Source organism: Coprococcus ammoniilyticus, from assembly GCF_025567345.1.
GTDB classification, from domain to species: domain Bacteria; phylum Bacillota; class Clostridia; order Lachnospirales; family Lachnospiraceae; genus Coprococcus; species Coprococcus ammoniilyticus.
The window spans coordinates 166,856-224,526 of sequence record NZ_JAOQJS010000001.1 but is presented as its reverse complement, the minus strand read 5'-3'; the positions used below and the strand labels follow the sequence as shown (position 1 = coordinate 224,526).

Sequence of the window (57,671 nt, the reverse complement as noted above, 5' to 3'; positions counted from 1 at the left end):
CTCACCGGGAGATCATGATGTAGAATGTGGACAGTTTGTTATCGTGGAGACTGCCCGTGGCGTTGAATTCGGCAAAGTGGTTCTGGGAAAGAGAAATATAGACGATGGCAAGATCGTATCTACTTTAAAGACCATCATAAGAGTAGCTACAGATGAAGATAAGAAGAAAAATGAAGATAACAAGGAAAAGAGCAAAAAAGCATTTGTGATCTGTAAAGAAAAGATCGCAAAGCATAAGCTTGATATGAAGCTGATCGAGGCGGAGTATACATTTGATAATAACAAGGTGCTGTTTTATTTTACAGCAGATGGAAGAATTGATTTCCGTGAGCTGGTAAAGGATCTGGCATCTGTATTCAAGACCAGGATCGAGCTCCGGCAGATCGGTGTCCGTGATGAGACCAAGATGGTCGGCGGTATCGGTATCTGCGGCAGGGAACTGTGTTGCCATAAGCATCTTTCGGAATTTGTTCCGGTATCGATCAAGATGGCAAAGGAACAGAATCTGTCTCTGAATCCGACAAAGATATCCGGTGTGTGCGGCAGACTAATGTGCTGCCTGAAGCATGAACAGGACACATATGAATATTTGAATGAAAAACTTCCAAATGTTGGCGATTTTGTCCGTACAACAGATGGAAACAAAGGTGAAGTCTTATCTGTAAGCGTTCTTCGCCAGAAGGTAAGGATTGTTGTTACGGATAAGGATGACAATAAAGAGGTTATGGAATATCCGGTCAGTGAATTAAAATTCAAGCCGAAGAAACGCAGAAGTACAGAGCGTATCAGCGACGAAGAATATAAGGCATTGGAAGCACTGGAAGATAAGGGAGGGAAATCCAAGTTTGATGATTGATCTTCTCCCTGATGAACGAATCGATGATCTGCAATGCAAGGGACATCAGATCATACAGAATCCGAATATGTTCTGCTTTGGTATGGATGCGGTGCTGCTTGCAAATTTTGTAAAGCACAGACGGGATGGCATGTACATGGATCTGGGAACAGGAACCGGTGTGATACCGATCCTGCTGGCGGCAAAAGAGCCGTCTGACGGCACCTGCCAATTTATCGGTCTGGAGATTCAGGATGCCTGTGCAGAGATGGCTGGAAGAAGTGTCCGATTAAATGATCTGGAACAGAAGGTTCGAATCGATCATGGAGATATCAGAGAGGTCTCCTGTAATTACAGGAAGGCCTTTTTTGATATCGTGACATCGAATCCTCCATATATCAGCGGAAATCATGGACTGACGAATCCGGATGAACCGAAGAATATTGCCAGACATGAAATCTGCGTGACGCTTTCGGATGTGATCGAAGCAGCAGCATATCTGCTGAAGCCGGGCGGCAGTTTCTATATGATACACAAACCATTCCGGCTGGCGGAGATCTTTGAAGGGCTGCTTGCAAATGGATTGGAACCGAAGCGGATGCAGCTCATTCATCCATATATTGATAAAGAACCGAATATGGTGATCGTAGAGGGCGTAAAGGGCGGTAATTCCAGAATCAAGATCGAGCCGCCGCTGATCGTCTATAAAGAACCGGGCGTTTACACGGAACAGCTTCTTGCCACGTATGAAGGAGAAGCAAAGAAATAAAACAGACAGAACAGGAGAATCTACATGGCGGGTATATTATATCTGGTCGCTACACCGATCGGGAATCTCGAGGATATGACATTCCGGGCGGTGCGTACACTGTCCGAGGTGGATCTGATCGCAGCAGAGGATACGAGAAACAGTATCAAGCTGTTAAACCATTTTGAGATTAAAACGCCAATGACCAGTTACCATGAATTTAATAAATATGATAAGGCGAAGGTTCTGGTGGACAAGCTTCTTGCAGGAACAAATATTGCTGTTATAACCGATGCAGGAACGCCGGGTATCTCGGATCCGGGCGAGGAGCTGGTACGGCAGGCACTTGCAGCAGGAGTAACCGTAACAGCTGTACCGGGGGCATGCGCCTGTATCACGGCGCTGATCTCATCGGGATTGCCGACCAGACGGTTTACATTTGAAGCATTTCTGCCACAGGACAAGAAAGAAAAGGCAGAGGTTCTTGCAGGATTAAAGGATGAGACCAGAACGATGGTGATCTATGAAGCACCACACCGGCTGCAGAAGACACTTGCGGAATTATTTAATACACTTGGCGACCGCAGGATCACACTTTGCCGGGAACTTACGAAGCGGCATGAAACAATCGAACAGTTTCTGTTGTCGGAAGCGATCGCCTATTATGCAGAGCATGAGCCGAGAGGTGAATATGTGATGGTGATCGAGGGCATGGATGTGGCTGCGGCAAAAGCAGAAAAGCAGCAGGAATTTCTTTCGATGACGATAGAAGAACATGTTGCCATGTATGAGAAACAGGGCATGACGAAGAAGGATGCGATCAAACAGGCGGCAGCAGACCGTGGCGTTCCAAAGCGTGAAGTATATAATGTGGTAATGCGATAGAAATAAATAGTTGTAAAGTTCATGCCGGAATGAATCATGTGAGTTAAAAATGGTGATTTGCAGGCAATTATAAACAGATGAAAGGTGAAAGGGGTATAAGCATATGACGTGGTTGGAGATATCAGGAACAGTTGGCAGGGTGGCAGCCTGCCTTGGATTTTTTATTGCAGGTATGGTGATCTTCTATCTGCTGACAAAGGTGATCTACCGGATACCGGAGAAACAGCAGTTAGAGCGGCTGCATGAACCGGGAAAGTTCAGAAATGCAGGGATCATTATATTTGGTGGTCTGGCAGCAGTTTTATTTACCGGATTTTTCGGAATGGGGTTACAGGGGATTATTTATTTCCTGTTTCTGGCGGTTCTTACGGTAGTGACCTTTATAGATATGGATACCATGGAGATCCCGTTTATACTGAATATCATTATTTTTGTGATGGGTGTGGTATCTCTGATCCTTCAGTTCGTGTCCGATGCAGCTCCGGGGTCTGAGTTCCTTGCAATGGATGGGGTTACGATCGTATCCAGACTGATTGGTATGATCTGTATCAGTCTTCCGTTATATCTGATCGTTCTTATTATTCCGGAAGGCTTTGGCGGCGGAGATATCAAGCTGATGTTTGCTGCCGGCTTCTTGCTTGGCTGGAAAGCAACAGTAGTTGGTTTCTTTATCGGACTGATCCTTGGCGGAATCTATGGCGTGATCTGTCTGGTTCGCAGAAGCCATGGCAAAAACGACCATTTTGCATTTGGCCCTTTCTTAAGCGTAGGTCTGGCTATTACATTATTCTGTGGAAATGATCTCATGAACCGGTATATTGATTTCTTGAAAGCAGCAATGAACCCGGAGATGTAAAGAGATAAATCCCGAGCTGATATTATTTATAGAAAAAACTGCTTGTGTATTCGGATGAGATTGAGTATACTAAAGGGTATGGATGTTTAACGCGTTAAAGCGTTTGAGCGAAAAAGTTGTAATATACGGAGGAATATAGGTATGCCAATTATAGATTATCTGGAAAGAAATGCCAGAGAATTTGGGGATGATGTAGCGCTGGTTGAGATTAATCCGGATGTCACAGAGACGAGAAGAGTGACATGGAGAGAATATGAGCTGATCGAGGCGAATCCAACCTGTCAGTATAGACGGGAGATCACATGGAATGTATTTAACGAGAAAGCCAATCGTTTTGCAAATCTTCTGGTTTCCAGAGGAATCCAGAAAGGAGATAAGATCGGTATCCTGATGATGAACTGTCTGGAATGGCTTCCGATCTATTTTGGAGCATTAAAGACAGGAGCTTTGGCAGTGCCGCTTAATTTCCGTTATGATGCAGAGGAGATCAAATACTGCGTAGAGCTTGCGGATGTGGATGTACTTGTATTTGGACCTGAATTTATCGGGCGAGTTGAGACAGTTGTAGATGAGATCGCAGAGAAGCGTATTCTGTTATATGCCGGTGGCAACTGCCCAACATTTGCAGAGGACTACGACAAGCTGACAGCAAACTGTTCCAGTACCTTTGAAAAGAGAGACATTAAAGACAGTGACGATGCAGCGATCTATTTCTCATCAGGAACAACAGGTTTTCCAAAGGCAATCTTACATAACCATGAGAGCTTGATGCATGCAGCTACAGTTGAGCAGAAGCACCATGGACAGACAAAGGATGATGTATTCTTATGTATTCCGCCTTTATATCATACAGGTGCAAAGATGCATTGGTTCGGAAGCCTGATCACAGGCGGAAAAGCAGTTCTGTTAAAGGGTGTTAATGCAAAGACGATTCTTCAAACTGTATCCGATGAACAGTGTACCATTGTATGGCTGTTAGTACCATGGGCACAGGATCTGCTGCTGGCATTAGAATCAGGTGAAGTAAAATTATCAGATTATAAGCTGGATCAATGGAGACTGATGCATATCGGAGCACAGCCGGTTCCACAGAGCCTGATCAAACGTTGGAAAGAATATTTTCCACATCACCAGTATGATACAAACTATGGTCTGTCAGAGTCTATCGGACCGGGTGCGGTACATCTGGGTGTAGAGAATATCGATAAAGTTGGTGCGATCGGCGTGCCGGGATATGGTTGGCAGGTGCGTATCGTAGATGAAGATGGTAAAGATGTGAAGCAGGGAGATGTTGGAGAACTGCTATTAAAGGGACCTGGCGTTATGACCTGTTATTATAAGAATCCGGAAGCAACGGCTGAGACATTAAAGGATGGATGGCTGTATACCGGAGATATGGCAGAGCAGGATGCAGATGGCTTCATCTATCTGGTTGACCGTAAGAAGGATGTTATCATCAGCGGTGGTGAGAATATTTATCCGGTACAGATCGAGAATTTCCTGAGTAAATATCCAAAGGTCAAAGACGTAGCAGTTATAGGGCTTGCAGATCCACGACTTGGTGAGATCACGGCAGCGATCATCGAGACAAAGGACGGTGTGGAATGTACCGAAGATGAGATCAATGAATTCTGCAAGGAGCTTCCAAGATACAAGAGACCAAGAAGAATTATTTTTGAGGATGTACCGAGAAATGCAACCGGTAAGATCGAGAAGCCGCTCCTTCGTAAGAAGCATAAGAGCGATAACCTTGTTGCAGCCGAGAATAATGCATAAAGAGATCACAGATCGTGGTATTATACAGATAAAGAATGCAGAATCTGATATGTATTCTTTACAAATCCAGATGTGTGTGCTTAAATATATAGTCGGAATTACAAAATACAACAGGAAGGTAAGATGATCATGAAGACACCATTTGTAACAAAAGCACAGGTTGATGAGATGATTAAGAAATACCCAACACCATTTCATCTTTATGACGAAAAAGGTATCAGAGAAAATGCAAGAAAGTTATATCAGGCATTTTCATGGAATAAGGGATTTAAGGAGTTCTTTGCGGTAAAGGCAACCCCAAATCCTACTATTCTTCGTATTTTAAAGGAAGAAGGATGCGGTACAGACTGCTCATCACTGACAGAGCTTATGATGTCAGATAAACTGGGATTTACCGGAGACGAGATCATGTTTTCATCCAATGATACGCCGGCAGAGGAATTCATCCTTGCAAAGAAGCTTGGCGCAACGATCAATCTGGATGATTTCACACATATTGACTTCCTTGAAAAGACAGCAGGAATTCCCGAGAAGATCTGCTGCAGATATAATCCGGGTGGAACATTCTCTATTTCCACAACGATCATGGACAACCCTGGAGATGCCAAGTACGGTATGACCAAGGATCAGATCATAGAAGCGTATCGTATCCTGAAGGATAAAGGAGTAAAGAGATTTGGAATGCATGCATTCCTTGCAAGTAATACTGTGACAAATGACTACTATCCGGTTCTTGCAAGAACCTTATTTGAGGTAGCAGTTGAGATTAAGGAAAAGACAGGCGTAAAGCTTGACTTCATCAATCTGTCAGGCGGCGTAGGTGTTCCGTATACACCGGATAAAGAGCCGAATGATATCCTTGCGATCGGTGAAGGTGTAAGAAAGGTATATGAGGAGATTCTGGTTCCTGCAGGAATGGGTGACGTAGCCCTCTATACAGAGCTTGGACGATTCATGCTGGCTCCATATGGTCATCTGATCACAACAGCCATCCATGAGAAACACACCCACAAGGAATATATCGGTGTTGATGCATGTGCAGTCAACCTGATGCGCCCTGCTATGTATGGTGCATATCATCATATTACAGTCCTTGGTAAGGAGAATGAACCATGCGATCACAAATACGATGTGACAGGTTCTCTGTGTGAGAATAATGATAAATTTGCCATTGACCGTATGCTTCCAAAGATTGATATGGGAGATGTTCTGGCAATTCATGATACAGGAGCACATGGCTTTGCAATGGGATATAATTATAACGGCAAGCTGAAATCCGCAGAGGTTCTTCTCTGTGAGGATGGCAGCACGAAGCTGATCCGCCGGGCAGAGACACCGGATGATTATTTTGCTACATTAGACGGTTTCTGGGATGTAGATCTGAACGAAAAATAAGAGTGCTTAAGCCTGCTGAAAGTTGCAGTGACGGTCATAGAAAAAACATAAAAAAACAGCCATTTTGGAGAAATATGTGTTTCCAAAATGGCTGTTTTAGTTTATACTGAATTTTAGTCAGGCTTTTTCAGGTTCCGGGTAATCAATACCAAATGTGTCAACAGTTACGGAAGCCATTTTCTGTTCTTTTACAGGACGATCACCGTAAGTTGTTCGGGTTGTTGCAATCTTATTTACAACATCCATTCCTTCGATTACTTTGCCAAATGCAGCGTATGCACCGTCTAAATGAGGAGCGGCCTTGTGCATGATAAAAAACTGGGAACCTGCAGAATCCGGCCGCATGGAACGAGCCATGGAGAGAACACCTTCAGTGTGCTTCAGGTCGTTCTTGAAGCCATTCTGTGAGAATTCACCTTTAATGCTATAGTTTGGTCCGCCCATTCCGGTTCCTTCCGGGCATCCGCCCTGGATCATGAAACCATTGATGATACGGTGAAAGTTCAAACCATTGTAAAAGCCTTTTTTTACGAGTGAGATAAAGTTATTAACTGTATTAGGAGCAATGTCCGGGTACAGCTCAGCCTTTATAACATCACCGTTTTCCATTGTAATTGTTACTATTGGATTTGCCAAAATAAATCGCATCCTTTCATTTATGATGAGGCTATCATATCATTACAGGCTTTACAAAGTCAATGTTGGATGCATTGTTTTGGGTTGGGGTATATTTTTTATTGGGGAATAAAAAGTTACAAACAGAAAAAGGAGAAACGCAGAGTGAAGAACGGAAAAGGTATTAAGGTAATTATTGTATTGGCCGTCGTTATTGCCCTTGTTGTGATAGGCGGATTAAAGATTAAAAATGTCTATGATGGATTTATGGATGAGTACAAGGGGACGGAGAGCGCATCGGGAACAGATGTAACGATCGAGATTCCGGAAGGAGCATCGTCAAAGAAGGTGGCAGCGATTCTACATGATGCCGGTTTGATCAAATATGAATACGCATTTGTGTTACGCGTGAAGGAATCGGAATACAGAGGTCGGATCCAGCCTGGGACATTTACTTTGAATACCGGAATGAGCACACTTGAAATGATAGAGGATCTTTGTTATGTAGAACCTGTCAAGGAAGTCGTTGATACATTGACAATACCGGAAGGTTACAGTATTGAACAGATAGCAGCAAAATGCGAGGAACATGGTATTTGCAGCGCAGATGAGTTCCTGAATGAAGTAAAGAATGGGAACCATCAGATCCCGTTCAGTACCGGAGATATGAATACAGATGGTGTGAAGTATGACCTTCAGGGATATCTGTTTCCGGCAACCTATGACATCTATGATGATACGACTGCAGCAAGTCTGATCGATACGATGCTGGAGAAGTTTCAGAGCGTTTATACTTCAGAATACAGCGCAAAGGCAGCAGAACTTGGATATACTGATTATCAGATCCTGATCATGGCATCTATCGTGGAACGGGAAGCCAAGATTGACAGTGAGAGACCGATCATTGCAGGAGTTATCTACAATCGTCTGAACATTGATATGATGCTTCAGATGTGTCCGACGGTTTTGTATCCTTTGACAGATGGAATGTATGATAAGACAGAAGTGACTTATGATGATCTGGAGATCGAATCTCCATATAATACTTATAGGAATACCGGACTTCCGGTAGGTCCGATCTGCAATCCGGGGCAGGCGTCACTAGAAGCGGTATTATACCCGGATGAGAATGATTATCTGTATTATCATACCAGTGATGCGGGAGATGGAAGCCATATTTTCTCGTCTACGTATGATGAACATATCAATACGCAGTAGTGTATTGGGCAGAATGCTGATTTCTTTTTAAAAAGACTTGCGATATATGGTGAAATTATATATAATTATAGCGTATGCATGAACAATGGGATAATTTGTTACCTTATATGCACAGCGAAACGTGTGATAGGAGGATTATTTGATGAGAAAAGTGAATTTCAAAGTAAGAAACATCGGCTCTGAGAAGTACTTGTCTTACGTTCTGGATGACGAGACAGACTTTGACGAAGAGCTGCTGGATTACCTTGATGAAAATAAAATTACAGAACTCATTGATATCATCTATGAAGAAGATGATGAGAATGACTATCTTACATACAATATAACAGACAGAACAACAGTTGGAGCACTCCTTTCAGGCACGGTACATGCAGAGATGATGCTGGGCATAATCCGGGGAGTTGCTTCTGGTATCATGAATATGCGTGATCTTGGAATCCCTGTTTCGTATGTAATTTTGAATAAGGATTTTACTTATGTGAATCCGGTGACATTTGATGTGAAGATGATCTGCGTTCCGGTTGAAACTGAAGTAACGGCAAATGCAGAGTTTAAAGCATTTGTTAAAGATCTGATCCTGAATTCTACATATGCAGATGATGAAGACTGCAACTATGTTGCAAAGCTTATCAACATGCTGAATGCGGAGAAGTTTACGATCCGTGGTTTTGTAAGTCAGATCACAGAGCTGATGGAGGCTGCCGGATTACAGGTAGAAGAAGAATTTATGGATGTTGGAGATTCCGGCGTGGAGGTTTCTCAGGGTGTGGATATTCCACAGGGTGATACCTCTCTGGATGATCTTCCGGAATTTAAGGATATATCATTTGACGATGATGACGATGATGGCCTTGAGATGTACGAGGAAGAACCGACAGAAGAGAATACGATCTTCAAAGATCTGGATTTGAATGCAGATGTTGACAGCGCACTGAATTCTGTAAATATGGATCTGTTCGATGAGAGTAATCTGGAAGAGCTTACACTGGATGAAGATGCAGAGTTAGAAGAAACGGCTCATGATGAGGCAGAACCGGAAACAGAAGAAGCAGAGGCAGAAGATATTAAGCCTGCGACAGAGATTCCGATAGAGACACCGGAGGAGACAGAAGAGTCAGAAGGTATGACAGAGATGCTGACGGGTGCTGATCTGGCGGACATCGGTGAAGAAAAGCCACATGCATTTAATATCAAGGAGATTGCACATACTGCTGAGGGTGTGACAGAGATTTCTGCTGAAAGTAAGATGGAAGAAAAACCGGTATTGATCGATACTCAGGATCTGGATAATCTGATCGAGAAACCACCGGTTATGAAGAACATAAGAATCAACCGTGCAAAGATCATTCAGAAGGCTTCTGTTGAGATGGAGGATGATGAGGTTATTGATAATCCAACGGAGCAGATTCGGGGAGCGGGTGACGTAGATGAGGCGGATGCAGTAGAGCCTGAAACTCTTACAACACCGGTTCCTGTTGAAGAAAAGGAAGAGCCTGAAACAGGAGCGACCGGAACAACGGTTGAACTTACAGGTGGCATGAGTGTTGTACAGGATCAGACACCGGAGGAAGAGAAGAAACCTGCACCGGGTGTGCCGAAGGCAATGCCATATATTATCCGTGTAAACACAAAGGAACGTGTTATGGTAAATAAGGCAGTATTTAAGCTTGGTAAGGCAAACCGTGGTGTTGATTTCACAATTGACGGAAACGGTGCGATCAGCAGAGTACATGCGATCATTTATCAGAGAGATGACGGTTGTTACCTGAAGGATAACAAAGCGACAAATGCTACACTGGTAGATGGCGTGAAGCTGGAAGAAGGTCAGGAAGTTAAGCTTAAGAATGATGCGACGATCACAATCGGCGGAGAAGATTTCATTTTCAAATTAAGCTAATATATATTATCACCCGGATCGGGTGAACACGAGCAGGTAGGAATACCTGCTTTTGGTGTATACATGGAAAATAATTATCCGGACAGTATTGGAATTTCCGGATCATGAATGGAGAGAGGGACATGAAGAAGAACAAAGTATTACTTACAAAAACGGGAGATACATATAACTGCAGATATGTGCTGGATCAGACTGATATTATTGATGAAAAGGTAGATAAGGGTGTGAGTGGAAAATTTCCACAGATCATACCGTGCAGACTGGAAAAGAAAGATAATCAGAGAGAATTTATTTATGAGATTGGCAACAAGGTACAGTTGACCGAGTTCCTCAAGAAAGAGATCAACAAGAAGCAGATGCTGACATTACTGTATAACCTTTTAAGCGGTCTGGAAGCATTTGGAATGAATATGATCTCATTAAGCTATGTTGCCAAGGATATCCAGTATGTGTTTGTTGCTCCTGAGAGCCTGAATGTTTATTTTATTGTTGCAGGTGTCGATAAGGAGATCACGGATCTGAATGAGGTTCGCAATTTTGTAAAAGATGTTATCTGTAATGCACATTATTTTGAGATGGATCGGGATAATTATGTAGCAAGACTGATCACATTTACGAATAAACTTGGAACATTCTCAGTTGGTGATATGAAAGAATTTGTCAATCAGCTTCTGATTGATATGGGAATCCACATAGAGGAAGAAAAGAAAAAAACAGAGAAAAAAGAAGAAAAAACTGCAAACGACAAGGTAAGCCGTATTGGTGTTATGCAGAATAATGCAAAGATGGTACAGCCTGGTGCTTCTGCCAGAGGATCAGTGCCACCAATGCCAAACCGTCAGGTACCACCGATGCCGAACGGACAGCCAATGCCGGGACGGCCAATGCCAATGCAGATGGGACCGGATGGCAAGCCAATGCCGGGACGGCCAATGCCAATGCAGATGGGACCGGATGGCAAGCCGATGAACGGTCGGCCAATGCCGGGACGGCCAATGCCAATGCAGATGGGACCGGATGGCAAGCCAATGAACGGTCGGCCAATGCCGGGACGGCCAATGCCAATGCAGATGGGACCGGATGGCAAGCCAATGAACGGACAGCCGATGCCGGGACGGCCAATGCCAATGCAGATGGGACCGGATGGCAAGCCAATGAACGGTCGGCCGATGCTGGGACGGCCAATGCCAATGCAGATGGGACCGGATGGCAAGCCAATGAATGGACAGCCGATGCCGGGACGGCCAATGCCAATGCAGATGGGACCGGATGGCAAGCCAATGAATGGTCGGCCGATGCCGGGACGGCCAATGCCAATGCAGATGGGACCGGATGGCAAGCCAATGAATGGACAGCCGATGCCGGGACGGCCAATGCCAATGCAGATGGGACCGGATGGCAAACCAATTGTGCCGCCAATCCCAAATCGTCCGGCATCATCAATGCCGGAAAAGAAACCGGAGGCAGCACCGGTACCACCGATGCCGGAGAAGAAACCGGAAGCAGCACCGGTACCACCGATGCCGGAGAAGAAACCGGAAGCAACACCGGTACCACCGATGCCGGAGAAGAAACCGGAAGCAGCACCGGTACCACCGATGCCGGAGAAGAAGCCGGAGGCAGCACCGGTACCGCCGGTTGAGGAGAAGAAGCCTCAGGTGCCAGTGCCGTATCTGTTAAGAATAGCAACAAATGAAAAAATATATATAAATAAACCGGAATTTTCAATCGGAAGATCTGCAACCAAAGCAGATTATACAGTAACAGACAATTCAGATGTCAGCCGGATCCACTGCATCATTGAGAGAAAAAATGGTGTCAGCTATATCAGAGATAATGCCTCCACAAATGGTACATTTGTGAATGGACAGAACATAGCTGGACAGAAAAATGTATTTTTGACAAATAATGCAAAGGTTTCTCTGGGTGATGAAGGTTTCATTTATTTTGTCAGATAAGGATATGGGGATAATAATCAGGAGAAGCGTATGAAATATAGAGCGGCATATCACACAGATGTGGGTATAAAAAAGAAAAATAATCAGGACTCTCTTGCGATCAAGATTGCAGAGACTCCGAATGGACAGGCAGCCTTTGCGATTATCTGTGATGGCATGGGCGGACTGGCAAAAGGAGAGCTTGCAAGCAAAGAGGTCATAAATGCATATTGTGACTGGTTTGAACATGATTTTGTAAAACTGGTCAGAACAGGAACATTTAATACAGCGATCTTGAAGGAGCAGTGGGATCGCATAGCTGTAACAGAGAATGAAAAGCTGAAAGCATATGGTGACAGCCGGGGAATTATGATCGGAACCACGTTGTCAGCCATTCTTATGTATGAGGACAGATATTATATTATACATGTGGGTGACAGCCGGGTATATGAGTTGACAGATAAAATGGAGCAGCTTACACAGGATCAGACATTGGTTGCAAGGGAGATCGCAGCAGGAAGACTGACCCCGGAGCAGGCAGAAACAGATAGCAGACGAAGCATACTGTTACAGTGTGTAGGCGCATCACCGGTAGTGGAACCTGATTTCATCAGAGGTTATATTACACAAAATGCATCGTATTTGTTATGTTCAGATGGATTCAGACATAAGATAAGCGAAGATGAGATTATGGCGAAACTCAGTCCGCTGGCAGCACCAGATGAAGATAAGATGAAAGAGGGCTGTATTTTTTTAACAGATCTTGTAAAGTACAGGAAGGAAACAGACAATATAACAGTATTGCTGGTCAAGGCTGAGTAGTGGGGAGATAAGATGACAGAATTAGGAACAGTATTAGATGGAAAATATGAAATACTGAAAAAAGTTGGTCAGGGTGGAATGTCAATTGTTTATCTGGCGATGGATAACCGTCTGAATAAACAGTGGGCTGTAAAAGAGATAAAGAATGATGGTTCCAAGAGTGTAGAAACACTTTTAAAAGGCTTGGAGCGCGAAGCAAATATCCTGAAAAATGTGGATCATCCGGTATTGCCTCGAATCGTTGATATCATAAATGAGAATGGAACGATTTATGTAATCATGGATTTCGTAGAAGGTAAGCCGTTAAATGAAGTTTTGAAGGCAGAGGGTGCACAGAAGCAGTCCGATGTAATTGAGTGGGGTCGTGCGCTTGCCAGTGCACTTGATTATCTGCACTCCATGAATCCACCGATCATATACAGAGATATGAAACCATCCAATGTTATGTTAAAGCCGGATGGTTCAGTAAAGCTGATCGATTTTGGAACAGCAAAAGAGTACATAATTGAAAATAACGCAGATACTACAGCACTGGGTACCAGAGGATATGCAGCACCGGAGCAGTTCGGTGATGCGCAGGGACGTGGTATCTATAATACTGATGCCAGAACGGATATTTATAATCTGGGTGCGACGCTGTATCATCTGGTAACCGGAAAGAATCCATGTGAGCCACCATATGAGATTAAACCGATCCGTCAGTGGAATCCAATGCTTTCATCTGGTCTGGAGCAGATCATTATCAAGTGCTGCCAGTCAAATCCAAATGACAGATATCAGTCCTGTTCAGAACTTCTGTATGCGTTGGATCATTACAATGAGTTGGACAATGAGTACAGAGCAAAGGCAAAGAAAAAGCTGGTCACATTTGGCGTGATGGCAGGATTATCCCTTCTGTCTGTTGGCTGTGCCATTTTTGGCGGGGTAAAGAAGAATGAGATCAAGGAGAAGAACTACAGCAACAAGATACTGGAGGCAGAAGATGCGCTGCAGGATAATGATATAAATGGAGCAATCAAGATCTATAAAGAAGCAATTGCTCTGGATGAATCATCCTCAGATGCCTATCTGGGACTTCTTGATACGTATGCATATTATTATGATATGGATCAGAACACTGACACTGTGTCCGAGAACGTGGACAGTGGAGCAAAATTAGGTGTACGTTACGTCACCAAGTATATTGACAAGGTAAATGCAGATGTTGTCTATGAGGTTGCGATCATTTATTACAACGAAATCCAGGATTACAAAGCCGCAATGCAGTATTTTAATCAGGTAAATGATTCGGCAAACTTCCCGGATGAGACAGCACAGGCTGCATACTATTCGGCAATTTGCGAGAATAAGATCAAGAAGAATTCCAATTTTGCAAACAGTAAAGAGAATCTGGTTAATTTTGAAACTTATAACAGTGAGGAACTGGAAGATACAAATCCAAGCAAATATGTAAATTATCTGAATATCGCTTCTATCTATGTTGATAATCTGGGAAGTGATACGGCAGATATGCCGCAGAGAACGATTGCATTGCTGACGGAGGCAAACGAAAAGCTGGATGAAAACAGTACAGCACTTTCCAATGCACTTCCGGAGGATCGTAATGTAAAATATTACACGGCACAGTATGCGAGAATCCTGTATTCCGTATATTCCTATCAGGCAAAGAATACGAATGTAGATGCAGAGAAGGAAACCTATTATCTGAGTGCAATCGACTCACTTAACCGTTATCTGGCAAGTATCGATATCACGGATCCAAATCTTCCGGATACAACAAAGAAATCATATGTAAAATATATGAAGGAAGAAGCGGAAACTTACATAGCGCTTGAAAAGATCAGCGACAATAAGGATTATTATGATCAGGCTGAAAAGGTATACAGTTCCGCAGAGAGCAGTATGGGAACGGTTGATAATGCAGCCGATATTTATGTCAGTCATCTGACATATCTGTATGACCGGTATTCCGGAGAATACGGATCCAATCCGAAACGCTGGAAGCAGGATGGCATCCAGAAGATCAAAGCGGTATACGATGTGGGCAGTAAGATCAATATTCTTGCCTCCCGTGGTAATAATGAATGGAACTCGTTGATCGTAAACTCTGCAATTTCTGATATTATAAATGGAAATACTGCAGTGACAGGGAGTGAGGAGTGATAACAATGAATGAAACGATATGTAATGTAATGTTATTCGGCGGTATAGCTCTTGCAGTTGTCTTTGCAGTGATAGCAGTTATATTATTTGTAAAACTGGATATCCCGAAGGTGATCGGAGATCTTTCCGGAAGCACAGCCAGAAAACAGATCAAAGAGATCCGCGAAAAGGGTTATGAAAGCTTACAGGGAAGCGGTGCTTCCAAAAAAGATGCGATCAAATCAAAGGGCAGTACCAGTAAGATCGAGGTGCGTGATATCAAGGGCAAGTCAGCATCCGAAGAAGTTTCCAGGAAAGGAAATGAGAGATATAAGAAGGCTGTGGATGAGTTGAATAAGAGCAGAAGCCATCATCATACCAGACCGGAAGAAGCAGATTCTGAGAAAGCAACCGATATCCTGAGACCGGAAGAGGATTACGAAAAAGAAACCGACATCCTGAGGCCGGAAGAGGATTACGAAAAAGAAACCGACATCCTGAGACCGGAAGAGGATTATGAGAAAGAAACTGATGTCCTGAGATCAGAGGAGGATTATGAAAAAGAGACCGATGTTCTTCGGGCGGATGATGAATATGAGCGTGAGACTGATATTCTGACATCAGAGGACGAAGCAGATGCGGCAACGGATGTCTTAAGTACAGACAGTGATGCAACAGACGTATTAAGTACCGATGATGATGCAACAGATGTTCTCACTATGGATACAGAAGCTTCTGACAGTAGTGAGACCGATATACAGGGTGAAGAAGCTGAGAAATTCCCACTGTTAGTTGATGTTGTTGTAGTTCATACGGATGAATCGATATAGAAGGGAGTGACCAAAATGAAGAAAAACAAATATTTACATCGTTTTGTGGCTTTGGTCATGACGGCGGTTATGCTGTTATCACTGGTGGTAATTGATAACAGAATCGGAATGAAAGCAGAAGATGAATATACAAAAGAAGTGATCAATCTTGAAACGTATATTCCCCAAAAAGTTACATATAAGAAAAATAAAGATGGAAGCGTAAAGACAGGCAGTGTAGAAGAGGTTGAGATTTCTGTTCCGGAAGAGACTGCTGTCACATTTAAGGGTGACTACCTGATGCAGGAACTGGATGCATCTGATAAGAAGCAGATTATAGCAACATCCTGTGATGCATCTGATAAGAAGACCACAAAGCAGGCTTCGGAGATCGAGGAGATCCGGATCACAGATTCAGAGGATGAATATCAGTATGCAGTCTATAAAGCAGCAGATGAGAAGGATACCTATGAATTTGCGGGGATAATACGTGTATATGGAGAAAATGCTGAAAATGGGGATAATCTATCTGTTGCTGGACCAACTATGCATATTTCAGCAGAGGCGGGAAATAAAAGCATTCCACAGATAAATGATAAAAATGGAGATAGTTTTTATTATGCTGAAAAAGGGGATGTTGTGTCTGTAAAGGGGTATGTGTCAGATGGAACGGAACAGGTTGACGGATATATAAAACAGACACCGGAAGATCCGGCGGATATTGTTAAACTTACATATACATTAAATGGTGGAAATGAGAAAGAAATACCAATCGGTAAAGATGGTGGAGCCTTTGATGTAAAGGTTCCGGAATCCGGATCATATGTATTTACAGCATATAGCAGGGAAGGAAAAAAGGTATTTATTCCGGTGACGATCCGGTATACTTCAGATATCCGGATTCAGGATGTAACGGTAGATGAAGATTCTGAATTAAAGATTACGGAAGGGATACTTGGTGAGTTCCTGAATAAAAAGGGTGATGGTATTCGTGTAACGGTATCGGCGCTTGAGGATATAGGCGACAGTAATTTTGCAGATCTGGATCTGGAATATTGTTTTGTGAATGGAACGACCATGAATAACTGGCAGTCGGTATGTATGAATAAAGATGAAGATACCGGTATCTGCAGTAAAACGGTATTGATTCCGAAATCGTCTGTAGCAGGTGCGGATTATAAAGTAATCTTCAGAGTCACAGATCATATATATGAATCTATCGGTACTTACAAATTTGATGAAAATGGATCATTTGTATATATCGATGAAAAAGCACCAGAAATTACAAAGGGCTCTTTCCGTGGCATAAAGGGAAACGATAGTGCAACGATTTCGATCCAGAATTATACATATGATGCAGATACATGGTTCAGTGGTGCAGAACTGACAGGAGTAGCGGCAGTTGAGGATTATGCACCGATCGATACGGCAAGGATCAGCCTTGATGGTAGGATCCTTGAAACCATAACAGGTATATCAGCAGATGCAAATCAGTATTCTTATACATATGATAATATTCCGATTTCCGCTCTGGTAGATAAATCAGGAAAACATACAGTCTTATATGAGGCAGTAAACCGTCTTGGTCAGACCGGTACCAAAGAGATCACATTTAATCTGGATACAAAAGCTCCACAGGCGCTTATCCTGAGTCAGGCAAATGGTGGTGTATCACTGCAGGATCAGGCAGAATATACTGTAACAGCCAAGACAGGAGAGACTTTGATATTCCGGATTTCTGATGCTGACAGTCAGATCGATACGGCTAAAACAAAGGTCTATGTAAATGGTGAGGAAGTTACATTGACCGGAGATGAACTGTCACTGCCGGATGTTGGTGTGTATAAAGTAACACTTGACGCATATGACTGTGCCGGAAATACAACAAAGAAAACGGTAACCGTTTATGTGAATAAAGAAACATTACAGGATTCTTTGACAGTTTCCTCCGAGGGGAAAACAATAGATGCAAAGGATCAGGCACTGGTATATGCCGGACATAATGGAAGTGCAACAACGGTTACATATAAAGTAACAGGTCTGGATCTGGATGCCGATGATATTGTAAAGACGGTAACAAGAAAGGCTCCGGATTCCGCAGCGTCTGCTGCCGGTATTGAAGTAGCACCGTCCAGAACAGATATATCAGCAAATGGAAATCTGAAAACCGTTACACTGACCTATGATCTGACGACAGAGGGTGTGTATGCATTCCACTTTACATCAAAGCATCATTATGTGGCTGCGAATGAAGATGCAAACACAACGGATGCATCCATTCAGGTGTTATATGACAAGACAGCTCCATCAATAGCAGCAATGGAATTTGCCGGAGCAAAGGCATCAGCAGATGGTATTTATTATTTCAGTAAAGATCCTTCCATTCATATAACGGCTGAGGATGCGTTTTCACTGGGTGATTACAAGGTCACAGATCAGGTGGGAAATACCATTCTTACAGGAAATATAGCTGCGAATGGGGATAAAACATTTGATAAAACACTTGTATTAACAAATGGAATTGAAGAGAATAAGATTTATACGATCATATTCTATATCAGTGATAAATCAGGAAATATTGCAACAAAATCCAATGAAAATGGGGTTGCATACCGGTTTGCGGTTGATACTGAAAAGCCAGCGGTTGATATTGCAGATAAAGAATCCACAAACAGTCTGAAGCTTACGCAGTACTGGAATGGTTCAGATGTAACAGTAAAGGCGTCTGCATCTGATAATTTTCTGATCAGCAGGATTACTGCATCAGCAACCTGTGACGGCAAGGCTGTTGCAGATCAGGAGCAGAAGATGAATCTGGAGACCGAAGCAATCGGTCAGACCATGAATGCATCCTTTATTTACAAAAAAGCCGGTGTATATGAAGTTACAGTAACAGCATATGATGAGGTTGGCAACACAAAGACTGCAAAGTGTACCTTTGTTATCGACAATGAACTGGCAGATATCAGCTTCTCCGGTATTCCGGTAAGTGGTGTTTATAAAAATGATGGTACACAGACGATCACAGTTAAGGCAGCAGATGATTATGGCATTGCAGCTTCCGATGTGGTTGTGAAGGTAGTGTATGAAACTTACGACTATGATGCAACGACAGGTACCGGAGTAAAGGGTGAAGAGATCATCACAGCAAAGAACAGCTCGGATCAGACAGTTACAGCTACGATCAAAAACTGTAAGGTTATTGATGGAAAGCCAATGAAATATTACATTGCGGTAAGTGCAACTGACAGATCCGGCAACAGCTCAGAAAAGAGAAGCAAGACCTTCTATTATGATCCATATAAACCGGAAGTAACGGTAGAACCGGCAATCGCAGGTACCGGAACAAAGTATTATAATGACAAGGTCAGATTTAATATTACAGTGGCAGAGCAGTTTGAACTTGGCGCAAATGTATATGTGTTAAATACAGACGACTATAAGAACTGTAAATCAGAAGCCGATTATGCTGCAAAAGCATATAAGGCATTTTCTTATAAAGATGTAAAGCAGAAAACATTTGGTTTCACTGTATCAAAGGCTGATCGGTATAAATGGATGGTTGTAGCAGTAGATGCATCCGGAAATGCAGCAACAGTATCCGATATCCGGTTCACGATCGATACAGAGAAGCCTCTGGTCGAGATTGAAGGTGTTCCGGATGACAAGAAGTCAACCGGTACAACGATCCGTGTCGTGATCACAGATAATGAGAGACTGGATCCGGAAAGCTTTAAAGTCGTTGAGTGTTATAAATATTTTGATGGTACAGAATACATTGAGAAGGAACTCAAGATCAAGCAGGTAGGTGCAAAGGAATTAGAGGCATCTGCATACTGCGGACAGAAGAGCGGCAAGGCATGTTCTTATGTATTTAAGGTAACCGGTAAAGACAGAGCCGGCAATGATGTGGAATATGAAATCAATGATTCCAGATTCAAGGTCGATTCCACACTTCCGGATATCGTGCTGGATCGCTATCCGGATTCTGAGAATGATGGTTACTACAACAAGAATGTAAGCTTCAAGTTCACAGTAACAGAGCAGTTTCCATTAAAAACGAAGATCACAGTAAGTGATAAGAACAAGGACGTGAATGGAGACGAAGATGAGACATACATTCTGAATGAGACAACCGGAACTTACACAGTAAAGAGAAAAACACCTGGTGTATATAACCTGACGATCAAGGCAGTGGATGCATTTGGAAATGTAAACTATGTAAGAGATATTAAGTTTGTGATCGATAAGGAAAGCCCGGTAGCGACAATTGAAGGTGTACCGGAGAATGGTCTGACACAGGGTACAAATGTGAAGATCACAGTTACAGATAATCAGAAGCTGCTGTTGAAGGATTTCCAGATCACAGAGTATTACAAATGCTTTGATGAAAGCAAATATACACAGAAGAAGCTGGCGATCAAGAAGGTGGATGGCAAGACACTGGAGGCTTCTGCATATTGCGGTCAGAAGAAGGGAAAAGCCTGCTCCTATTACTTCAAGGTAACAGGAACGGATAAGGCAGGCAATAAGGTTTCATACGACGTAGCAGGTTCCCGCTTCAAGGTAGATGCAACAAAGCCGAAGGTAACGATCACACCACGGCTGGAGCAGACAAATGACGGTTATTACAATAAAGATATCGCATTTGACATAGCAGTAGAAGAACAGTTTGCCGAAACACACAAGATCGTGGTTTCCGATAAGAATAAAGATACAAATGGTGATGCAGATGACACTTTCACAATGAAGGGAACGAGCGGAACCTATACAGTGAAACGGAATGCACAGGGAATTTATAATTTGAAGGTTACAGTTACGGATGCATTTGGAAATGTAACAGAGGATGAGGCTGCATTTGTAATTGATAAGACAAAGCCTACGATCGGAATTGCAACTGTGAATAAGCTGAATAATGGAAATGTAGCACTTAATGTGAACCTTGCAGATAATTATAAAGGAAAGTCCTATACCGTACATGTAAAACGGAAGGATGCTTCCGGTGCAGTTGCATATGATGGAGATTACAGAACGGTAGAATGGAATAACACTTCCGTAAATCCGGAGATTGTATTCTCAGATGAGGGTGATTATGAGATCACTGTTTCTGCGGATGATAAGGCTGGTAATGAACAGATTGCAGAAAATGTATCCTTCCGGATTGATAAAACAGCACCTGTATTATCGATAACAGGTGTTGCAGATTCACAGAATACATCCTGTACGGCGACATTGACAGTAAATGAAGCATTTGCATTCTCTTATGATGGAGAAGCAATGAACAGTGCTGACATTACGGCAACGATCACCAAAAAGACGGATGGAACAGGAGCATCAACAGTTGCAACCTTAAATACCGGTAATTTTTCATCCGGTAATCCGCATACTGCGACCTATACCTTTGATGAAGATGGTGAATATACAATCACTTTTAATGCAAAGGACATGACAGGTAATGTTGCAACGGCTGTTACTAAGACATTCAAGGTAGATAAGACAGCACCAGAGCTTAAGGTATCAGCAGTGAACAGCAAGAACAGTGTCGTAAATGAGTATGAGACAGTTGGTGGAAGCTCTGTAAACAACACAGATTATGTAGATATGAACATAGAAGTAACAGAGTCCTTCTTTGCTTCGAATAAGGTAAATATATCTGTACAGAAGGATGGCGAGGACGTATCTTCCTCTTACTTTACAAACTTTGGCAGTAATGCGGCAGTCAGCCGTGGAAGCCAGAGATTTGATGAGGATGGTGTATATACCATTGCAGTTACAGCAGAAGATGCACTTGGAAACAAGGCAGATGATTACAACATGGTATTTACGGTAGATAATACACCGCCAACAATTGACAAGACTGCAAAGATGGCTGAATTTACTGAGAGAAGATCAGAAGATGGAGAACTTCTTCTGAACAGTCAGGATTTTGCGGATATCAAGGAAAAGGGATATGATGCACTCTGGTCAGTTAATGATACTTCTGTATTTAAGGCAAGTGTAAAGCTGGATGGTATTGATTTTGTAGATTTCTCAGATCTGACAGATGGATATCATACAATGACGATTTCCGTTACCGATGAGGTTGGTCATGTGACAACTGAAACATTTGACTTTACCTATGATGGAACAGCACCTCGTATCATTATCACAGGCGTTGATGATAAGAGTGTTGTAAGAAATCCGTTTACCATGAAGATCGGCCTGGAAGATGCAGATGATATGCTGACAGAGATCGTGATTAACGGAGATACTATTGATCCGGCACTGTATGAGGATACGAATTCGTATGAGTTCCAGGTTGAGAACTACGGTAATTATGAGGTTCGGGTATCTGCAAGAGATACAGCGGGAAATGTTACATCGACCTATGACAGTGCAACAGATGAGGTATTCTCCTTCCAGTTAAAGGAAAAGACATCGCCGATCCTGATTGTTATCATTATTCTTGCAATTCTTGCAGTTGTGGCAGTGATCCTTCTTCTGATCATGAAAAAAAGAAGAAACAGCCACAGCAGTAAATAAAACATGACTATAGAAAGAAAGGGACCACGCCCGAACAGGCGTGGTCTTTCAATGAGGTGACATAAATGGCATTAAGAGCGGTAGCATTTGATATGGATGGAGTCCTCATCGATTCCGAGAAGGTATACAGAATGTGCTGGTTGAAGAATGGATTATCCATCGGTATCCCGGAGAATGAGATGTCGAAGATCTGTGACCGGATGGCAGGTGGAACCAAGAAGACAAATGCACATGTGATGAAAGAAAAGATGGGTGAAGATTTTGACTATCTTGCATTCAGACAACGCACAGTGGATATGGTCGAAGCATATCTGAATGAGCATGGCGTTGAATTAAAACATGGCGTGATCGAGACACTAAAGACATTAAAGGCAAGAGGGATCAAGATGGCGGTTGCAACCTCGACGGATCGGGAACGGGCAGAGGATAAACTGGTTCGAAGCGGACTGCTTCCGTATTTTGATGATGTGATCTGTGGGGATGAGATCGAGCGAGGAAAACCATACCCGGACATCTATCTGAAAGCCTGTGAGAAGCTTGGTACGAAGCCGGAGGAGACAGTTGGAGTAGAGGATTCCATTAATGGTGTGACAGCCTCCCACGATGCAGGGCTGTATACCCTTATGGTGATCGATCTGATCCAACCGGATGAAGAAACGAAGAAGAAAGCAGACCGTATCAGCAACGATATATTTGAGCTGACGGAATTATTTGAAGACTGATGAAGCAGTTTGACTTCGAAAATGACATCTGAAAATGATTGATATAGCAGAATAGAGAATGATCTCTGGAATGAAAGAAAACCTTCCGGCATATAGTAGTGTCAGGAGGTTTTTCTATGATTACAGGACAGAAAATTTTCAGCCTTTTAAAGGCACTTGCGGTATCTTACATAATAACGGCAATCCTGCTGCTTATAACGGCATTCCTCATGTACAAGCTGGGACTGGGTGATACGGTGATTCATCTGAGTATTATCATCATTCATGGCATCTCTGTATTCCTTGGTGGTTTTCTTACCGGCAAGATGGTAAAGGAGCAAAAATATATTTGGGGATTAATGCTTGGAGTGTGTTATGTTTTGGTGATCGGTATTGTAGCTTTCATTATGAATGGTACGATCCATATCTCTGCCGGAGGGACATTGACGAATGTGATCCTGTGTCTGGCGGCCGGAATGCTTGGCGGGATGCTAGGTTAGAGACAAGTTTTTCGTAAAAATACTTTGACTTTAAAGCATGTTGTGTTATAATTTCGCTATATGACATAAAAAGGAGAAGTGTACCTATGAAGAGAATAAAGACACTCACAAACAGAACAATGAAGAACACAATGGTTAAGGGCGGATGCGGCGAATGCCAGACATCATGTCAGTCAGCTTGTAAGACATCATGCACAGTCGGAAATCAGAGCTGTGAGAATGCTGAGAACAAGTAAGAGATCATTGTAGACAGACAACCACAAAGGGGACCGTCAAACAAATGGCAGTCCTCTTTCGTTGCGTGTCAGAAAAATTAATTCACAAGATGGGAGAATTTGTATGGTACATCAGTACAAAAGTAATGGATATAATATCGTACTCGATGTATGTAGTGGGTCTGTTCACGTAGTGGATGACCTTGTGTATGATATTATTGCAAATTACGAAAATCATACAAAAGAACAGGTAATGGAATTACTGCCATCCTATGATAAGGATGAAGTATCGGAAGCCTATGACGAGGTAACCGGCCTGGTAGAAGACGGAACACTATTTACAGAAGACATATTCAAAGATTATATCATTGATTTTAAAAAGAGAAAAACAGTGGTAAAGGCTCTGTGTATTAATATTGCACATGACTGTAATCTTGCATGCAGATATTGTTTTGCAGGAGAAGGTGAGTACAAGGGTGACAGAGGTCTGATGCCACTTGACATAGCAAAGAAATCTCTGGATTTCCTCGTTGCCAATTCCGGTAACCGTGTAAATCTTGAGGTCGATTTCTTCGGCGGTGAGCCACTTATGAACTGGGATGTCGTAAAAGAGACCGTTCGATATGGAAGAAGCCTGGAGGAGAAGCATAATAAGAAATTCCGTTTCACACTGACAACAAACGGTGTGTTGTTAAATGATGAGGTAATGGAATTTGCCAATAAAGAGATGGCAAATGTCGTATTATCCATCGACGGAAGAAAAGAGATTCATGATTACATGCGTCCGACCAGAAATGGAAAGGGAAGCTATGATCTGTTACTTCCAAAGTTCCAGGAATTTGCAAAGAAGCGTGCCGGAAAGAGTTATTATGTAAGAGGCACTTATACGCATAACAATCTGGATTTTTCAAAGGATGTATTACACATGGCAGATCTTGGATTTGACCAGATCTCCATTGAGCCGGTTGTATCTCTGCCGGACGAGCCTTATGCGATAAAGGAAGAGGATATCCCATATCTGTTAGATCAGTATGATATCCTTGCAAAAGAGATGATCAAAAGACATAAAGAAGGAAGGGGATTCAATTTCTTCCACTTTATGATAGATTTGACAGGGGGACCATGCGTGGCCAAACGTCTGTCGGGGTGTGGTTCAGGTACAGAATATCTGTCAGTTACACCATGGGGCGACCTTTATCCGTGCCATCAGTTTGTCGGTGAGGATGGGTTCTGCATTGGAAATGTAAATGAAGGTATTACGAAGCCGGAACTTGTTGATGAGTTTAAGCTCTGCAATGTCTATGCAAAGGACAAGTGTAAGGACTGTTTTGCAAGATTCTATTGTAGCGGTGGCTGTGCGGCGAACTCATATAAATTCCATGGGAATATATTAGATGCGTATGATATCGGATGTGAACTTCAGAAAAAGCGTATCGAATGTGCGATCATGATCAAAGCCGCATTAGCAGATGAAGAAGAAAATCAATAAGGAGGACAAAGGTAAACAAGATGAAGAAAGCAAGAAAAAAAGCCATATGGGTATTGATCCTGTTCCTGCTTGTGCTTGCGGGTTCCATCTACGTTGCATTGTTTGGTGTAGGCGACAGAGGAAAAGCAAAGTATATCAGCCTTGGACTTGATCTGAAGGGTGGCTTAAGTGTAACCTATGAGATTCAGGATGAGGATTACAGTGATGCAGATGTTCAGGATACGATCTATAAGCTGCAGAAACGTATTGATTCCCATACAACAGAGCATAACGTATATTCAGAGGGAAATGGTAAGATCACTGCCGAGATTCCGGGTGTAACAGATGCAGATGCAATTCTGGAAGACCTGAGTATCGAAGGTAAGTTAGAGTTCTTAGATCCTGAGAATTATGAATTATGGTCACAGGGCAAGGATTATACTCCCGCTCTTACCGGTGATGATATTAAGGGTGCAGATGCCAAGATCGATTCTACAGAGAGCGGTGATGACAATGTAGTACAGTTGTCATTCACAACAGCAGGTGCTCAGAAGTTTGCAGATGTAACAACAGCAAATGTAGGAAAGATCGTTTATATCGTATATGATGGTGAAGTTGTAAGTGCGCCAACTGTACAGCAGGCAATTACAGACGGAAATGCTGTTATCAACAGCATTTCAACATATGAAGAGGCAGACAGCCTTGCTACTACGATCCGTATCGGTGCATTGCCACTGACACTGAAGCAGGTACGTTCTAATATCGTCGGAGCAACTCTTGGTTCAGAAGCAGTATCAACAACGATCAAAGCAGGTATCATTGGTATTATCTGTATCTTCATTATCATGATCTGCGTATTCAGAATTCCGGGTCTGATCGCATCATTATCATTGACACTTTATACATTTATGATCTTACTTGTTATGAACCTGTTCAATGTTACATTGACACTTCCGGGTCTTGCAGGTATCATCCTTTCTGTAGGTATGGCGGTCGATGCGAACGTCGTTATCTTTACACGTATTAAAGAAGAACTGGCAACAGGTGCTTCTGTTAAGCAGTCTGTAAAAGCCGGATTCCATAATGCGTTATCAGCGATCATCGATGGTAATGTGACAACCCTGATCGCAGCACTTGTGCTTGGTATTTTCGGAACCGGTACAATCAAGGGATTTGCGATCACGCTGGCAATCGGTATCGTATTATCCGTATTCACAGCACTTGTTGTTTCACAGCTTGTGTTAAATGCACTTGTTACACTTGGTGTAAACGATGTGAAGTTCTTTGGCAAGGCAAAAGAGCCAGGCAAGGTCAACTTCGTAAAGGGTGGTAAATATTGTATTATCGCTTCTGTTCTTGTCATCGTGATCGGCTTCTGTTTTATGCCGATCTTTGCAAAGACAAAGGGAAGTGCATTGAATTTAAGTATTGATTTTGCAGGTGGTACATCAATCACAGCAGAATTTGACAAAGCATATTCATTATCTGAGGCAGAGAAGGACATTGTTCCTGTTATCGCTGAGGCAGCAGGCATCAGTGAAGCAGATATCTCTGTTCAGACTGTTTCCGGTACAAATGAGATCGTATTCAAGACCACAGAGCTTACGACTCAGGGTGATGATTCTCAGTTGACAAAGGTAACAGCTGCACTCAGCGAGAAGCTCGGTGCGACAGTAACAAATTCCGATAATATCAGTGGTTCAGCCAGCAGCGACATGACAAGGGATGCATTCCTTTCTGTAGCACTTGCAGCCGTTCTGATGCTGATCTACATTGTAATCCGTTTCAAGGATGTGAAGTTTGGTGTGAGTGCGGTATTAGCCCTCTGCCACGATGTAGCTATGGTATTTGTTCTGTATATCTTGCTTCGGTTATCCGTTGGTAATACCTGTATCGCATGTATGCTGACAATCTTCGGTTACTCGATCAATGCGACGATCATCGTATTCGATCGTATCCGTGAGAATATCGCAAATGCAGGAACAAAGAAAGATTACAAGCAGATCGTTAATTTAAGTATTAACCAGACGATCACCAGAAATATTTATACATCCTTAACAACATTTGTTACGATCTTCGTATTATATGTAATGGGTGTAGCAGCGATCAAAGAGTTCGCATTTACACTGATGGCCGGTGTCGTAATCGGTGCTTATTCTTCTATCTGTGTAACAGGCCCATTGTGGTACTACTTCAAGACCGGATTTGGTAAGAAGAAGGATGCTGCAAATGGTAAGAACAACAAGAAAGCAGTAGAGAAGAAGAAAACAGCAAAGGCGCAGTAATTATCTGTCGTCGATCGAATGAAAAACAGACAAGTATGTAGAATTTACATATTTGTCTGTTTTTTTCGTTGTGTTATAGGAAAATTTACATCGTGTATTATAAAACTTAATCTGCAATGATGATGTAATGACAATGTATTGACAGATGATAAAAGCTGTGATATGTTGAAACAAAGGAGGTGTATGATATGAACACAAATTTAAATGTTGCAATGGCACCAAAGGATTCGACCTTTCAGGTGAGAATGAATTCTGAGATAAAGAGAGCCGTTGAAGATATTTATGCAAAAACAGGTATGACACTGACAGATGCTTTTAATACATTTATTCAACAGTCCTTGAATGTCGAGGGTTTGCCATTTATCGTGACTACGAACAGTAAGGAAGCACTAAAAGAACAGGCCTTGGCTATGGTAATGCTTGATTTGAAACGTGCAGAAGCTCGTGCGGATGCGGAAGGCTGGATTGATGCAGATGATCTTGAGAAAGAATTGGGGGTGCGTGATTGAAAAAAATAAAATATACGCCGGACGCAGCAGACAAGCTGAGAGAATTAAAAAAGGCTATTACACAAAGTTATGGGGCGGACAAAGCAATAGAAATAGTTAAGAAAATAACAGATGCTATAAGGGATCTTGGCACGAATGAAAAAAAGGGACCGGCAGTTTCACAGATGTTTGGTGTAGATACAGATTATCGGTTTCTTTTTATTTCTCATAATTATGTATTTTATCGTATAGAGGATGAATGTATTCGTATAGTTAATCTTTATCATGAAAGAGAAGATTTTATGTGGAAATTGTTTGGGATTGAGACTGTGCAGCAGGAAACATTAGATTACTGGAATGAGTAAAATATTGAAAAGGTTTGGTGAGAACAATGAAACGATTTGAAGCGGTTATATTTGATATGGATGGGGTTATATTCGACTCGGAGCTGCTGGTTATAAAGTGCTGGCAGGTCGTTGCAGATAAATATGGGATCAAGAACATAGAAGATACCTGTCACAAATGTCTGGGACTGAATAAGGATGCGACAAAAGAACTGATGCTTGGGGTGTATGGAGCAGATTTTCCTTATGATGAGTATAAGGCGGAGATGTCGGCACTGTTCCATGAACAGGCGGCGGGAGGAAAGCTTCCGATGAAGCCGGGAGTTACCGGTCTGTTGCAGACATTAAAGAAGAATGGAAGAAAGGTTGCGCTGGCATCGTCTACCAGAAAGGCAGTTGTCGAACAGGAGCTTCGGGATGCAGGTATCCTTCCGTATTTCGATCGGGTAATCTGCGGGGATATGGTAAAACGGAGTAAACCGGAACCGGATATCTATCTGGAAGCATGCAGACAGATCCATGTGATGCCGGAGCAGGCATACGCCATAGAGGATTCTTATAATGGTATCCGTTCTGCACATGCAGCGGGACTGCATCCGATCATGGTGCCGGATCTTGCACCGGTCACGGGAGAAATGCAGGAGCTGTCGGATGTCATTCTGGATTCCCTGACGGAGGCAGAGAAGTATCTGTTTTTATAAGCGGATAAAAGTTATAAATGGCCATTCAGAAATCCATTTCCAGATGGCTTTTTTGTTGATATATATCGCAATATGTATTATTATGGAGCAAATATGATATTTGGCAAAGCATTCTAAAGGGTGTGACGCAAAGCTATAGGGCCTGTAAAATGGCAGCCAGTTGCATTTTTGTTACATTGCTAGAGGTAGTAGCAATGTTTTTTACTTTATAGGAAAGTTCATCTTATAAAGTAAAAATGCTCCGTTCGAAGCAAAAGAATCCACACTCTGTGTTTGGAATACTTTGCACAGTAAGCAAACAAGAGGAGAATTTTATAATGGGGAGAAAAGATCGAATCAGATTAAATTCAAAAGGTTTTTCATTGGTTGAGTTGATAATTGTTATAGCGATTATGGCTGTTTTGGCAGGAACGATCGCACCGGCTTTGATCAAGTATCTTGAGAAAAGCAGAAAAACAACAGATATGTCAAACGCAACTGAGATCGAAAAAATTCTAGTACGTTGCTTCGTCGAAGGCTATATTGATATTCCAGAGGCAAAAAGAACAGTTGGATATGGTGCATGGGTTATGTTGTGTAACAAGGATAAAAAGAATGCACCGACACCATATCATAATAGAAATTTTTCCGGTGTGTGGTGTGGAGCGGATGCTGGTGTTATTGTTGGAGATGTTGAATCACAGGGCGACTGGAATTATTGTACAGAGCTTGCGGATCTTCTGAATGAAGAAGGTATAAATATTAATTCTGCAAGATCTTACAGTCGCGGCGGTGATGATGGCTGGGATTGGATCATTATTCAGGTCTGTTATAATTCAGAAGGCTGACTCTGTTCCAGAGTATATTCCGGATTTAAAAATCAGGATGGCAGTATTAATAAAACATCAGATACAAATATAGAAAAAGAACTTGGCAGAGGATGGGTTCCGCTTACTTAACAGGCTGCCCGGAATTAAATCTTACAATCGGGAATGAAGTTTTACATTTTCCAAAAAAGACATATAAAAACACTTGACCTTAAGTTCACTTTAAGTTGTAGAATAAGTCTATCATAAAGTTTAATAAGGAGGTTTTTATATGTATACAAATACTTTGACATTGGCAAATGGTGTAGAAATCCCACAGTTAGGTCTTGGAACCTGGTTAGTAGATGATGGAGATGTGGCAGACGCAGTTAAGGCGGCTGTGAAGCTTGGTTATCGTCATATTGATACAGCACAGGCATATGGCAACGAACGTGGCGTAGGGGAAGGAATCAGAACCTGCGGTATCCAGCGTGATAAGCTGTTTGTTGTCTCAAAGGTTGCTGCTGAACATAAGACCTATGAAGAAGCAAAAAAGGGAATCGACGAAACCTTATCCAAGATGGGACTGGACTATTTGGATATGATGATCATTCACAGCCCACAGCCATGGGTAGATGTAAATCAGTCAGAAGATCGTTATGTAGAGGGTAATCGTGCTGCATGGCGCGCTCTCGAAGAAGCATACAAGGCTGGAAAGCTGCGTGTGATAGGTGTGTCGAATTTCCAGATCGAAGATCTGAAAAGTCTGATGGAGGTCTGTGAGATTAAGCCTATGGTCAACCAGATCCTGCTTCATATCAGCAATACACCACTGGAACTGGTAGAATACTGCCAGAAGAATGGAATTGCGGTTGAGGCATATTCACCGATCGGTCATGGTGAGATCCTTCATGAACCGGAGATCGAAGCTATGGCTGTAAAATACAATGTATCTGTTCCACAGCTCTGTATCCGTTATACCTTACAGCTTGGAACGATCTCATTACCAAAGACAGCAAATCCTGCACATATGGAGAGCAATGCACAGGTTGATTTTGAGATCGGCGCAGAAGATATGGAACTTCTGAAGCATTTCAAGCATATCGAAAGCTATGGTAAGAGCGGTGGTTTCCCGGTATACGGAGATAAGCTGTAATTCCATGTTAGGGAAAATACACTTCCCTGAGGGGAGTTGTCTGATACTGTAAGTTCAGCGCTATGAAGATCTGCTATGCTTTTTGCGATACTGAGACCCAGACCAAAGTGTGTTTTGTGATTGTTGCGCTTTGAATAGAAGGTTTCAAATATGTGCGGTTTATCTTCATCGCTTATGCCCGGACCCGTATCTGTCACGGTATAGCACAGTCGTTTATTCTGCGTGGATACAGACAGGGAGACATGACCGTTTGTTGTGCAGGATATCGCATTATCAACCAGAATGGAGATGCATTGAAGTATTCTGTCCTTATCCATACAGTAAAGAGGAAGCGGATCATCCGGCAGAGAAACAATAAGGTCGAGATTCTTCTGAATCGCGACAGGCTCGAAACGATCATAACATTCAATAATAATATCTTCCGGCTGGGTATCTTTAAAGTTTTCCCGGCCGGATTTTTTTATGTCTGCAAATGTGAGAAGATTATTTATCATATCTGTTATCCGGTTACATTCTCTGTCTGCCGTGGATAAATAGTCTTTGTCAGCCGGACTTAGATGATTGCCGGAGAGTCCGTTGAGACAGGATTTTATAATGGCAAGGGGAGTTTTTAATTCATGCGAAGCCACAGCAATAAAAAGATCCTGTTTCTGATAGGCTTCATTTACCGGTATAAGAATCTTCTTCATGAAAAAATATGACACGATAGACAACAGGATAATTGCGATCACCGTTACGATCAAAAACAGAATACTCATCTTTATTTTGTATGCAGAGATGAGAGCATTGTTGTATACCGTATGTATGGTATAGTAGGTGCCCCCTATATTTATAATGCTGTAGCTGTTCCAGTAATCCGTATGGTCATATCGGACAGTATAAAATCGGCGGTGGCTGTCTCCTTTGTTTATGGTACTGTAATAGTCATCCCAATATTCAGACTGCATATAAGGCGATGCGGACTGAAGGATGGCTTTACTTTCTTTGAAAGCCTCTGTCGATAAGACCTTTTTATCATTTCGCAGTATATCGATATTAAGGTTTTTGGTGTTGTATTCATTAAGAATGTTCATATCGATTATATTTGTCTGGTTCAGATAGGAATATAACAGATTTGTATCTTGAGAGTAGGAAGCATATGTGCTGTTTGAATATTCCTGTACGACAGCATAAAACAGCAATATGGACATGGTTGCGAGGATCATAGTTATGACAGAGGATAAAAATACAGTGAGTTTTTTCCTGAGCTGTTCTATCATTTTGGTGATTCCTCCTTTTCATATACAAGGGTATAACCGCTTCCGTATACTCCCTTTATCGTAATTCGGCTGTGAACCGTTTTCAGTCTGTTTCTCAGAAAATAAACATAATTCAGGATATTTCCATTTCCAACATTGGAATTAAGCCCCCATATAGCTTCGATAATCTCGTCATGGCTGACAAGTTTACCGGCTGATCTGAGCAGCAGCTCAAATAGCTGGGATTCCCGATTTGTGAGCTGGACAGACCGACCGTCACATTGGATCGTGCGGCTGTCTATGAGATAATTGATATCACCATAAGAATAGTCAAATGAATGGATCTGGTGGGATCTGCGGTAAAGAGCATTTATTCGTGCCAGTAATTCATCAAATTCAAATGGCTTAACGATATAGTCGTCAGCACCCAGTGAAAAAGCTGCTGTTTTGTTTTCAAGTGTGCCGAGGGCGGTAAGCATTATGATGGGAATTGAGATTTTGTCAAAATATAGTTGGTTTAAAATTTCAAGACCTGACTTATCAGGCAGCATCCAGTCAAGCACAATTATATCGATATCAACACCTGAATATATCAGTTCGGTGCATTGTTTTCCGGTTGTACACAGGTATACGGTGATACCATGTGCTTCCATTTGTCTTTTTAGTACTTTTCCCAGATCTGTATCATCTTCTACGAGCAGCAGTTTCATGTAAATCTCCATTTCCCTATTACGGTATAAAATATCATTAATACAATAGTATAGTAATTCATTTTCCAGATGTTTAAAAGTAATATATGTAATTTAGATGTTTTTTAGACAATCGTGCATATCGGTGGTGTTACAATCGATATATCGAAAGTGAAAATGATTGTAAAAGTATTTGTAATAAGGGAGGTAGACATGAAACATATCGGGTTTTATCTAATAATGCTTATTGGCATGATGTTATGCTGGGGTTGTGGGGACCATAAGATAACAGAATCTACAGAGACAGAGGCGGGTTTGTCGGAATACCGGATGGCACAGCTTGATATGGCACAGATCTGTGGATTTGGTAAGGTTCAAGATGAATATGTATGCATCGGAGAAGCTGAAAATGGGGGCTATATCAGGCTGACAGGAGAAAAGCCGGATGGAGATTTCCGGCAGGAAGAACTTAAGCTTGATTCTGTTATGGACGAAACGGATATGATCACGGCAGCAGATATGGATGAAGCCGGGAGCCTGTATTTGGCAGTCAGCAAGATGGATGATAAAAGAGATATAACGGGCAGAATCGTGAAGGTGATGCCTGATGATACAGTTCAGATACTGGCAGATCATATAGAAGAAAATGTAAAAAATATCAGACTGACGGCTGATGGATATATCATTGGTTGCGCGGATGGGGTGATACAATGCTTTTCCATGGAAGGGCAGAAGAAATACGAAATAGAAAATTCTGACTATACGGATATCTGTGTAGCTGGTGATAAACTGGTTGTTCTCACAGCACGGGATATAGAGACCTATGATATATCGGATGGTCATATGCTGGAAACGATTACGTCTTTTGATGATACCTTGACGGAAGGACTTGAAGATGCAGCTTCGGAGAAAGGAAAAGATGCACTTAGCTGCAGTAATATCATGAAGTATGATGAAAAGTCTGATCAGATATACATTATGCTTGGAACGGGTTTATTTGCATATAAGCTCTCTGACAAGCTGGGGACAAGGCTTACGACATTTAAAAGTGCTGATATAAGATATGACTTTGTTGTGGAGGATTCGGATACATTTGTAGCTGTCACTGGTGATAAGAGTGGAAATAAGAGGATCGTTGTATATTCATTATCCGATGCATATGCAGCTTATAACAGTACAAAAGAAGCTTCAGACAGCAGAACCGTTACCGTATATTCTCTTTATTACACAGAGAGTTACGAAAATCTGATCACGTGGTATGAAAGTGATCATTCGGATATCACGGTGCAGTACATATGGGGCGTGGATGACCAGAATGGAATATCAGAAAAGGATGCCATAAGTTCTTTAAATACACAGCTTCTTGCAGGAGAAGGGCCTGACGTCATTATCATGGATGGCTTGAATGTAAAAAGCTATGAGAATACAGGGGTGCTTATGGATCTGTCGCAGGTCCTTGATGATATACAGAAGGAGAACCCATCCTGCCTTAAGAATGTACTTTATACATATAAGAATAAGGATGGTTCAGTATATGCTATACCCGCCATGGAGACATTTACAGCAGTTATCGGGCCGGAGGCTGAGATAAGGAATGTGACCGATGTTCAATCCATTGTGGCTTATATAAACAGTCAGGACAAACCAGCCGATGGGAATGATCTGTCATTTTACTATTTGGAGTCTTATTTTGATACCCTGTATCCTGTATATGCATCGGAGATCGTTGATATGGAGGGGCATTATGACAGAGAAATACTAAAGAAATTTCTGGAGGATCTCAGACTTTTATACGACTTAGAGATGGCGAGAACGACGCAGGATCAGATCAATGACTGGACTGCAAGGTTCGGAGCTTATGAGGAAAATATAAAAGACAATTATTCAGGATATATGAGCCCGTTATTTAACCGGGAATGGTCTGGCAGGAAGCTGGCATTTGTGGATATGAAGACGATGAGCGAGGCATGGTTGTTTTACAGCATAAAGGAAGATTCCATGGTTGGAATGGAGGATAACACGGCAAACCGTGATTATGACTATGAACCGTGGGGTACGGATGAGGGAATGATATATGTGCCAAATACAATCCTTGCGGTCAATAGCAAAAAGGAGAACAGGGATAGTGCGGTTGAGTTCGTAAAAGCGTTATTCAGCGCAGAGGTACAGAAAAAGTATTATGGAACAGAATGTGGAAATCCGGTAAATATGGATGGCGTGCGGGCATGGAATGAGGATGCTCTCAGTATGGGAACGCCGGGAGGTGCTGTTGAAGTCGGCGGGAATAATTATCTGAACTGGACATATTGGCGGACGGACGAGTATCTGGAAGATTATATAGATAAGTTGAGCAGACTCTGTGTGCCTTCAAATCCGGATGTAAGAATTCGCAGCATGATAAGGGAAAATGCGGCTGATTATCTGGAAGGAAATGCGAGCCTTGAGGATACCTTGAATATAATTGATAAATTGTTAAATGTATATCTGAAAGAATAGAAATGGATGGTCAGGGAGGCGTTTTATAATCATGAAGATAGATAGAAAAGGAATGAATGGAACGTCTGAATTTATCATACCGGGATTTGTGGGTATTATGATCTTCGTGATCATACCGCTTGTGGATGTATTTATATCATCGTTTCAGAAATCAGGAACGGGAAGCTTTGCCGGTCTGCAAAATTATGCTCTGGTTATGGAGAATGATGCATTCCGGCTGGCGGCAGGCAACTCTATACGTTTTGAACTTGTGAGTGTACCTTGGCTGATCGTTATCTCGCTGGTAGTGGCTATAGAGGTTCATGGAATGAAAAGTAATATTATAAAATTTGCATTTCTTATCCCGATGGCAATTCCGTCAAATTCCCTCACTGTAGTATGGCGTATATTATTTGATGATCAGGGCGTGGTGAATAATATGATCATAAGGTGGGGACTTGGCGAACCGGTAAGCTTCTTATCCGGCAGGGCAGTTTTCTGGCTGTTTGTATGCACATTTATATTTAAAAATATTGGATATAACATGTTGATCTGGCTGTCGGGTTTGTCTGTAATTCCGGTGGAAATATATGACGCGGCAAAAGTTGATGGAGCTGGCAGATTTACACAGATCTGGAAGATTACGCTTCCAAATATCAAGAGACCGTTTTTTATCGTGGCTATGCTGTCGGTTGTAAATTCGCTGAAGATCTTCCGTGAACAGTATCTTATGGCAGGGGGATATCCGGATATGACGATATATCAGATTCAGCATATCTTTAATAACTGGTTTGAGAAGCTGGAGATCAGTAAGCTGACAGCAGGCGCGGTTCTGACGGCGCTGGTGTTCTTTGGCGTGATCCTGATCATAAGGTGTGTGTGTCTTACAGACTGGTATGGTATGAGGTTAAAAATCCGCAGAAGATTCTTATTAAGAAGACCAAAGCAACAAGAAAGAGGGGAAGGGTGCAGATGAGATGGGTTTCAAAGGGTGTGCATTTGCTGATAAAGTTTTTGGTGCTCACAGGTGCGGTATTGTCTGTTCTGCCTTTGGTATTTCTGATCAGTGGCGCATTTATGGGAGAATCGGAGCTTGGACAGATCGCATCTCCTGTTATAAGCGGGGGGTCCGGTTATGCTTCCTGGCATTTCATTCCGTTATATCCGACATTTAAGAATATAATCGAGCTGTTGTTTGATACGCCGGAATACTATGTGCTTTTCTGGAATTCTGTGAAGATCGTGGGCGTTATACTTATCGGACAGCTTGTGTTTGCTGTTCCTGCGGCATGGGGACTTGCCAGAAGCCGGAACAGACTGTCGAAGATTATATTTGGCTTATATATGTTCTGCATGATCCTGCCATTTCAGGTGACGATGTTATCCCAGTATCTGGTGTTGAACAGGATGAATATGATAAATACACATTGGGCGGTCATCCTGCCATTTGTTTTCTCTTCATTTCCTATATTTATTATGTACAGTGCATTTGAACAGATTCCTGATTCGGTGGTAGAGGCTGCTAGACTGGATGGAGCGGGTGGCTTTAAGATTTTTATCTATATGGCGGTTCCGATAGCAAAACGAGGGATTCTTGCAGCGGTGATACTGGGATTTCTTGAGTACTGGAATATCGTGGAGCAGCCGGTGGTATTTTTAAAGGACAAATCATTACTGCCACTGTCGGTATATCTGCCGGATGTGACTGAGGGATGCGCAGGAAAAACATTTGCATTTGCCCTGTTCAGCTGTATTCCTTCTCTGATCATATTTTATATTGGAAAGGATATTCTGGCAGAGGGCATATCCATAGGATCTGCGGATGGCTGATCGCAGGGTAATTTACAGGGAGAAAATGATATGAAACGGAAAAAAGGATTTAAGATCGTAAGAATTATAATAATATTTCTGGTAATCGTTATTGCCGGAACTGTTATGTCAAGATTTGCAAGCAACACCTTGACGCCCAAGGTAGAAATTATGTATGCATCATCCGGCAGTATATCAAGGGATGTCGTACAGGATGTGATGATCGAGAGCGACAGCAGGACACCTGTATACAGTTATCCTGATCTTCTGGTTCAGGCAATATATGTGCATACGGGAAGTTATGTAAAGAAAGGTGACAAGCTTATGAAGATCAAGGCAGAGGAGCTTTCATCCACATATCTGACGAAAAAGCTTGAGCGAAAGAATCTGAAAGAACAATATGTGTATGCATGGGGAGATGAGAGGGCGTTAGTGGAAGCAAATATTGCGGATGTGGACAGACAGCTGAATTATCTGGAAAAGCTGACCGCAAATGAGGGTGTCATATATTCCGAGGTGGAGGGACTTGTGTCAGAGATCCGGGTGGATGTAGGAAGCAGAACCACAGAGGAGGCAGCATTTGTGGTTATGGAGAGCTCGGATGAATATACAGTACGAATCCCGGTGACGAGCGAGCAGAAGAGTTATATAGAAAAGGGAGATAAAGTTATTCTTCATATAAATGATACCAGTGTGAATACGGAGGTAACGGCAGTATACAGTGATGCCACTAATGAGCAGGGGCATATCGTGGAGACGGTTATATCCGGTGAACTGGTAAATGTAGGTGACAGTGTTCTGGCAGATATCTCCCATCAGTCTGAGAAATATGATTTTGTCGTTCCTGTGTCTGCGATATATGCAGATGTTGTAGGTTCGTATGTGCTTGTAGAAAGATCGAAGGATACGATTCTTGGAACAGAGCTTGTGGCTGCAAAAGTATATGTGACAGTAGGAGATACAAATAATTATGAAGTGGGAATTAAGAAAAGTTCCCTGACAGGCGACGACAGGATCATAGCCAGTTCGGACAAGAAGATCGAAGCAGGAGATACGGTTCGGGAGAAGTAGAGGGGTTGACGATGAAACGATTTGTGATTGGTATACTGGGAGCTGCTTTATTATCAGGTATGGCGGTGTGGAATATCATACATGCGGAATATATCAGCGAAACTTATGATAATGACAGAAATTATGCATATCTTACGACAGGACAGGTTACATATAACAAAATGAAAAATGAAGACTATATAAAAGGCACATATCTTATCGACAGGGATGTGTCTGTAACAGGTAATGGCGTATATAAGCAGATCATGACAGATATAGTAACTGTAGATTTTGATGTGGAGGATATGCTCGGTATAAGTGGAATACTGGCAGAAAATGATATGGGTGGATGTATTATAAGCAGCGGGCTGGCATATCATATGTTCGGAAGTATTTATGCTACAGGGTTTACTGTGACAGTCCAAGGTGTTGATCATGTTGTGCGGTCAGTAACGGATTCAGAGGATAACTTTATACTGATACAGGCGGAACAGGAACGTGGAGAAGACTGGGAGCTTGTTGAGCATAGAGAAATAAGTGGTTTGGTGATCGATATATCGGAGGAGAACTACAGAGGGGAGTATGCCGCGGAGGTCGGTGAACACCATGGCTATAGTTCGGACTGTTATTATGTAACGGACTACCTGAATATTTTACCGAATATAAATCTGCCTGCAAAGTGGTCAGACTTTGATTTCTGGGCGGAGGCGTCCAGTGAATGGAAGCAGATGTCGGAGAGAAGATTATATGCTGATAAGGACGTGCTTGAAATATTTTATTACAGGCAGAGACAGCAGTTGAACCTGTACAGATGGCGTAGTTTTATATTCGGTATTTTATTAGCAGGCTGGTGTGTGATGATGCGATCATTCATTACCAGCCCCTCTTTTCCGGTATTGAGAGGGAGAGAAGCCTTTCTGTTTCCGGAACAACCGGCTGAAATATAACTGGTCATCATATCCTACGATCCCGGCTATTTCATTTATGGAATAGTTCGTCTGTTCTAAGAGAAGCTGGGCGTTGTTGATCCGGCGGGACACGATGAACTGCATTGGGGTCATGCCTGTGTATTTCTTGAAATTCCGTATGAACCAGCTTACGCTCATTCCCCTTGATTCAGCATATTGTTCTATGCTGATGTCTTTATTATAGTTTTCATTAAAGTAGGAAACTGCATAGTCCATTTCACGATCCAGATATTCATTTTTCAGGATATGTTCGCGTGACAGCTCCCGTTTGAATACGATTAAAAGGCGGGTCAGCAGTAAAGCCAGCATTTCTTCATAATCATCCTGACAACGCTGCAGTTCCAGGATGATCTGTTTAAATATATGTTCATATTCCAGAGAAGACCCAACAGGAAATACTCTCCGGTTATCTTTAAATCCATATTTCCTCAGAAGATTCTTCACATCGGAGCCGGTGAAATGAATCCAGTAAACCTCCGTTTTATCTGCACCGTAATATTCATATTTCTGTAGTTCCTTCGGGCGGTAGAGTACCATATTGCCGGCAGGAACGATCGTCTCATTCTCAGCCTTATCAAAATGAAAATGTCCAAGTCCGGATGCGATATAGATGATCTGGTAGTCCTGTCTGCCCTTAGGACGATAGGTAGGCATCTTCGGGTCGCCACTTAAGCGGTATGTTCCGCAGCTTCCGACAATAAGCGGTCTGCGCTTGTCCTTGAAATCAAGATAGGAATGATTCAGGTATCCGGTATTTATATACATGATGAAGTTCTCCTTTATTTGTAGGATTGTAATATAAAATGATTTATTGATATTGTATCATTTTGTCCATATTCTGTCCATTCCGGTTCATAGACAGAAATGCTGTTAAAATGTATGATAAATACAGACAAAACGAAATAACAAGATAATATTGCAGATAATATCAGAGACATAAGAACAGTCGAAAACAAAAAAGTACATATAAGGGAGGATAACTTATGATAGTGCCACGTTACTATGAGAATTTGAACGTATTACATGAAAATACACAGCCTGCAAGGGCATATTATGTACCTGCTTCCCGCAGGATGGATAATCTGGTCGAGCACCGGGAACAATCAGACCGGTTACAGTTATTAAATGGAAAATGGAAATTCCAATATTTTAAAAGTATCTATGATGTGAAGGATGCTTTTTATGGAGTGGGATATGACACCGGAGCATTTGACGAGATCGAGGTTCCGGGCGTATGGCAGATGGCAGGATATGATACACACCAGTATACAAATATCCGCTATCCATTTCCATTTGACCCACCATATGTTCCGCAGGATATACCGTGTGGAGCTTATGTGCATACATTTGCATATTCAAAGGATGTGGATGCGGCAAAGGCATTTCTGAATTTTGAAGGGGTGGATAGCTGCTTCTATGTGTGGGTAAATGGGGAATATGTCGGATACAGTCAGGTATCCCATATGACCAGTGAGTTTGATGTGACAGACCTTTTAAAAGAGGGTGAAAATACGATCGCTGTCCTTGTCATGAAATGGTGTGATGGTTCTTATCTGGAGGATCAGGATAAATTCCGGATGAGTGGAATTTTCCGTGATGTCTATATTCTGAAAAGACCGGAGCACGCCATTCGCGACTACCGCATCACGACCTCTGTCTTAAAGGAAAAGGCTGAGGTGAAGATAGATCTGAGCTTTTATCAGGAGACGACGGTTAAGGTTACGATCGAAGACAGGAATGGTGTGGTTGTGGCGGAAGGACAGGCAGAGCATGACGGAGCTTTCACATTTGAGATTATACAGCCGACACTTTGGAACACCGAGAATCCATATCTGTATACACTCATTTTGCAGAGTGAAAATGAGACGATCGTTGATCATATCGCTGTCAGAACGATAGAGATAAAGGATAAAGTTATTTACTTCAATGGACAGAAGATCAAATTCCGTGGAGTCAACCGGCACGATTCTGATCCGGTAACCGGCTTTACAGTGGATGTGGAGAAGATAAAAAAGGATCTTACCCTTATGAAACAGCACAACTTCAATGCGATCCGTTCCAGTCATTATCCAAATGCACCATATTTTTATCAGATGTGTGACAAATATGGCTTCATGGTATGCGACGAGGCGGATATAGAAGCGCATGGTCCATATATGTTATATCGCAAAGAGGATACTGACTACAACCGGTTCAAAAAGTGGAATGAGAAGATTGCAGACAATCCGGAATGGGAGGCGGCTATTCTTGACCGGGTGAAGCGGATGGTAGAGCGAGATAAGAACCGTTTCTGTATCGTGATGTGGTCGATGGGAAATGAAAGTGCATATGGCTGCAATTTTGAAAAGGCACTTGCATGGACGAAGCAGTATGATCCATCCCGTATTACCCAGTACGAGAGTGCAAGATACAGAAACTATGATATGACCTATAATTATGAGAATCTGGATTTGTACAGCCGCATGTATCCGGCACTTTCCGAGATTGAGGAATATCTGGAAAAGGACGGAAGCAAACCATTTCTGCTGGTTGAATACTGTCACAGTATGGGAAATGGCCCTGGAGATTTCGAAGATTATTTCCAGGTGATCCACAGGGATGACCGCATGTGTGGCGGATTTGTATGGGAGTGGTGCGATCATGCGGTTGCGCATGATCAAGCGGAAAACGGAAAGACGAAGTATTACTATGGCGGAGATCATGGAGAAGCAATACATGATGGTAATTTCTGTATGGATGGACTTGTGTATCCGGACAGAACTCCACATACCGGATTACTCGAATACAAAAATGTCTACCGCCCGGTAAGAGTTCAGTCATTTGATCAGGAGAGCGGAACGCTTACCCTCCACAACTATATGGATTTTGATGATATTCAGGATTTCGTGGATATCTGTTATGAGGTAACTCAGGATGGTTTAAGTGTTCAGAAGGGCAAGGTAGCGGGTGCTTCGGCTGCTCCGCACAGTGATTGCACCGTGGAGCTTGATATCGATGTTCCTGCGGCAGGCAGAGTATATCTGAAGCTTTCTTATCAGTTAAAGAAAGAGCTTCCGTTAGTTCCTGCGGGTCATGTATTGGGCTTTGATGAACTTCTGCTTGAGAATAAAGATGGAAGAAATCAGACAGCTGCCAAGTGGACGGCTTCGGACGTGGCAGTATCCGATATCAGGGTAGAGGAAGACGATGCATGGATCGTGTTAAATGGTGATGGATTCACATATCGGCTGGATAAGCGTACCGGCTTGTTTAACGGACTTCAGTATGCAGGAAGGGAATATCTGAATCATCCGATGGAGCTTAATATCTGGCGTGCGCCTACAGATAACGATATGTATATCCGGGCAGAATGGGAGAAGGCTCATTATGATGAGGCATACACAAGAGCATATAGTGAACAGATCCTTCAGAACAAATTCGGAGTAATGATCATGTGCCATGCAGGTGTGGTAGCTCCAACCGTTCAAAAGCTGATCGATGTAGAGATCATGTGGAAAATAGATGGCGCAGGCAGAATTACTGCGGGCATAACAGCAGTAAAAGATGAAGAACTCCCGGATCTTCCAAGATTTGGTATAAGAATGTTTCTGGATAAGAAGCTTTCTGAGGCTGCCTATTATGGCATGGGACCACAGGAAAGCTACCGCGACAAGCACAGGGCTGCCAGCCACGGTTTGTTCAGAAGTTCTGTGCAGGAGCTTCATGAGGATTACATCATGCCGCAGGAGAACGGAAGCCACTATGACTGTGATTATGTGGAATTATCAAATCTGCGATATGGAATCGCTGTTGCTGCAGAACATACATTTTCATTTAATGCCTCCAATTATACTCAGGAAATGCTTACACAGGCAAAACACAATTATGAGCTTACGGAAGCCGACAGTACGGTGCTCTGTATTGATCATGCACAGAACGGAATCGGCTCGAACAGCTGTGGCCCGGTTGTCTTGGATGAATACAGGTTCCGTGAAAAAGAGTTCCGGTTTGATTTCACACTGGTACCGTTTGTGAGGGGTTGATTAGGAGGAGATACGGATGGAAGAGAAGAAATATTTAAAATGGTATAATAAAGTAGGTTATGGTTCTGGTGATATCGCGGGAAATGTAGTATATGCGTTTCTGACATCATTTGTCATGGTGTATCTGACGGATACGGTTGGACTTGCTTCAGGTATTGTCGGCACGCTGATCGCGGTATCCAAATTATTTGATGGATTTACGGATATATTTTTCGGATCCCTGATCGATAAGACTCACAGTAGACTGGGAAAGGCAAGACCGTGGATGATCTATGGATATATTGGCTGTGCGATCACGCTGGTTGCATGTTTTGCAGTTCCTGCCGGTATGGGTAAGTTTGCACAGTATACATGGTTTTTTATTGCATACACATTGTTAAATGGTGTATTTTATACGGCAAATAATATTGCATATTCAGCGCTTACCTCACTGATCACAAAGAACAGCAAAGAACGGGTTCAGATGGGTTCTTATCGGTTTATATTTGCATTTTCAACCAGCCTTTTGATCCAGACGATCACGGTCGGATTTGTAGACTGGTGTGGTGGAGATGCAGCAGCATGGAGACTGGTAGCGATTATCTATGCGATCGTTGGTCTTGTGGTAAACACGATCTCCGGTCTGTCTGTGAAGGAGCTTCCGGAGGAAGAATTAAACGATGGAGAGCCAAAGAAAACCGAGGAGAAGTATGGTCTGATTCAGGCATTTAAGCTCCTTGTTAAGAACAAATATTATATTATGATCTGTGGAACTTACATCCTGCAGCAGCTTTACAGTGCCATGATAGGTGCGGGTCTATTTTATATGACATGGGTTCTTAAGAACAAGAATCTGTTCGGGCAGTTTGCCTGGGCGGTAAATATTCCGCTTATTATAGCGCTGATATTTACACCAACGCTGGTTGGCAAATGGAAGGGTATGTATAAGCTGAACCTTAGAGGATATATCATAGCAGTTATTGGAAGAGCTTTGGTTGTTGTTGCAGGCTATATCGGAAGCATCCCGCTTATGATGGCATTTACAGCTCTTGCAGCGTTAGGCCAGGGACCTTGGCAGGGAGATATGAATGCGGTTATTGCTTCATGTTCCGAATATACCTACTTGACACAGGGAAAGCGGGTTGACGGAACTATGTACTCCTGTACTTCGCTTGGTGTAAAGATTGGAGGAGGAATCGGAACGGCGGTTGTCGGCTGGCTCCTTGAACTGTCCGGTTATAAAGGAACGATGGCAGTTCAGCCACAGTCGGCTCTTGATATGATGCAGTTCATGTATTTGTGGCTGCCGTTGATATTTGATATACTAATCCTGCTTATACTTTCCAGAATGAATGTGGAAGCGGCAAATGAAAAGCTTAAGGCAGAGCGGGGAATGTGTGCAGGAGAATAATCTACAAGACTTCACAGATTTTTCACAAAAATTATTAGCACTCTCTATTGACGAGTGCTAATACAAGTGGTATAACATAATCAGAACGAAGGAGAGGACATCAGATAGAGACTGATGGAGGTTCCGGAGTTCCGGAAAAATAACAATTACGTGTTCTGACAATGGTCAGCACACAAAAGAATAAAATGTATGTATTTGAATGGAGGAATGACTTATGTTGATGCCTAGTATTTTTGGAGAAAATTTATTTGATGATTTATTTGATGATTTTGCACGTCCTTATAAAGTGACAACAGGTTATACACAGCCTGCTAATATTATGAAGACAGATGTAAAAGAGACCGAAGGTTCATTTGAACTGGATATTGATATGCCCGGTTACAAGAAAGAAGATGTAAAGGCAGAGTTGAAGGATGGTTACCTGACCATCACAGGTACAACGAAGAAAGAAACAGGCGATCAGGACAAGAAAGGCAAATATGTCCGCCGTGAAAGATATTGTGGTTCTTGCAGCCGTAGCTTCTATGTTGGTAAGGCAGTTGAAAAGGAAGACATCAAGGCAAAATTTGAAGATGGCGTTTTAAAGATCAGCGTACCAAAGAAAGAAGAGAAGCCAAAGGTTGAGGAAAGCAAATATATCTCAATTGAAGGATAATTCTTTCACTTCCTGTATGAAAATTATTAAAGTAAATCATTTTGTCTCCTTCTGATAGAAATGTCAGATATGAATAATCATAAATGGGGCTGTTGCTTTACGAAGAATCATTCGTAGGGCAGCAGCCCTTTTTTTCGTGGCAGTGTATCCGCTTGATTTTGAGGAATATATGTAGGCAAATGGAATACTGCAGTCAACATTTGATTATTTAAAAGAATGTTATGATAATGCTTCAAGGGTTTCGGATACGGTTCATGAAACATTAAGCAAGCTCTTTTATAGTTATCTTGTAGTGGGTGGCATGCCTGAAAATGTGTTTGCTCAAAACCTTCGTGCCGGTGGCTTATAAAATGGAAGGCTCACAAGGAAATTGCTGGAATTAATAATGTATGCTATAATGAGTGCAACTAAAAAATACAAAGGGGAAAACCTATGCCAATAAGAATAATGGGAACCGGAAGCTTTTTACCGGAAAAAAATGTGTCGAATACAGACCTTGAGAAATATGTAGATACTTCGGACGAGTGGATCTCCAGCCGAACCGGAATTAAGAATAGAAGAATCGCAGTACATGAAACGACTGCAGGAATGGCAGCAGAGGCTGCAAAGAAAGCCTTGGAGATGGCAGGAAAAGAAGCAATTGATGTAGAACTGATCGTGCTTGCAACAGTAACACCGGATTATTATACACCGAGTGCCGCATGCCAGGTTCAGGCGGAACTTGGTGCAGACAATGCCATTGCATTTGATGTAAATGCTGCATGTTCAGGATTTGTATTTGCACTCAATGTGGCAAAAATGTACATCGAGACAGGCTTTGTTAAGAATGCACTGGTAATTGGTGCGGAGACATTATCCAAGATCCTCGACTGGAACGATCGTGGAACCTGCGTGTTGTTTGGAGATGGAGCAGGTGCAGCGTATCTGGAAGAATCCGACAAGGGAATTATCAGTGTAGTACAGGGATCGATCGGTAAGAAGGGAATGGTTTTGAATTGCGAGAGCAGACGTACTCACAATATATTTACGGAAGATGGGATCGAACATGATTATCTGCATATGGATGGACAGGAAGTATACAAATTCGCAGTCAGACAGTGCCCGAAGTGCCTGCTCGAAGCACTGGAAAAGGCAGATATGACAGCCGATGATATTGATTATTTCGTTCTTCATCAGGCAAATGTCCGTATCATCGAATCAGTAGCAAAGCGGTTAAAAGCGCCGGTCGAGAAGTTCCCGATGACACTTGGATATACCGGAAATATGAGTGCTGCCAGTGTACCTGTCATGCTTGACAGTCTGGTGCGTGATGGCGGCTTAAAACGTGGTGACAAGGTTGCAATGTCAGCATTTGGTGCTGGCTTAACCTATGGCGCGATCGTACTTGAGTGGTAGAAAATGTCTAAACGACGGTCACCTGTGCGATACCAGATTCGACCTTGTGCCAAGGCTCCCTGCGGTTCCTATAAACTGCATATACCCGATTCGCAAATATTCCTGTGCGAACTCGCCTGATGGCTCAAACATGCACCCACATTTGCTGGTATATGCAATTCATAACGGAATCCTTGCTGATGTCTTGAGACAAGGCTGTAGCTGTAATTGTTTTATCGCTCATTAATAGGAACGTACTCTTTGATCTCTGCAATGCTGGTGTAGGCAGGACGGATGATCTTGTAGGAATTTACAAGCTCTTCCATACGGTGTGCGCTCCAGCCGACTACTCGTGCAATTGCAAATAACGGGGTAAACATCTCAGCAGGAATCTTTAACATTTTGTAGAGAAGTCCGCTGTAATAGTCAATATTGATACAAACACCTTTGTAAATCTTACGTTCTTCGGCAATGATCTTAGGTGCAATGCGCTCGATCATCTCATAAAGGGCATATTCTTCGTCCATACCCTTTTCGGCTGCCAGAAGCTTTACATATTTTTTGAATTCCAGAGCACGGGGATCGGATATAGAATAGAATGGATGTCCCATACCATATACGATACCGGTCTTGTCATATGCTTCCCGGTTGACAATCTTACGGATATACTCGCCAACTTCTTCCTCATCTGTTATATCGGATACATTGTCACGGATATTTTTCATCATACCCATAACCTGATAATCACCGCCACCGTTTAAAGGTCCCTTTAAGGAACAGAGGGCAGCAGCCATTGTTGCATATGTATCGGAACCGGAAGAGGTTACAACACGCGTTGTAAAGGTTGAGTTGCTTCCGCCACCGTGTTCCATATGAAGTACCAGTGCCAGATCCAGTACACGGGCTTCCAGACGGGTGTATTTCCGATTGGAACGTAGGGTACTTAATATATTTTCGGCAAATGACAATTCAGGAAGCGGCTTATGGATATAACAACTCTTGCCAAGCTCGTAATGGCGGTATCCCTGATAGGAATAAACAGCCAGACGAGGGAACATACTGATCAACTGGATACACTGCTGTAATACATTTTCCAGAGAGTTGTCACCCATCTTTTTATCGTATGAACCAAGAGCCAGTGTACTCTTTGTCATATTTGCAATAATATCGGCAGTCGGACTCTTCATGATCACATCCTGAATGAAATGATGCGGCAGATCATAACTGATATTTAAAACCTGCTTGAAGTTCTGAAGCTCCTTTTCATCCGGCAAAACACCGAATAACAGGAGATATGTACATTCCTCAAAACCAAAACGATTATCCAGGAAAAATCCTTTGATCAGATCGTGGATTTCGTAGCCACGATAGTAGAGCTCTCCGGCACATGGAATACGGTTGCCGTTTTCATCTGTTGTAAATGATTTACTGAGAGAGACATTCGTGATTCCGGCATTGATACCGATACCATTTAAATCACGGAGACTACGTTTTACACCATATTTTTCATATAAGGCATCATCAATGCTGTTGTTTTTGATACACATATCCAGATGGCTCTTTGTGAAAGGGCCGATATTATTAATTGACATTTCAATTTCCTCCTGTGAATAGGATAATACTAAAGGTCATTATCGCATTTTTTTATAGAGAATGCAATGAAATAATTGTAGCAAGGCAGCACATGCTTTGGTATAATTAGTATGGTTACAAAAAAGGAGAGTGTATAAAACGGAGGATATACATGAGAAAAGGGAGATTGGCGGTTGTTACAGTCTTTGGAAGCCTTGCAGTCGGGCTTGCTGCCTGTACGGTATTGTCAGGCAGAGTTTATAATAGCGTGTTGTACGATATTGTTCCATGGCTTGTTACGGGGATGGTCTGTGTAATACCGACGGTATTGTGCGGAAAACTGGAAACACCAAGACTTAGCAAATGCAGAAACGGCTGTATGCAGCTATTTGTATTCTGTGTATCCACAGTGCTTACAATTATATATACCGTTTTATGTATGGCAAAAGTTCTTCCGGCTGAATATATACCGACAAATGGGAAAATGTGGGTATTTCATATATTGACAGCGATTCTTGTGGAAGCAGTTGTGTTCTGGAATGGAATGATCCGGATATATCTGACGTCAGAACAGCTTGGTATCAAATGGAGAGGGATCGGAGCTGTATGTGGCATGATACCGGTTGTAAATCTGGTCGTACTTGGGAAGATACTTCGCTTGACGATAGGAGAGGTTTCATTTGAAAATGATAAGGTTCGATTGAATCGGGAACGGAATAAAGAGCAGATCTGCAAAACAAAATACCCGATTCTGCTGGTGCATGGTATCTTCTTCCGGGATTTCAAATTGTTAAATTACTGGGGAAGAATTCCAAAGGAACTGGAGACAAATGGTGCAGTTCTTTTTTATGGCAATCACCAGTCGGCAGCATCGGTTCCGGCATGTGCGCAGGAGCTGGATGCAAGAATCCGGGAGATCGTAGCTGAAACGGGCTGTGAAAAAGTAAATGTGATCGCACATTCAAAAGGTGGTCTGGATATGCGCTATGCCTTATCAGAACTTGGTACAGATCGGTATGTTGCATCACTAACAACGATAAATACACCGCACCGGGGATGTGAATTTGCAGATTATCTGTTAAATATTGTTCCGGAAAAAGAGCAGCAGAGCGTGGCAAAAGCGTATAATGCAGTATTTAAAAAATTGGGCGATGATTCGCCGGATTTTCTGTTGGGAGTAAAAGATCTGACAGCTTCGGCATGTAAAGTCCTAAATGATAAATTACATGATGCACAGGGCGTGTTATATCAGAGCGTTGGTTCGAGGCAGAATGTGGCAGGAAATGGCAGATTTCCGCTGAATTATACATATCGATTGGTAAAATATTTTGATGGAGCAAATGATGGACTGGTAGGCGAAAAATCATTCCCATGGGGAGCAGATTTCAAATACCTGACAGTGGAGGGGAAGCGCGGAATCTCGCATGGAGATGTGATCGATTTAAACCGGGAAAATATTCCGGGATTTGATGTCCGGGAATTTTATGTGAAGCTGGTTCATGATTTAAAAACAAAGGGATATTGATATATAAAAGAAAAGGAGCAGGTAATAAAATGGGTGAGGAAAATAAAAATGTAAAAAAGCCCGCAGTATCAAATGCAGTAGTGAAGAAAAAAACGGCGGGAACCGGAACAAAAAGCACTGGGAGCACACGTCCGGGTAACGGAACAAAGAGTGCCGGCGGTACACATACAAATAAAACGGGCAGCGGAGCAAAAAATAGCGCAGCCGGAAGCAATGGAGGCAGCGCAAAAAACAGCAGTGTACGTTCAAACAATGCATCAGGAAGAAAGACACAGCCACAAAAAAGAAGACGCAGAAGAATAACAGCAAATCAGTTTACATTGCTGCTTGCAGTTGTTGTAGGCATTATTCTGCTTTTTATGGTAAATGGCATTATGCGTGGCCGCTATCTCAAGGTAAAGCAGATTTCAAGCGAATATGTATTGGGTTCGAAATTTGATATCACGGCATATGTAGAGCCGGTGAACAGTAAGGCGGTTGTTACCTGCGATACAGCGGATTTTGCACCGGAGAAGATTGGTTCCTATAAAGTGAGCTATATAGTAAAATGCGGAAAGCTGAAAAAGAAGAAAAAACTTACGCTTGAAGTAGTTGACAGAGATTTCCCGGAAATTATCGGACCGGATAATCTGGGCGTTTTCGTAAATGAGCAGGTCAATCTGCTGGATTACTATTCAGTAGAGGATTCACAGCCGGATCTGACCAATGAACTTACGATCAACCGTCAGATCGATACAACAAAGACCGGAGATCTGGACTGTACACTTCGTGTTACAGACTGGAGCAATAATTCATCATCAAAGGATATTACAGTTACCGTATACGGCTTTGAAGGGGATATGAAGAATTCGGCGCTGGCAATCCGTGCATATAACCGGGATAAGGGATATGCGGTATCGGATAATGGAGTATATGTATACTATCCGGATAAAGATAAGAAAACAGCAAATGTATTGATCAATAACAGTATACTATATGAAGTTTCTGATGATTGCAGCAGTAAGGAAATGGATGAAAATGATGAACTGGTTCAGACGATCATAAACGAAGGAACCTGGATATCCATTGATAATCTGGGTGATTTTAATTATTTAAAATAAACACTTTCGGGTGTAGCTTGCTGGCTGATATCAGATCAGAAATTGGGAGGATGTCATTATGGATAATACGGAAATTTTCCTTGATAAATACAAGGAGCTGGAAAATGCAGCGATCAATGAATTCAAACTTCCGCCGGATGGTTCGGCGGTTGCCAAGCTGGAAAAACGGAGTGAATTCAAGGATATCCGGTTTGAACTGAATTATTGCAGAGAAGTGAGAAATCTGCTGCAGCATAATCAACGGCTGGATGAGGAATTTGCTGTACAGCCGGGCAAGAAGATGATCGAGCTTCTGGAAATGGTGCTGGATCGTATTAAGAATCCGGTGCGGTGTATGGATATTGCAGTACCCTTTAATAATCTGGTATGGCGTTCGCTGGATGATCCGGTTATGCCGGTTATCCGGATCATGAATGACAGAAATATTTCTCATGTGCCAATCCTGAAAGATAAAAGGGTAGTGGGAGATTTCAGTGACAACTGTATTTTTCCGTATTTATTGGGAGACACAAATTGTCATATTGATGAGAAAACCCGGTTTCGGGATCTTCAGGAATATATTGAGCTGGAGAAACATCCGTCTGAACGTTTCCGCTTTGTTGCATATGATGAAAAAGTTATGAATGTTAAGAAATACTATGAAGAAAGCAGAAGAGATCATGAAAGGATTGGCCTGATCTTTTTAACAGAGACAGGACACCCGGATGAACGCCTGTTGGGAATTCTGACCTCCTGGTTGATCATAGGAAATTAATAAGTAAAAAAGTGGAACTGTACCTTTGTTATCATAGGTATAGTTCCACTTTTTTATTATGACAGTGGTGGACGACGAAGTTCCTCATCCAGTTCGGAATGATCGATCGTTACGGTCTTTGTATTCTTAATCTTTTCGACACGTCTTGCTTTCCGTCTTTTGTGAATCCGTTTAACCAAAGTGACGATCAGGATTATGATAACACCAAGGCTGATCAGGACAACGGACACACCGTATTTATCCAGTATTTTATCGAAAAAATTGTAATTGTCTTCCTGCCAGATGTTTTCAGCTTCCAGTGTAGACTGGATGCTGTCGATACTGTGAGCCGTACCGGTACAGGTTGGAATACCAGGCAGCCAGTCAGATGCAGGATTCAGATCGGATGCTTCATCACTGGTAATGTTAAAATAATCATAGATCAGAACATTTTTGCCGGAGGTTGTTTCCGGATGATCATACGCAAGATCTACAATATACCAGCCATCATCCAGATAAACCATATTCCATGCATGTGAATTATAGGTAGAATCATCGTTTTCTTTGGTATTTCCTTCTACATAGATACATTTTACACCGATGGCATCCATAACTGCCTTGAATGCTTTGGCATATCCAAATGAAGTTGCTGTCTTATGCTTTGCGTTGAAAATACCATCTACTGTATAGGACCAGCTTAATCCGGAATGTGAGTTTTCATTGCTGACCTGGAAGTAAGTATCTTCAATGATCGCATTATGGATCAGATATTCCTTCTGGTAATCAGGAAGATCTTTTTCCAGATTGCCAGCAAGATTTGATACGGAGATATCAATGTTATTCTTAATGACCTGTCTGGAACTTCCATTTGCATAATCATTATAACAGACAATCTCGACATTATAGCATACAGCACCGCCATCTAAAGACTTGGTACTGTAATTAAAGGAAGGAGACATCCAGAAGTATGTAGGATTATCTGCCAGAAAGGCATTGATAACTGCCTGCATACCTGTCGGACCGATAACTTCCCATGTTTTGCTTGTAACATTGATCGAAAATGCTTTATAGTAGCTGTTTTCGGTATTCGCATTTTCGTATTCCGCATTCTGGTTTGAATTGTGAAATGCATCTGCTGCTTCTTTTAACTGGTTATAAGCATCCCGGTAAGCATCGTTATCGAAATTGTTATAATAGTATAAAGAAGTATCGATGGTAGCTGCGGCAGACTTTTTATCTTTTGCATCTTTGTCTGCGGTATCCTCTGCGGCGAGGACTGTCATACTTGAAAAAGTAAAAATAGCAGCTATTATAAATAATAGTAGTTTTTTTCTCATAATTACGCACCCCGGTTTCTTTTCTGTATCAGAAAAGTTATAAATTATACTTTTTTATAATACCACAATATGGAAAGTATTGCCAGTCAAAAACTCTTTTCTGTAGTCATGAACAATATATTATGGGATAGGACTTGCAAATTGGAAATAATATGTGTAATATTTACTGAAAACAGGCAATTAATTTGCAAAAATGACAAGAAGGAGGTTGCTTATGGGAGCAGCGAGTTGTGATTTGTGTGCACACTATGTGTATGATGAAGAAGATGATTTTTCGGAATGCATGGTGAATATGGATGAAGATGATTATGCCAGATTTATAACGAGCTCATATGAAAGCTGTCCATATTTTCAGTTAGATGATGAGTATAAAGTAGTGAGGAAACAGATGTAAGCCTGTCTCCTCATTTTCTTATTTATTATACTATACTTATTTTTTAAAGGATTCCAGAAGATCTGTAAGGTAAACATACCGTTCCATCAGATGTTCCAGCTTCAGTTCGGCATTTTCCTTTTCTGCCATCAGATGATTCAGCTTTGTAAAATCTGTTGTGGAAGCTGCGATTTCCCTGTCCAGTCCATCAATGGTTTCTTCACAGGCAGCAATGTCGTCTTCAATGGTATCGTATTCACGCTGTTCATTAAAAGTAAATTTGTTTTTTGCACGTTTCGGTGCGGTGTCCTTTTCTGCTGCTCCTGATTTTGAAGAATCTGCTGCAGGTTTTCCCTTGGAAGCCGGAGCAGGCTTTACAGAACCGGAACCGGACTTTACAGAATTTGCAAATGTTCCATATTCCAGATAATAGTCGGTATAGCTTCCTTCAAACTGCCTGATCTGTCCATAGCCGTCATAGACAAACAGCCGTTTTACAACACGGTCAAGGAAATACCGGTCGTGGGAAACTACGATCAGGATGCCCTGAAAGGTATCCAGATAATCTTCCAGAATACAGAGTGTTGATATATCCAGATCATTGGTTGGTTCATCCAGGATCAGGACATTCGGCGAGCCGGCAAGGATCTTAAGCAGATACAGGCGGCGCTTTTCCCCGCCGGACAGCTTGCCGATCCGTTGGTGCTGCAGGGTGGAATCAAACAGAAATTCCTCACAAAGGGTGGATGCAGACATATATCCATCGACGGTCCGGATATATTCTGCGGTTTCCTTCACATAGTCCAGTACGATCTTGTTATCGTCTAGCATTTCATTTTCCTGTGAGAAATATCCTATATTTACGGTTTCACCGATCTCTATGATACCGGAGTCGGGTTTCAGATTGCCGATGATCAGCTTCATAAGGGTTGATTTACCACAGCCATTTGGTCCGGTAATACCGATTCTGTCATTACGCAGAAAATTATAAGAGAAATTCTCGATGAGTGGGTGGGTAAGTCCTGGAAAGCTTTTTGAAATATTATGAAGCTCTATCGTTTTATTTCCAAGTCTGCTGGCAATTGAGCTGAGATTTACTGTCTTATCAGCTTCAATCATTTCTTCGGCTGCAAGGGCTTCATAGCGCTTGATATGAGCCTTTTGTTTGGTGCTTCTTGCGCGTGCACCACGGCGGATCCATGCAATCTCTTTCCGGAGAATATTCTGGTTCTTGCGTTCGGTGGCAAGCGCAATATTTTCACGTTCGGCTTTCAGCATGAGATAGCCTTCATAATTGGCATTATAGCTGTAGATGTATCCTTTGTCGATCTCAACGATCCGGTTTGTTACACGATCGAGAAAATAACGGTCATGTGTGACCATGACCAGTGCACCCCTGTAGTTGTTCAGATAGTCCTCTAGATATTCGGTCATATCATTATCCAGATGGTTAGTTGGTTCATCAAGAACCAGAATATCACAGCTTGAAAGAAGGGCAGCGGCAAGGGCTACCTTTTTCTTCTGACCGCCGGACAGACTGGAAACCGAGATGCTGGTATCAGTGAATCCAAGCTTATCCAGAAGTGCCCGTGCATCTCCTTCAATGCTCCACTTATTTTCTTCTGTGCTGTTTGCCGTGATAACATGTTCGTAGATTGTTTCATCATCATGGAAAGTCGGACTCTGTGGAAGATAATTGACAACAACATTATTGCCTTTTACGATCAATCCGGCATCGCAGGTATCGATACCGGCAATCATTTTTAACAAGGAGGATTTTCCCGTACCATTTATACCAATCACACCAATCTTATCACCGGTGTTGACAGAAAAATCGGCTCCCTTAAAGAGAACCTTGTCTGTATAGGCTTTATGAATATTTTTCATTGTTAATAAGTTCATTTGTGTTCCTCAAATCATTATTCAAATTTACTTATCCATTTTATGATGGTTTTCCAGCTACGTCAATAACCCTTTTCCTTACAATGAAAAAAGGATACCCGGTAATCATGACCGGATATCCTTTTTTACGACTGCTCTTATAGCTTCTGTTTGTCGTATATTTCTTTTATTAAATGTAAGTTGCCTTATGCGACTGCTGGTTCAGCAATGAAAGGCTTCAGTGTTGACATGTATGAATCGGAAATACCATCATAGAATTTTACGGTTAATTCATCTCTCAGATCGAGACTGATAACACCAAGAATAGATTTTGCATCTACCATATAGTTTTTGTTTGTAGCTGATATATCGACATCACCATGATATCCTCTCATTACATCTACAAACTGCTTTACTTCATCAACGCTGCTTAATTTTACTTTAATGTCAGTTGATTTAGCCATAAAACTCGCCTCCTTGATTTGTTGAACAATTTATAATCCTTTTTTTTGCTAAAGTCAAATTATGAAAGTGTGAACAAAAAGCAAAATTATTACCAATTTATAAAATTTTTTAAAGCGAATAGAAATTTTATCCTAAAGAAATTCAAAAATCGGCATTTTTAAGTTAAGGATATTCATTTATATGTAGTAAAACTGTAATGGTGTTACAAATTGCTATGAAAAATTTGTACAAAATAGGAGAAATTGGTGATTTTGGTGTATATTTTCGGTATAATACAGGTAAATAGCAGTTGATATGTATCTGCTTTTGTACAAATAGTTGTAAAAAAAGAGGGATTGACCGGAACAAAAGCAGACAGAAACGGAGGTGGCAGTATGATCTATCAGGAAGAATCAGGACGGGAATATCACATAAAGACAGGGAAGAACGAAATCGGAAAATATGTAATCCTGCCGGGGGATCCGAAGCGGTCAGCGAAGATCGCAGCTTATCTGGATGATGCAAAGCTGGTTGCGGACAACCGGGAATTCGTGACATATACCGGATATCTGGAGGGCGAGAAGGTCAGTGTAACATCGACCGGTATCGGCGGACCATCAGCAGCGATTGCATTGGAGGAACTGGTGCATTGTGGCGCAGATACATTTATAAGGGTTGGAACCTGTGGCGCGATGCAGTTAGATATCATGGGAGGGGATATCGTGGTGGCAACCGGTGCTGTCCGGATGGAGGGTACATCAAAGGAATATGCTCCGATTGAATATCCGGCGGTTGCAAGCTATCCGGTTATTCAGGCACTGACAAAAGCCTGTGAGACGACGGGAGTTCGATACCATACCGGAATTGTTCAGAGCAAGGATTCCTTCTATGGACAGCATGAGCCGGGAACCAAGCCGGTGTCCTATGAACTGGAAGCCAAATGGGAGGCATGGAAGCGGATGGGCTGTCTGGCATCCGAGATGGAGTCAGCGGCGTTATTTATCGTAGGTGCTTATCTGGGTGTGAAGGTCGGAGCCTGTTATCTGGTGGTTGGAAATCAGGAGCGGAAGGCAGCAGGGCTTGAAAATCCACTGGCATACGATACGGACATGGCAGTAAAGACCGCAGTTGAGGCAGCCCGGCAGATGATTCTGGATGCAAGGAAAGAATAAAAGCTATTAATATAGTAAGAAGTTATTGAAAAAAAGTGTTAAAACATATACAATGTTAATAACAGTATTTGGTAAATATTAACAAAAAGAACCTGGTGATATAATATGTCGGGTTCTAAAATATCAGATAGGAGGTCAGTAATGGACAGAAAGGATTTGGAAGCAAAGGTTTTACAGGCTGTAGCTTGTGTTATGCCGGAGATCGACATCAGCAAGCTTGACATGACAGCCGAGTTGACAAAAGAATATGGGGTTAATTCTGTATCAATTATTCAGTTGATCGTAGAGCTTGAAAATGATTTCAATATTGAATTTCAGGATTCAGAACTTGCATTGGGCTTGTATTATGATATGAATGATGTGGTTGCCGCTGTTGCAGCCAAGTTGAACTAGAGAAGATAAGGGAGGTATAATCATGAGCAATAAAAAGATATTGCCAGTCAGCTACCCGATGATTACATCATGGCAGTGGCATGCAACATTATTCTCAATTCTGGGGGATGACGAAAAGGCTAAGAACTGGATCTTCAGCAATTACATCCAGCTTAGATGTTATAATATTGAGGAGATTTTCACAGGAGATGAGATGCTTCTGGCAGATATGATGCCGGGAAGCAGTTCTTTGAAGGAGTGTCCATATCTTCTGTTCTCACTGATGACAAAAGAGCAGGTAGAGAGCTACTGTGGAGATATCATTAACTTCATTATTAAAACGATCGACCTGAACGGATATGTCTATGGTGTATTTGACGAGGCAAAGATCC

Annotated in this window: 47 protein-coding genes and 1 riboswitch (2 of these 48 running past the window's edge); of the genes, 39 read left to right on the top strand and 8 right to left on the bottom strand. The window is 42.1% G+C overall.

Translation table 11 applies throughout. The features are described 5' to 3' along the window. From OCV60_RS00930 to OCV60_RS00905, 6 genes are all read left to right on the top strand, one after another. Positions 1-856, top strand: partial view of a PSP1 domain-containing protein gene (locus OCV60_RS00930; protein WP_021944363.1) — the 3' portion only. It extends 53 nt beyond the left edge of the window; the window shows 856 of its 909 coding nt (coding positions 54-909); the start codon falls outside the window, past its left edge; the stop codon is at positions 854-856. Then, on the top strand, positions 846-1,604 hold the full coding sequence (locus tag OCV60_RS00925) for a tRNA1(Val) (adenine(37)-N6)-methyltransferase (protein ID WP_117784632.1): 759 nt from the start codon (positions 846-848) through the stop codon (positions 1,602-1,604). The genes OCV60_RS00930 and OCV60_RS00925 overlap by 11 nt, the downstream gene beginning before the upstream one ends. A gap of 24 nt (positions 1,605-1,628) precedes the next feature. Then, positions 1,629-2,468, top strand: coding sequence for a 16S rRNA (cytidine(1402)-2'-O)-methyltransferase (gene rsmI / locus OCV60_RS00920; protein ID WP_117784633.1), 840 nt, complete (start codon positions 1,629-1,631; stop codon positions 2,466-2,468). A gap of 103 nt (positions 2,469-2,571) precedes the next feature. Continuing rightward, the gene (locus tag OCV60_RS00915; RefSeq protein ID WP_117784634.1) at positions 2,572-3,324 is read left to right on the top strand and encodes a prepilin peptidase; all 753 of its coding nucleotides are present in this window, start codon (positions 2,572-2,574) and stop codon (positions 3,322-3,324) included. A 141-nt stretch (positions 3,325-3,465) separates the two neighbouring features. Continuing rightward, positions 3,466-5,100 (top strand): class I adenylate-forming enzyme family protein, encoded by a 1,635-nt coding sequence (locus tag OCV60_RS00910; RefSeq protein ID WP_117784635.1) that lies wholly within the window; start codon positions 3,466-3,468, stop codon positions 5,098-5,100. A gap of 126 nt (positions 5,101-5,226) precedes the next feature. Further along, entirely contained in the window at positions 5,227-6,495 is a 1,269-nt protein-coding gene (locus OCV60_RS00905) for a diaminopimelate decarboxylase (protein ID WP_262529214.1), read from the top strand. 117 nt (positions 6,496-6,612) lie between these two features. Here OCV60_RS00905 and OCV60_RS00900 read toward each other — a convergent pair whose 3' ends face one another. After that, entirely contained in the window at positions 6,613-7,131 is a 519-nt protein-coding gene (locus OCV60_RS00900; RefSeq protein WP_021944557.1) for a peptidylprolyl isomerase, read from the bottom strand. Positions 7,132-7,275: 144 nt separating this feature from the next. Here OCV60_RS00900 and mltG point away from each other — a divergent pair, with 144 nt between their 5' ends. From mltG to OCV60_RS00815, 17 genes are all read left to right on the top strand, one after another. After that, positions 7,276-8,328 carry an endolytic transglycosylase MltG gene (gene mltG, locus OCV60_RS00895; RefSeq protein ID WP_021944558.1) on the top strand — a complete coding sequence of 351 codons (1,053 nt, stop codon included), beginning with the start codon at positions 7,276-7,278 and terminating at the stop codon, positions 8,326-8,328. A 142-nt stretch (positions 8,329-8,470) separates the two neighbouring features. After that, positions 8,471-10,225 carry an FHA domain-containing protein gene (locus tag OCV60_RS00890; protein WP_262529047.1) on the top strand — a complete coding sequence of 585 codons (1,755 nt, stop codon included), beginning with the start codon at positions 8,471-8,473 and terminating at the stop codon, positions 10,223-10,225. Between the two features lie 122 nt (positions 10,226-10,347). Then, a complete protein-coding gene (locus OCV60_RS00885) occupies positions 10,348-12,183 on the top strand; it encodes an FHA domain-containing protein (protein WP_262529046.1) in 1,836 nt (611 codons plus the stop codon). A 30-nt stretch (positions 12,184-12,213) separates the two neighbouring features. Continuing rightward, a complete protein-coding gene (locus OCV60_RS00880; protein WP_262529044.1) occupies positions 12,214-12,984 on the top strand; it encodes a PP2C family protein-serine/threonine phosphatase in 771 nt (256 codons plus the stop codon). Positions 12,985-12,996: 12 nt separating this feature from the next. Next, positions 12,997-15,147, top strand: coding sequence for a protein kinase domain-containing protein (locus OCV60_RS00875; protein WP_262529042.1), 2,151 nt, complete (start codon positions 12,997-12,999; stop codon positions 15,145-15,147). 5 nt (positions 15,148-15,152) lie between these two features. Continuing rightward, positions 15,153-15,956, top strand: a complete 804-nt coding sequence (locus OCV60_RS00870) for a hypothetical protein (protein WP_117784639.1) — start codon at positions 15,153-15,155, stop codon at positions 15,954-15,956. A 15-nt stretch (positions 15,957-15,971) separates the two neighbouring features. Further along, positions 15,972-22,457: an Ig-like domain-containing protein gene (locus tag OCV60_RS00865; RefSeq protein WP_262529041.1), complete on the top strand. Its 6,486-nt coding sequence runs from the start codon at positions 15,972-15,974 to the stop codon at positions 22,455-22,457. A gap of 65 nt (positions 22,458-22,522) precedes the next feature. After that, positions 22,523-23,179 (top strand): HAD family hydrolase, encoded by a 657-nt coding sequence (locus OCV60_RS00860; RefSeq protein ID WP_021944565.1) that lies wholly within the window; start codon positions 22,523-22,525, stop codon positions 23,177-23,179. A 116-nt stretch (positions 23,180-23,295) separates the two neighbouring features. Next, positions 23,296-23,658, top strand: a complete 363-nt coding sequence (locus tag OCV60_RS00855) for a TIGR04086 family membrane protein (protein ID WP_021944566.1) — start codon at positions 23,296-23,298, stop codon at positions 23,656-23,658. Between the two features lie 86 nt (positions 23,659-23,744). Continuing rightward, positions 23,745-23,894, top strand: coding sequence for a six-cysteine ranthipeptide SCIFF (gene scfA / locus OCV60_RS00850; protein ID WP_008401634.1), 150 nt, complete (start codon positions 23,745-23,747; stop codon positions 23,892-23,894). 103 nt (positions 23,895-23,997) lie between these two features. After that, a complete protein-coding gene (scfB, locus tag OCV60_RS00845) occupies positions 23,998-25,362 on the top strand; it encodes a thioether cross-link-forming SCIFF peptide maturase (RefSeq protein ID WP_008401633.1) in 1,365 nt (454 codons plus the stop codon). Positions 25,363-25,382: 20 nt separating this feature from the next. Continuing rightward, on the top strand, positions 25,383-27,626 hold the full coding sequence (locus OCV60_RS00840) for a protein translocase subunit SecDF (RefSeq protein WP_021944567.1): 2,244 nt from the start codon (positions 25,383-25,385) through the stop codon (positions 27,624-27,626). 188 nt (positions 27,627-27,814) lie between these two features. Next, positions 27,815-28,135: a type II toxin-antitoxin system RelB/DinJ family antitoxin gene (locus tag OCV60_RS00835; protein WP_008401631.1), complete on the top strand. Its 321-nt coding sequence runs from the start codon at positions 27,815-27,817 to the stop codon at positions 28,133-28,135. Then, complete coding sequence (locus OCV60_RS00830; RefSeq protein WP_021944568.1) at positions 28,132-28,479, top strand: type II toxin-antitoxin system RelE/ParE family toxin; 348 nt, start codon at positions 28,132-28,134, stop codon at positions 28,477-28,479. The genes OCV60_RS00835 and OCV60_RS00830 overlap by 4 nt, the downstream gene beginning before the upstream one ends. 26 nt (positions 28,480-28,505) lie before the next feature. Beyond that, on the top strand, positions 28,506-29,159 hold the full coding sequence (locus OCV60_RS00825) for an HAD family hydrolase (protein ID WP_173789232.1): 654 nt from the start codon (positions 28,506-28,508) through the stop codon (positions 29,157-29,159). A 92-nt stretch (positions 29,160-29,251) separates the two neighbouring features. Beyond that, a riboswitch (cyclic di-GMP riboswitch) is annotated at positions 29,252-29,327 on the top strand. 149 nt (positions 29,328-29,476) lie between these two features. Continuing rightward, positions 29,477-29,986, top strand: a complete 510-nt coding sequence (locus OCV60_RS00820; protein WP_173789233.1) for a type II secretion system protein — start codon at positions 29,477-29,479, stop codon at positions 29,984-29,986. Between the two features lie 250 nt (positions 29,987-30,236). Continuing rightward, a complete protein-coding gene (locus OCV60_RS00815; protein WP_021944570.1) occupies positions 30,237-31,100 on the top strand; it encodes an aldo/keto reductase in 864 nt (287 codons plus the stop codon). On the opposite strand, the gene OCV60_RS00810 is transcribed toward OCV60_RS00815, so the two are convergent. Both OCV60_RS00810 and OCV60_RS00805 read right to left on the bottom strand, forming a co-directional pair. Next, the gene (locus OCV60_RS00810; protein ID WP_021944571.1) at positions 31,055-32,359 is read right to left on the bottom strand and encodes a sensor histidine kinase; all 1,305 of its coding nucleotides are present in this window, start codon (positions 32,357-32,359) and stop codon (positions 31,055-31,057) included. The genes OCV60_RS00815 and OCV60_RS00810 overlap by 46 nt on opposite strands. Further along, on the bottom strand, positions 32,356-33,048 hold the full coding sequence (locus OCV60_RS00805; protein ID WP_021944572.1) for a response regulator transcription factor: 693 nt from the start codon (positions 33,046-33,048) through the stop codon (positions 32,356-32,358). Before OCV60_RS00805 ends, OCV60_RS00810 begins: the two co-directional genes overlap by 4 nt. Before the next feature lie 192 nt (positions 33,049-33,240). Between OCV60_RS00805 and OCV60_RS00800 the strand changes: the two genes are divergently transcribed. The 5 genes from OCV60_RS00800 to OCV60_RS00780 are packed head-to-tail and all read left to right on the top strand — an operon-like array spanning position 33,241 to position 39,308. Further along, positions 33,241-35,523, top strand: a complete 2,283-nt coding sequence (locus OCV60_RS00800; RefSeq protein WP_262529035.1) for an ABC transporter substrate-binding protein — start codon at positions 33,241-33,243, stop codon at positions 35,521-35,523. 31 nt (positions 35,524-35,554) lie between these two features. Beyond that, positions 35,555-36,478, top strand: coding sequence for a carbohydrate ABC transporter permease (locus tag OCV60_RS00795; protein WP_021944574.1), 924 nt, complete (start codon positions 35,555-35,557; stop codon positions 36,476-36,478). Beyond that, entirely contained in the window at positions 36,475-37,332 is an 858-nt protein-coding gene (locus OCV60_RS00790) for a carbohydrate ABC transporter permease (RefSeq protein WP_173789234.1), read from the top strand. Before OCV60_RS00795 ends, OCV60_RS00790 begins: the two co-directional genes overlap by 4 nt. A 30-nt stretch (positions 37,333-37,362) precedes the next feature. After that, positions 37,363-38,382 (top strand): efflux RND transporter periplasmic adaptor subunit, encoded by a 1,020-nt coding sequence (locus OCV60_RS00785; RefSeq protein ID WP_173789235.1) that lies wholly within the window; start codon positions 37,363-37,365, stop codon positions 38,380-38,382. An 11-nt stretch (positions 38,383-38,393) separates the two neighbouring features. Further along, entirely contained in the window at positions 38,394-39,308 is a 915-nt protein-coding gene (locus OCV60_RS00780) for a hypothetical protein (protein WP_021944576.1), read from the top strand. Here OCV60_RS00780 and OCV60_RS00775 read toward each other — a convergent pair. Beyond that, positions 39,228-40,094 (bottom strand): AraC family transcriptional regulator, encoded by an 867-nt coding sequence (locus OCV60_RS00775; protein ID WP_021944577.1) that lies wholly within the window; start codon positions 40,092-40,094, stop codon positions 39,228-39,230. The genes OCV60_RS00780 and OCV60_RS00775 overlap by 81 nt on opposite strands. A 218-nt stretch (positions 40,095-40,312) precedes the next feature. Between OCV60_RS00775 and OCV60_RS00770 the strand changes: the two genes are divergently transcribed. The 4 genes from OCV60_RS00770 to OCV60_RS00755 all read left to right on the top strand — a co-directional run bounded on the left by OCV60_RS00770 (position 40,313) and on the right by OCV60_RS00755 (position 46,791). Continuing rightward, the gene (locus OCV60_RS00770; RefSeq protein WP_262529033.1) at positions 40,313-43,351 is read left to right on the top strand and encodes a glycoside hydrolase family 2 TIM barrel-domain containing protein; all 3,039 of its coding nucleotides are present in this window, start codon (positions 40,313-40,315) and stop codon (positions 43,349-43,351) included. Between the two features lie 16 nt (positions 43,352-43,367). Then, positions 43,368-44,741 (top strand): MFS transporter, encoded by a 1,374-nt coding sequence (locus OCV60_RS00765; RefSeq protein ID WP_262529032.1) that lies wholly within the window; start codon positions 43,368-43,370, stop codon positions 44,739-44,741. A 214-nt stretch (positions 44,742-44,955) separates the two neighbouring features. Continuing rightward, positions 44,956-45,396 carry an Hsp20/alpha crystallin family protein gene (locus OCV60_RS00760; RefSeq protein ID WP_008401623.1) on the top strand — a complete coding sequence of 147 codons (441 nt, stop codon included), beginning with the start codon at positions 44,956-44,958 and terminating at the stop codon, positions 45,394-45,396. Positions 45,397-45,828: 432 nt separating this feature from the next. After that, positions 45,829-46,791: a beta-ketoacyl-ACP synthase III gene (locus OCV60_RS00755; protein WP_021944467.1), complete on the top strand. Its 963-nt coding sequence runs from the start codon at positions 45,829-45,831 to the stop codon at positions 46,789-46,791. 212 nt (positions 46,792-47,003) lie between these two features. Here OCV60_RS00755 and OCV60_RS00750 read toward each other — a convergent pair whose 3' ends face one another. Continuing rightward, the gene (locus tag OCV60_RS00750) at positions 47,004-48,362 is read right to left on the bottom strand and encodes a citrate synthase (protein ID WP_118482805.1); all 1,359 of its coding nucleotides are present in this window, start codon (positions 48,360-48,362) and stop codon (positions 47,004-47,006) included. Positions 48,363-48,514: 152 nt separating this feature from the next. Between OCV60_RS00750 and OCV60_RS00745 the strand changes: the two genes are divergently transcribed. The 3 genes from OCV60_RS00745 to OCV60_RS00735 are packed head-to-tail and all read left to right on the top strand — an operon-like array spanning position 48,515 to position 51,721. Further along, positions 48,515-49,867 carry an esterase/lipase family protein gene (locus OCV60_RS00745; protein WP_118615208.1) on the top strand — a complete coding sequence of 451 codons (1,353 nt, stop codon included), beginning with the start codon at positions 48,515-48,517 and terminating at the stop codon, positions 49,865-49,867. A gap of 29 nt (positions 49,868-49,896) precedes the next feature. After that, entirely contained in the window at positions 49,897-50,967 is a 1,071-nt protein-coding gene (locus tag OCV60_RS00740; RefSeq protein ID WP_262529027.1) for a DUF5011 domain-containing protein, read from the top strand. Between the two features lie 58 nt (positions 50,968-51,025). Then, positions 51,026-51,721, top strand: a complete 696-nt coding sequence (locus OCV60_RS00735; protein ID WP_021944463.1) for a CBS domain-containing protein — start codon at positions 51,026-51,028, stop codon at positions 51,719-51,721. A 56-nt stretch (positions 51,722-51,777) separates the two neighbouring features. Here OCV60_RS00735 and OCV60_RS00730 read toward each other — a convergent pair whose 3' ends face one another. After that, entirely contained in the window at positions 51,778-53,037 is a 1,260-nt protein-coding gene (locus OCV60_RS00730; RefSeq protein ID WP_262529024.1) for a transglutaminase domain-containing protein, read from the bottom strand. A gap of 214 nt (positions 53,038-53,251) precedes the next feature. Here OCV60_RS00730 and OCV60_RS00725 point away from each other — a divergent pair, with 214 nt between their 5' ends. Continuing rightward, the gene (locus tag OCV60_RS00725) at positions 53,252-53,431 is read left to right on the top strand and encodes a DUF6472 family protein (RefSeq protein WP_021944461.1); all 180 of its coding nucleotides are present in this window, start codon (positions 53,252-53,254) and stop codon (positions 53,429-53,431) included. Positions 53,432-53,467: 36 nt separating this feature from the next. On the opposite strand, the gene OCV60_RS00720 is transcribed toward OCV60_RS00725, so the two are convergent. Next, the gene (locus OCV60_RS00720) at positions 53,468-55,312 is read right to left on the bottom strand and encodes an ABC-F family ATP-binding cassette domain-containing protein (RefSeq protein ID WP_262529022.1); all 1,845 of its coding nucleotides are present in this window, start codon (positions 55,310-55,312) and stop codon (positions 53,468-53,470) included. A 185-nt stretch (positions 55,313-55,497) separates the two neighbouring features. Continuing rightward, positions 55,498-55,755 carry an HPr family phosphocarrier protein gene (locus OCV60_RS00715; RefSeq protein WP_008400539.1) on the bottom strand — a complete coding sequence of 86 codons (258 nt, stop codon included), beginning with the start codon at positions 55,753-55,755 and terminating at the stop codon, positions 55,498-55,500. A 375-nt stretch (positions 55,756-56,130) separates the two neighbouring features. On the opposite strand from OCV60_RS00715, the gene udp reads away from it, so the two are divergent. From udp to OCV60_RS00700, 3 genes are all read left to right on the top strand, one after another. After that, positions 56,131-56,907: a uridine phosphorylase gene (gene udp / locus OCV60_RS00710; RefSeq protein ID WP_117784744.1), complete on the top strand. Its 777-nt coding sequence runs from the start codon at positions 56,131-56,133 to the stop codon at positions 56,905-56,907. A gap of 141 nt (positions 56,908-57,048) precedes the next feature. Beyond that, positions 57,049-57,300 (top strand): acyl carrier protein, encoded by a 252-nt coding sequence (locus OCV60_RS00705; protein ID WP_008400537.1) that lies wholly within the window; start codon positions 57,049-57,051, stop codon positions 57,298-57,300. A 22-nt stretch (positions 57,301-57,322) separates the two neighbouring features. Next, a protein-coding gene (locus OCV60_RS00700) for a hypothetical protein (protein ID WP_117784647.1) crosses the window boundary here: on the top strand, positions 57,323-57,671 show its beginning. 698 nt of this gene lie beyond the right edge of the window; 349 of the gene's 1,047 nt are visible here — the first part of the coding sequence; it begins with the start codon at positions 57,323-57,325; its stop codon lies off the right edge, out of view.

Coding starts and splice junctions, on each gene's coding strand:
- rsmI (WP_117784633.1), top strand. CDS start 1,629: ATGGCGGGTATATTATATCTGGTCGCTACACCGATCGGGAATCTCGAG.
- OCV60_RS00915 (WP_117784634.1), top strand. CDS start 2,572: ATGACGTGGTTGGAGATATCAGGAACAGTTGGCAGGGTGGCAGCCTGC.
- OCV60_RS00910 (WP_117784635.1), top strand. CDS start 3,466: ATGCCAATTATAGATTATCTGGAAAGAAATGCCAGAGAATTTGGGGAT.
- OCV60_RS00890 (WP_262529047.1), top strand. CDS start 8,471: ATGAGAAAAGTGAATTTCAAAGTAAGAAACATCGGCTCTGAGAAGTAC.
- OCV60_RS00885 (WP_262529046.1), top strand. CDS start 10,348: ATGAAGAAGAACAAAGTATTACTTACAAAAACGGGAGATACATATAAC.
- OCV60_RS00880 (WP_262529044.1), top strand. CDS start 12,214: ATGAAATATAGAGCGGCATATCACACAGATGTGGGTATAAAAAAGAAA.
- OCV60_RS00875 (WP_262529042.1), top strand. CDS start 12,997: ATGACAGAATTAGGAACAGTATTAGATGGAAAATATGAAATACTGAAA.
- OCV60_RS00870 (WP_117784639.1), top strand. CDS start 15,153: ATGAATGAAACGATATGTAATGTAATGTTATTCGGCGGTATAGCTCTT.
- OCV60_RS00865 (WP_262529041.1), top strand. CDS start 15,972: ATGAAGAAAAACAAATATTTACATCGTTTTGTGGCTTTGGTCATGACG.
- OCV60_RS00860 (WP_021944565.1), top strand. CDS start 22,523: ATGGCATTAAGAGCGGTAGCATTTGATATGGATGGAGTCCTCATCGAT.
- OCV60_RS00855 (WP_021944566.1), top strand. CDS start 23,296: ATGATTACAGGACAGAAAATTTTCAGCCTTTTAAAGGCACTTGCGGTA.
- scfA (WP_008401634.1), top strand. CDS start 23,745: ATGAAGAGAATAAAGACACTCACAAACAGAACAATGAAGAACACAATG.
- scfB (WP_008401633.1), top strand. CDS start 23,998: ATGGTACATCAGTACAAAAGTAATGGATATAATATCGTACTCGATGTA.
- OCV60_RS00840 (WP_021944567.1), top strand. CDS start 25,383: ATGAAGAAAGCAAGAAAAAAAGCCATATGGGTATTGATCCTGTTCCTG.
- OCV60_RS00835 (WP_008401631.1), top strand. CDS start 27,815: ATGAACACAAATTTAAATGTTGCAATGGCACCAAAGGATTCGACCTTT.
- OCV60_RS00825 (WP_173789232.1), top strand. CDS start 28,506: ATGAAACGATTTGAAGCGGTTATATTTGATATGGATGGGGTTATATTC.
- OCV60_RS00820 (WP_173789233.1), top strand. CDS start 29,477: ATGGGGAGAAAAGATCGAATCAGATTAAATTCAAAAGGTTTTTCATTG.
- OCV60_RS00815 (WP_021944570.1), top strand. CDS start 30,237: ATGTATACAAATACTTTGACATTGGCAAATGGTGTAGAAATCCCACAG.
- OCV60_RS00810 (WP_021944571.1), bottom strand. CDS start 32,359: ATGATAGAACAGCTCAGGAAAAAACTCACTGTATTTTTATCCTCTGTC.
- OCV60_RS00805 (WP_021944572.1), bottom strand. CDS start 33,048: ATGAAACTGCTGCTCGTAGAAGATGATACAGATCTGGGAAAAGTACTA.
- OCV60_RS00800 (WP_262529035.1), top strand. CDS start 33,241: ATGAAACATATCGGGTTTTATCTAATAATGCTTATTGGCATGATGTTA.
- OCV60_RS00795 (WP_021944574.1), top strand. CDS start 35,555: ATGAAGATAGATAGAAAAGGAATGAATGGAACGTCTGAATTTATCATA.
- OCV60_RS00790 (WP_173789234.1), top strand. CDS start 36,475: ATGAGATGGGTTTCAAAGGGTGTGCATTTGCTGATAAAGTTTTTGGTG.
- OCV60_RS00785 (WP_173789235.1), top strand. CDS start 37,363: ATGAAACGGAAAAAAGGATTTAAGATCGTAAGAATTATAATAATATTT.
- OCV60_RS00780 (WP_021944576.1), top strand. CDS start 38,394: ATGAAACGATTTGTGATTGGTATACTGGGAGCTGCTTTATTATCAGGT.
- OCV60_RS00775 (WP_021944577.1), bottom strand. CDS start 40,094: ATGTATATAAATACCGGATACCTGAATCATTCCTATCTTGATTTCAAG.
- OCV60_RS00770 (WP_262529033.1), top strand. CDS start 40,313: ATGATAGTGCCACGTTACTATGAGAATTTGAACGTATTACATGAAAAT.
- OCV60_RS00765 (WP_262529032.1), top strand. CDS start 43,368: ATGGAAGAGAAGAAATATTTAAAATGGTATAATAAAGTAGGTTATGGT.
- OCV60_RS00760 (WP_008401623.1), top strand. CDS start 44,956: ATGTTGATGCCTAGTATTTTTGGAGAAAATTTATTTGATGATTTATTT.
- OCV60_RS00755 (WP_021944467.1), top strand. CDS start 45,829: ATGCCAATAAGAATAATGGGAACCGGAAGCTTTTTACCGGAAAAAAAT.
- OCV60_RS00750 (WP_118482805.1), bottom strand. CDS start 48,362: ATGTCAATTAATAATATCGGCCCTTTCACAAAGAGCCATCTGGATATG.
- OCV60_RS00745 (WP_118615208.1), top strand. CDS start 48,515: ATGAGAAAAGGGAGATTGGCGGTTGTTACAGTCTTTGGAAGCCTTGCA.
- OCV60_RS00740 (WP_262529027.1), top strand. CDS start 49,897: ATGGGTGAGGAAAATAAAAATGTAAAAAAGCCCGCAGTATCAAATGCA.
- OCV60_RS00735 (WP_021944463.1), top strand. CDS start 51,026: ATGGATAATACGGAAATTTTCCTTGATAAATACAAGGAGCTGGAAAAT.
- OCV60_RS00730 (WP_262529024.1), bottom strand. CDS start 53,037: ATGAGAAAAAAACTACTATTATTTATAATAGCTGCTATTTTTACTTTT.
- OCV60_RS00725 (WP_021944461.1), top strand. CDS start 53,252: ATGGGAGCAGCGAGTTGTGATTTGTGTGCACACTATGTGTATGATGAA.
- OCV60_RS00720 (WP_262529022.1), bottom strand. CDS start 55,312: ATGAACTTATTAACAATGAAAAATATTCATAAAGCCTATACAGACAAG.
- OCV60_RS00715 (WP_008400539.1), bottom strand. CDS start 55,755: ATGGCTAAATCAACTGACATTAAAGTAAAATTAAGCAGCGTTGATGAA.
- udp (WP_117784744.1), top strand. CDS start 56,131: ATGATCTATCAGGAAGAATCAGGACGGGAATATCACATAAAGACAGGG.
- OCV60_RS00705 (WP_008400537.1), top strand. CDS start 57,049: ATGGACAGAAAGGATTTGGAAGCAAAGGTTTTACAGGCTGTAGCTTGT.